The sequence below is a fragment of the Scytonema sp. PRP1 genome, assembly GCF_036697665.2.
GTDB classification, from domain to species: Bacteria; Cyanobacteriota; Cyanobacteriia; order Cyanobacteriales; family Nostocaceae; genus Kalymmatonema; species Kalymmatonema gypsitolerans.
The window spans coordinates 56,961-114,631 of sequence record NZ_JBAHYJ020000059.1; the positions used below are offsets into that span (position 1 = coordinate 56,961).

Here is a 57,671-nt window from a genome sequence, read left to right on the forward strand (position 1 = left end):
CCTAGCCTCATCCTTCATTTTCTGTCCTGAATAATTGCTGGTAAAGAAGTCAAAATTTAGCCGAGTCGGTGTCAACTTTCGGGAATAAATTTTCTGCTTTTTGTTTACTAAGGTAAACAAGTCTGAGTACTCGCCCGTACTCTCCGAGGTTCCCAGCAGAAGAAAGCCTGTTGGTTTGAGGCTGTAATGGAACAACGGTATCACCTTCTTCTGCAAAACCGGTCCCAAATAAATCAGTACGTTCCGACAACTAATGAGATCCAGATGCGAAAAAGGTGGGTCACCGATCAGGTTTTGCTTGGCAAAAACACACATCTGGCGGACAAACTTGCTGACCTGGTATCCGCCCTCCACTTTGTTAAAAAAGCGTCGTAGACGTTCTGGTGAAATCTCATCTACTAAACTCGGTATGTATGTAGCTCCTCGGGCTTTCTCAATAGCAAAATTACTGATGTCTGTGCCAAAAATCTGGATTGTGGGCGAACTTTGCCGATCATCCAAAAACTCCAATAAGCAGATGGCAATCGAGTAAACTTCCTCACCTGTTGAACACCCCGCCACCCAGATGCGGATTGGCTCCTCGGGCGCTCTATTCTGCATTATGCTGGGAAATACGTGATTTTTTAAGGCTTGAAATACATCACTGTCTCGGAAAAAACTCGTGACATGGATCAATAAATCCTGGAACAAAGCTTCCACTTCCGCAGAGTTGTTCTGAAGATACGTAACGTAATCCTCGAGTTTTTCCAACCTGTACAGAGCCATCCGCCGCATCATTCGCCGCTTGAGGGTGGTGTGCTTGTAATTGGTAAAATCAATTCCTGTGGCAGTCCGGAGCAACTTGAAGATGTTATGCAGAGGATTCTCGCCTAGTGAGGGTTCCTCAAGCGTTTCTACTGGCGTTGGGTGGGTGACATAGGGATGGCGGCTGATATTAGCCAGTTTCTCGGCGATCGCCGCAGGAGGCAGAATAAAGTCCACGTGACCCGTAGCAGCAGCCGTATTCGGCATGCTAGTGAATTTTGCCGTTGCTTCACACTGAGCAAAGGTAATCCCGCCAGCCGCCTTGATTGCCCTTAGTCCCTGTGCACCGTCTCCATCCGACCCCGACAGAACGATTCCAATCGCTTTGCTCCCCCGCTCCTCTGCCAATGAACTAAAGAAAACATCGATTGGCATATACATCCCACGCGTCTTCTCACGGGGCAAGAGTTTAAGCCTGCCTTGGGTAATGGTCATCTTTGTGTTCGGCGGAATGACGTAGACGTGGTTAGGTTCCACTGATATGCCATCCTGCACCTCAATGACTGGCATTTGGGTTGCCCTGGCAAGAATCTCGCTCAACAAGCTCTTGTATTGGGGAGCCAAATGCTGAATCAGCACAAATGCCATGCCAGTATCAATCGGTAGATGCCTAAGCAACTCAGTGAAAGCCGTCAATCCGCCAGCAGAAGCTCCAATCCCAACGATAGGAAATAATTCTTTATTTGTTTCCTGCTCCTCAACTATTTCTTCCTTAGCAGTGGATTTAGGCTCGTTAGACTGAGGGTCATTCATTATTTATAGCCAAGGACATACGCCTAAATAGTTAAAGGAGCAGTGTTTGTGTCCATAATTATAACTCAATAGCCATCCGACGAACGGCAATTGAGCAGGCGATTGCCCAAGGCTTCGCCGTCAGCTCTGCCGAACGGGGCAGTGGCAAAGCCAATCGCGCGCAGCGCAGACGCATAAAGGCGTATCAGTGAACTACCTACACCGACCGTCGGTCAGTGTAGGCTTCCAGCTTCATTGACAGATGCTTTTCCACCTTTCGGCTTATTGGTCTTACTCTGCCTCGGCACGGCAAGAACGGGGTTCCCTCCGTCCATTGATAATATCCGAATTCCTTCATTTCTGATGTTCAGTGCTGCATTATCATCACGGTCATGATGAGTATTGCACATGGGACAATCCCATTCACGTATATCGAGCGTTAACTCATCAAGAATATGACCACAGTATGAACAGGTTTTGGAACTAGGGAAGAATCTTCCTATTTCTACAAGTTGACCATCTTTCTGTTTCAACTTATAATCAAGGAAATTAACAAACATTCCCCAACCCACATCGGATATTGACTTTGATAGCTTGCGGTTCCGTACCATTCCCTTCACGTTTAGATTTTCTACAATGATGATTTGGCTTTCATCTACCAGTTTCCTACTTAATTTGTGTAGGAAGTCTTGACGGGAATTTGATACTCGTTCATGAACCTTGGCTACAAGTTTTCTGTATTTGTTTCTTGAGTTACTCCCTTTAACTTTACGGGCAAACTTCTTCTGTTTTCTTGCTAGATTCTTCTCATGACGCTTTAAGTGTTTCGGGTTTGAATGTTTGGTAACTTTATTGCCATCATGAACAATAGCAAAGTCTTTCAACCCAAGATCAATACCAATTGTTTTGTCACCAGATACAAGACCCGAAATACCTTCAGTCTCAAGCAGAATCGAAGCAAAGCACAGAACTGAAACTCCAGGAACCACCACGAAGCACACGACGATTATTGTCGCCGCCAACTTCCCAAACTGATCCATCTGTGGGTGCGCCATCGTAATTTTTGTGCCAAGAGTCAGCACACCACTCCCAGACTAACCCATGCATATCATACAAGCCAAAGGCGTTTGCCACCTGAAAACTACCTACAGGTGTTGTTTCTTTTCGGTATTTAGCTTTTTGTTCCCAAGTGTGAGTATCGCTTTCACTACAATTTGCTAATTCAGCGGTAATTGTTTCGCCAAAGTGGAAGGGTGTCGTCGTTCCAGCACGACAAGCATACTCCCATTCCGCTTCACTGGGTAAGCGATAGTGTCGTCCAGTTTTTGCAAACAGCCTTGCACAAAATTCTACCGCTTCGTGCCAAGAAACATTTTCAACTGGTCGATTTGCACCTTTGAATTTGGATGGATAAGGGTTTAAAGATTGTTTGACTTTGGGTAAAGCTGCTACCGCTTTCCATTGTGCTTGAGTCACGGGAAACTTTCCCACAAAAAAAGGTTTGATAGTCACTTGGTGTTGTGGACGTTCGTCACCATCCCCTTCATCATCTGTTGAACCCATCATAAAAGTACCGCCAGGAACCGCTACCATTTCCAGCGTGACTTCATTACCTAAATTTTCTGCATAAAACTTTGTACTGTGACAATCACGGCTGATTTCGTTACCTTGTGCGTCTACTGTTACTACGTCAAATTCAAAAGTCTCTAAGGAGAATTCATAGAAGGCTTCTAATTCAGGAATTAGCGTTGTGACTTTCTGTTGTTGAAGCGGTGATTCCGGTTCGGAAATCCCCAAAATGGGTTGTGCAAAAAAGTTTGTTGCATTCAAATCTTGCAAAACTTCTATTGCTGATTGATACCTTTCTTTTGCCAAATGTTTCAGCAACTTATCCAAAATTTGCCCTAGATCATCGCTGATAGTCACCCCTTTTTGCTGTAAATGTTCTCGCCAGGACCATTTACCGTTCATGGGATCGTAAAGACTATCATGAATTTGTCCATGAGGATCTTGTAGAGGCAAACAGTGCGTGAGAAGACGCACACAAGTGACTCCTAAGGCGTACAAATCACTCGCCTGACAGGCAAATCCAGCCATTTGCTCGCTAGGTGCATAACCAATTGTATATAACACCGTCGCTTGTCTTGATAAACTGGTTTGCGTGACCTGCTTCGCACCGCCAAAGTCAATCAAGACGAGTTTGCGATCGCTTTGGCGGCGAATAATGTTTTCTGGTTTAATATCTCGATGAATAACGTTACGCTCGTGAATAAATTGGAGAACCGGTAACAAATCAGCTAAAAGTTCTCGAATTTGCTCTTCACCAAAGACTTGTTGCTGAAGTTCTTGTAACAGAGTTTGCCCTTGAATAAACTCTTGTACCAAATAGAGGCTAGAACCTTGTTCAAAGTAAGCAAGTAATCTGGGAATTTGCCAGTGATTTTCTCCCAGTTCATAAAGTCGCTTCGCTTCTTCCTTAAACAATTCTGCTGCTTTCGTACGTTCTGAAGTTCCCTGAACTTGTGGGAAGAATTGCTTGATGACGCAAGGAGCATCTAGTCTATCAACGTCTTGAGCTGCATATGTTCTGCTAAACCCGCCTTCGCCTAATAATCTCAATACACGATAGCGGCTCCTCAGGAGTTTACCAAAGTTGCTTTGTCCACAACTGGTACAAAATATATTGCTGTCAGCGCTGAAGGGATTGGAGCAACTGGGATTTTGACAAATTTGCATAGTGAGCCATGTATCGCATCTTGTCCAAAGTTGGCTCTAAACATGAGCTATTTTTATACAGTTATGTATATCTACACATAAATCACTATCCATCCGCTTGCAGTCGTAGCATAGGCAAAAACAGATGAAAAAATTTTGTGTTTCCGTTTACGTGGCGTTAGAAGTTGCTAAAGAAGTTTCTAAATATGAGTAACTATGAGCGCACGGATTTATGCACTAAAAGTGATAATAGAATGAAGCTGGTCATTTTGTCAAGTACCTTGGAAAGGAGAGATCTTGAGCAGGGGAGAATCATTTCTCGCCAAGAGGAGCCTGAATTCGTATGAAAAAACTTTAGTAAAAATCTAGTCTAATATAGCCTTATATTTACAAAAAAATGCTACTTTAATACTGAGCGTTCAATCTTGAGCTACCTCAAAAAAGATTAAGCAGACCTTAATCTAAAACTAAAAGTAATCCCAAATTAACTAACTAGTTCTAGAGGGATAAGGGATGTCTGGTAGTACATCCAAGGCGAAAAACAACTATGTTCTGCCGTGCCAACGGTAAAATAGTTGTTGCTTAAACCCGTATGTAGTAGTCTGCCTATATTTGACTACGTAAAGCGGAACTATGAGTCCTGAGCAAAAACCAATACAGTTCAGTTAGAGCTAAAAACCTGATTTTGCGTAGATTGGGTTGAGGACCGAAACTCAAGATTCTCAACAAGAGCCAGAGGCTCTAATATGTCGTTACCAGGTTGAACCTGGTAACGAGGGTTTGGAGGCTTTGCCGACTCACTGTTGCAACAAGTGCAAGATCTCAGTACAGGCTTGGTTGGGTTTCGCTTACGCTCTACCCAACCTACAATTATCCTTAACAGCAAAGGAACACCCCGAATCTGGTCGAATCATAAGAATAAGCGCTTTCCAATCGCCTATTCTCTCCAACCCAAGGGTGGCTCGATTAGGGTTTGCTCGGACTTGCCGACGCTCGCACCTGGCTTATTCACAATCTGCACTGTGGTTGCCTGAGGACCTTCTTCACCCTCTTCTACGGAAAAACGGACACCTGTACCAATTTCTATGCGGTCAAAGTCGTCATGGAGAACGCTATTGCGGTGGAAGTAGATTTCCTGAGCGTTGTCTATGGTTTTGATAAAACCATATCCTCTGTCTGGAAATAGCTTTGTGACAAGTGCTATACTCTCCTGCGGGTCATCGTGAGTTTTGGCTTTATCACTTTCTTGCTGGCGCTTGGAGAGTTTTCTCAGCTGCTGAACCGCCGCTTTAAATGCATCTCGAACGACTGCATCCAGTGGCGCATACTGGTTAGTGTCTGATGGGTTGCTTTCGGCTACAAGTTCGTGTCCAGGTGGTACTGTGATATCAATCCGCACTCGGTAGGGAGAACCACTACGCGGGCGATCGTGTATCTTTTCTATTGCAATGTGGCAGCTACTAATATAGTCGCAAACTTGCTCAAGTTTGCCAATCTTTTCGTTGACTAAATTATCAAGGGCATCACTTTTGTCTACATTGCGATAAGTAATTTCTGGTGCTACTTTCATAATGCGTGATTTAAGTTTCTAAATTTTCTTTGTACACAAGCCCCAGCAGCCTTGCGCGTGTACCGAGGTTTGAGTGGAAATGACATTACATTCATCTATGCGCCGATCGCTATTCCTCTAATCGTTGATTCATTGGACATTTGTCGAAAACGCATACATATACCCATCGTTACGATGAATTGATTTACAGTATTTGTGACGCACTGGACTAACTTTGCCTTTGGGTGTCCTCATTTCAAAAACTCCGCTTTCTCGAACGGTCAATCTACCAACGTGAGTCCCTGCGAACTTCCCAGATGGGAGAATTACGCATACCATATCGCCAGTCTGAAAACCAAAAAACGTTTTACACCGTGTTCTATGCTTAGCGGGAAAACCGTATTTATTTGGTGTACACATCTGACGGCTTCCCCATCCCTTAGCCGCAATAAGCAACGGTTCTTGTGCCAAAATATGCAGGTCATTGACAACCCCAACACATGCAGCATCTAGCCAATGAGTTTTAGGCAGTTTCAAGCGGCTGCGGTTATATTTTGTCCTACCACCCGTCCCGGTTTCAATGGGCAAGCCTGTTTGCTGTAGTCTTCTAAACAGTTCCCATCGCGTGGAATTGACTGCGGTTGCATCCTTTAAAGGTTGCTTGGCTTGCTTTAAGATGCGGTTCACTACATCTGATTTCCCACTCAGGAAGTCCTTAATGTCCCTATTCCCCTTAGCTTGGTTGCATGGACGGCAAGCCAAAGTGAGGTTAGAAACGCGCGAACTACCGCCTTTTGATTTTGGGTGAATGTGTTCAATTTCAAGCGGTACATCTTGAACGTTGCAATAAGCGCACCTCCTATCCCACTTTTCGAGCAAATATTCTCGCACTTCGTATCCTGCAAGCTCACCTTGTTGGTACTGTTTCCCAGATATCTCAGGATTTTGCATTGCTTGCGTATCAAATTTCACTAGCTCTTGAGATATGCCTGTGATTGGAACATATCGACGGATACGATTAACCCAAGTCAATACGTTTTCTACTCTAGATTGCAGGCTAGGCGGCAACCATCCATCTGAACGAGTACGGTTTAAAAAGCGTGGCTTGCGATACCTGGTTTTGCGGTTGCGCCGATTGCGACGAATAGCGCGACGCGATTCTAAGTCATTTTTGATTTGTTGCCCTCTGTGGGTTAACTCAGCACCCCAGATAACTTTGCCACACTGCACAATTGCTAACCCGGTAGTCTTAGAGCCTGGGTCAATTTTTAGTTGATGCGGTTGTGTCCTGGGGTTAGCAACCCCGTATTTTAATATAACTGTGAACGGGTAACGCCGATAGATAGCGGCTTTTCCTTGTTTCAGCAATCGTCTTGCTTGTCCTGGTAGTACAGGGTCAAGTGGTTGTTTATCGGCATCTAGAACGAATACAAAATTAGACATTTGTCCTCCCATCTCTGGGGTAAAGTTTTCCTCGTCAATGTTAGTCAGGCTTGTGTTTTGTCAAAGACACTTCCGCGCGCTAAATACAGAACTTAATCTTTGACGACAGAGCTACAAGCTGGAAAGCACCTATAGGTGTCTTGACCTCACTAACGTAGCCCCCAAAGGCTTAGACTGGCTATCTTGTCCACTGTTGTCCAGTGTTTAGCGGATAGCTGTTGTCTTTTGGCTGTTTGCAGCCTTATCTAGTAGATCCCTGACTTCTTGATCGGTTGTTTGCGGAAAGTCTTCGTACCACAAACCAACACTGTAGAAGGGATTTGGTGTCGCCGCACAAACAACTTCATCTACTTTGGATTGAAATTCTTGACAAGTTTCGGATGCAGAAACTGGTACGGCAACTATGATCTTGGCAGGTTTTTGTTGCTGCAACGCTACAACAGCCGCACGCATAGTTGCACCCGTTGCTAAACCATCATCTACCAAAATCACAGTACGTTCATGCAGCGTTGGAACGGGATGTACGCCACGATAAAGGCGTTCGCGTCGCTCTAATTCCTGTTGTTCTTTTGCGACTACCTGGTTAATAGCTGCCTCGGATATACCAAGCGATCGCACAATATTCTCATTTAATACCCGCACTCCACCAGAAGCTATAGCTCCCATTGCGAGTTCTTGTTGTTCGGGTACACCCAGTTTGCGTACCACAAAAACGTTTAAAGGGGCATTTAATGCTTTAGCAACTTCAAATGCGACGGGAACACCCCCCTTGGGAGCGCTAACACCAGCACATCTTGGCGGTTAGCATAAGCTGCCAACTCTTTAGCCAAAATTTGACCTGCTGCCTTTCGGTTTTTATATAGCATAGTGTAGCGCTCCTTTTTCGTTTTTAAAGGAATGAGTTTTTAAGTATAAAAGCGCATCCTTCTTTGGTTACCTTTTCATGTTGAATTTTGGCTCTTGGGTTCTAAGCTTTTGCTTAATCTTTATTAGTGTTATCCCCTAATATTAAAAACTTATAAATTTCCTTTCCTCTGACTAATGGAAGGTTGTGTCAGTTTTATCAGTCTACTTAGAGAATGAATTAAAATGCAGATCCAAATATCACGATAAGTTAGTTTTGTTTGATATTTTTCCGGAGTTAAGCCATGTCACATCAAACTATTATCATTGGTGCAGGACTAGCAGGGCTAAGTGCAGCTTATGAACTGGTACGCGCAGGGTTGGATGTCCAGGTTTTTGAGGCGCGTGAGCGTGTGGGTGGTCGCGCTTATACCGTTGAACTAGGTGCAGGACAATATGGCGAGTTAGGTGCTGAGTTTGTGGACGATAACCACAGCGCGCTCATGACTTATGCAGCCGAGTTCGGTATCCAACTTGACCCTGCAACCAAATTTCCTGACGACCTCTACTGGTTTATAGAGGGAAGTCTTCGCAACCGTATATCCCTCACAAAGGAACAAAGCAATGCTTTAGACGATTTCTATGCAAAACTCGAAAGCCTGCTTGAAGAGCAAAAAGACCCGCAACAGACCTTAGATCAGTGGTTGGATACGCACTCAATTGCGCCCTTTGCCCATCGAATTGCCCGTTGGCTCGCTTCTTCATTCTTTGCAACCGACCCAGAGTTGATTGGCATAGGTTTCTTTGCTTATCTTACAGGTATCAGCGACACTGGCTGCAATATGCGAGTTCGTGGCGGTATTTCGCGTCTGGTAAATGCCTTAGCTCAACATCTCCAAGAGCGAGTTCACATTGGCACTCCCGTGCGTCGTATCCAGCAAACAAGTGAGACTGTGACTGTTAATGTTGAGACAGCAAGCGGTTTAGTTGAGGTTGTGGCTGACAGCGTGATAGTGACGATTCCTTGGAGCGTGCTGCGTCACATTCCGATAGAAGCACCACTTGTTGACGCACAGCGAGAGGCTATTTCCAGCTTACCTTACGGTGGTGTCGTCAAGACCTTATTGCAATATCCACACCGCTTTTGGTCAAAGCCAAACTTTGGAATTGTGCTGCTTGGGGGTGATTACCAAGCTATCTGGGAGCCGACTTTCGCTCAGATGGGGACGGAAAAAATTCTTTCCTGTTTCAGTGGGGGTACTCGCAGTTTAAAGTTATCTGAGCACGCTAGTGAGTTAGCAGTGGCAGCAGTAAATACTATCTATCCTGATGCACCGCAAATTATCACCTCTCGTTCTTATGACTGGAGTGCTGATGAATGGGCGCGAGGTGCCTACTGCTATTTTAGACCGGGAGACTTGCATCGCTTTAACCCACATTTAACGCAGTCTGCTGGTCGGGTTTTCTTTGCTGGCGAGCATACTGCCCCTGTGGAGTATCGTGGTTATATGGAGGGCGCAATTCGCAGTGGTCAGCGTGCTGCACAACAAATCCTTAACTTATTAAGCGAATAATTCTTTTGCATCTGTCTGTGGTAATGATGGACGCAAGCAAAGATATAATAATGGACCAAACAAGGGTAAGAGCGCAACTGCCCAAAAAATACGAGGGTCTTTAAGACCTCTTCGTGCCATGTCATCATCGAATAGTGAAGTTATGGGAAATATTAGGCACATCAAACAGAAGTCGATACTGATGAGGTGAACAAATTGCTGAGTCTGAAATTGCTGAACGTAATCTTGCCAATTTCCAGCAATTGTTGCATAAGCTAGTATGCAAATTGTACCAATCACAAGAGAAACTCCTGTTGAGCGCCGATCAAGAATTTCCAGTAACTTATCCTTTTTTCCAAAGAATTGTTGATGAGATTGACGAAAAATTAAATACGGCAAAAGACAGATGACACCTGTGAAGTTTGACCCAATGAAATAGGGCCAAGCGCGAAAGTTTTGCATTTTGCCATCGGCAAACATTAGGCAAGCATAAATCATCGGCCAGATACCCATCAGGCAGAATATAGCTGGGATGATGGCGTTAAGCTTTCCCCAGTGGAGTGTCAACAGCTTCCCTCCTAAAGACCATGTGTCTGATTGATCGAGTGGAGCCAACCATATAGTGTAGGCGACAAATCCTATCCAGATGATCAACAAAACGGCTTTTCTACCCATAACTTCTAAAGCTTGAATTGTGAAGTATGAGACGAAGGTAAAAATGAGAAGAATAAATAAAGTATAGTTTTTTTATTCTTCATACTTCATTCTTTCGTTTGTGAAGCTGCCATGCAATCCATAAGGAATGTGGTGCTTTAAGTGCAGACGAGCGATTGGGCAAAGCCCAGTGCCGAAGGCAATCGCCCCTTTTTCCAAACAAGTTCCGTCCAAAATAACGACATCAGTTCGATTGTGATCTGCATCATAGACCAATGTCAGCACCCACCCATCATCTTCTTGAGTACTGCCTGGTCGAGGTACAAACACAGGTTCCCCAAGGAAACCTTTAGGTGCAGCACTCCAAAATTCTTGTTCACCGTATTCGGGATCAACTTTAATAATCGCTTGCTGGGGTGCATCGCCTTGTGGTTGGTGAGCAGCTGCTAAGAATATGCACTGATGTGGTTTACCAATCCGATCAGGATGAATAAACGGAAACTCACACGAACGCTCAACAAGTAAATCTCGTTGTGCTGTTTTCGTTTTCAAGTTGAGGTGAAAACGCCACAGCTGTGCAGGAGGTCGAGCATCAAAGTCAATTTCCTGGTAATTCAGATTGTGGTCAATGCCTGGAAAAGTTTCATAGCAAACTGAGTCAACAATCAATTCGTCGCCCTGCTCAAAAGCGTTGGCATGGTGGAAAACAAAACAGGGGTCTGTTTCGATAACTTGAACTTCTTGAGAGGGATCGCGAGGGATGAGCCAAATTTTAGTCGGGCTACGCCTGTGAAACTTAATGCACTCCGCTGCTCCCCGAAAGCCAAGCAGATATGGTAGGGGATTAAAGGAAACTGGATTTTGAAAGAACAGGCAATAGTTTGGCGTAATCGCAAAATCGTGGATGAAGGCAAAGCCTGGAATTCGATGATCGTGTTGTTGTACAACTTTACCAGCCTGGTTCAACTCATAGACACTGATAGTTGTGATCGGACCAGGTTTGATGGCGAAAGTGACTAGACGGGGTTCCCGATTTTCATCACCAGGATCTATCATCGGATGAGCAGCAAAGGGCGAGTCTTTGTGCAGAACGCCGTCCAGCGTTTCGATCCCCAAAGTTTCTAACGTGTTGGGATCAAGACGATAGGGATGCGAAGCCTCCCACAGGGCTAGCAGTTTTTCGCCCCAGTAGATGATATTGGTGTTGGCAACGTTCTTCTTTCTTAAGTCAAAGGCGTTTGCCAACCAGCCTCCTGGTTTTTCGGTTCCAAACACACCCCGGTAGACCATCCTACCTGCTTTCTGTTCTGCACAGTAGCCTTCTGTACGAACAAAGCGATTGCGGAAATGAGCGCATCCGTTGGAGAAGGCGATCGCACAAATCATACCATCTCCATCGAAAGGGTGATGAATCTCCCGACCGAAGATATCTAGTAGACCAGGACCGTTGCGAAACAGTGTACCGTTTAGATTGGTTGGAATTTCTCCCTCAACATCCTCAATCCAATAGTCATACTCTTGATTGAGTGAGCAATTAGCTCCCTGCCAGTCTTCCAACTTGTAGGGTTTAGATTCACAGGAGGATGTATTTTGTTGGGATGGAATTGTTTGCATCAGCCAAAAGTCAACTCTATTTAGTGAAAATCAATAGCGGGTTGGAGAAGCAGCATAATTGCTCCCACGATGACGAAGGATAAAGTTACCCAAAACAAAGTCAGATTCAGCCGCATAATGTTTTCTTTCCTTATGTACAAATGCCTGTATCTACATAGACCTATCACATCTCCCGCCTGTAACCACTGGGTCTTTTGGCAATTGGAGATGTGATGAGCTTTAAGTTTCCAGATTAATTAATCCTGGTTAAAGTTAAGTTACATAGATGCTATGAAGATTAAAGACTGTTGATCGTCTTTCTCTGGTTAGGTTTATCAAGTTATTTCTAATTTGATATGATGTCCGCCAAATTACCCATAATTACAGAACCCCACCCCTAACCCCTCCCCGCAAGCGGGGAGGGGACGTGAAGCGTAGCTTTACGGGGGACTCGGGATCCCCTCTGGGGATAGGGGGAGGGGGTTTTCCAGGATTTGTTGGTCATTGAGCGGACATGATATGAGATACTGCGGGCTAATATATTTTGTGTCTGAAGGCTTAGGAAATTTGTAATTTTTTGTAAATTGCAACCATATAAATAGAAGGGGCAAAGCCCAGTAGACTTTCCCCTCTATCTTGACTATGCTGCTAAGACAGCAGCTAGTCATATTGTTTCAACAAATCTTAGATGCTCCTCCTAACTCCTTTAAAAGGGAGGGTTGGAGAATCTGATTTGTTCTCAGCGCTCAATTAAATAAGTCTCAAGCTTGCAGTACCACCCCGCTTTCTGCTGGTTCTGCTACCACCCATTCAGAATACACATCCTCAATAAATCTGCTTTGATTATCAATTAAGTGACTGTTGCTGGCTCGTACTTTTAGGGTCGTTAGATAGACTCCCTGCAGTATTTGATGTCCATAACCGATGACTTGACCTATCTGTCCTGTCATTTGATGCCGTACGTAATCTCCGATATTCAGCATATTCATAACTCCCTGATGTAAGAGATTCATTGGCTTGTTTTTTGCTGTTTGTGCGCGTTTCTGTCACTCGGCATAGCCATTAGACAGAATTACTCTTTTTACTAGTGCTGCATTTTAGTGCTAAGTCCGGAGCATTTTCCAATCAGCACTTGGTATGAGTGCAAGGTTGTTCTTGCCCCTACACACAACACTGTTAAAGCTGTAGAAATTAAGCTGCAACTTGAGCTTTGCTCTCTATTGAGGGCATGGTTTGAGCCAGTAGATGTGTGTAGATCTGAGTCAACCGGGATGCCACACTATGCCAACTGAAAGCGATTTCTACACGTTGGCGACCAGCCTCACCTAATTGATCTCGCCAAGTTGGATTGATCACAATGCGGTCAATAGCATCGGCAAAAGCGGCTTCATCTTTAGGGGGAACAAGTAACCCAGTCACTTCAGGTACGACTGTAAACTGTAACCCCCCAACATCACTAGCCACGACTGGAGTCCGACTTGCCATTGCTTCAATCGCAACTAAACCAAAAGGTTCGTAGTGACTTGGTACAACACACACATCTGCGGCTGCATAGTACAAGGGGAGAACAGAATCATCAAGGCGACCTGGAAAGGTTGTGCAATCTTCCAATCCGAGTTCAGCCACGATCCCGGCGATGCGATCGCGCTCGTTCCCATCGCTGTGACCTGGACGATAGCCACCTCCAATAACGAGTTGTAGGTTATCTGAACAGCGCAAACTCGACTTTGCAATAGCTCGCACGAGTGTCTCAATTCCCTTGCGCCGATCAAAACGACCGACGTAGAGAACCATCTTGGCATCAGGTGCAATTCCTAATTCTTGCCGTGCTGCAGACCTTTGAATTGACCCAAACTTATCGATATCAGTCCCACAAGGAATCACTTCTATTTGCCCTTGGGTGGAAACGAGTCTTCGCATATGTTCCTGTTCTTGAGGACTTGTTGCAACGACTCGATCCACAGTTTCCAGACAGGCTTTTTCAACGGCTAGTCGCTTGCTACCAATTGCTGGGATATCAGAAATAGCACTGTACTTGACTACTCCCAAAGAGTGGTAAGTATGCAACTGAATCAACGGTTGCTGCTTTTTCAGTTCCATACCCACCCAAGAGGACAACCAGTAGTTGGTATGAATCAGAGGGTACTGAAATCCTTGCTCCTGCTGGAATGCTTTGAACTCTGCGATGAATTCAGGCATATGGTCGAATAAGTCATATCGCCCTATAAACGCCGCAGGTCCAGCCTTCAAGCGGATAGTGCGACATAATGGTCTATGTTGCACAATGGCAGCTTGCTCACGGCTACTTCGGCGAGTGAACATATCCACCTGCCAACCTTGCTCAGCAAGGGCAAAACCTACTTGACGCACATAGACATTTTGTCCCCCAGCCTCTTCCTGTCCAATTTCTGCAGCCGGGTCTCCATCAACAGAAATCAGAGCGATGCGATGTTTTTTGGTCGGTAACATAGTTGAACTTCACCATATGGCAATATTCCTGCCTCAGCTACCAAAAGAGAAGGTACTAGAACCCTTTTCTCAAGATCGAGGGCAGGTACAACGAAGCGCACAGATACCAGCCAAGGACACTGACGAGAACAAGGCATTACTCGTAAGAATGCTGCTCGTTCAGTCTCCTCCCAATGCCGACGAAGTTAGCTGACGGGCTAGGACTGAGAGATGTCCTTCTGTGGGAGAGAAAAGAAGAAAAAAAAAGACAGAAGAAAAAACTAGAGTAATTTTGTCTTTTTTCATTCTTTCATTTTTCATTCTTTCCTCTTTTGTGAGATTAGCCCCAAACTTGGTTCCTCCGCTCCAAAATTACCCCGACATAACTAAATGTTTGGGGCAATCCGTGGATTAGGCAGACTGATGTAGATTTGTTAAGAATTTAACCTGTAAGGTGATTTAAGTCAACCTTTTTTACGGGTGACTCCTACTAGCTACAAGCACAAATGCGCTTCAATATGTTCCATTGCAAGTTATGCAAACACTGAACAACATTATTTGGCTATACTCGCCTGCTGAAAAATTAGGGTTATATTGCGTTTCTACCATAAACGTTATCATGATTATACGTTGATTAAAGAAAAAAAGCTACGATTAAACATAAATTTATCTAAACATAGATTTTTTTATCAATTAATATATATAGAAACATCAATTGTAGCAAGGCATCCCTTTTTATCAATTAATATATATAGAAACATCAATTTGTAGCAAGACATCCTTTTTTATCAATTAATATATAGAAACATCAATTGTAGCAAGGCATCCCTTTTTATCAATTAATATATATAGAAACATCAATTTGTAGCAAGGCATCCTTTTTTATCAATTAATATATAGAAACATCAATTTGTAGCAAGGCATTTCGTTGAAATAGTATTTAAATAAGATGGCATGGAATTCAAATAACATGAGATAAGAGAGTAGTTAGATATAAATCTGCTTATATGAAAATTCATTAAGAAACATTTTTTTAGTATTAACGTGAAATCTTTAAAGTTAATTTAGGTTAAATAACTCATTTTTTTACGTGAGATATAGTAAAACTAAATAATCTGTAATTTTCTCTGATTTTTCTTTAGTCTGTGTCCTTTGTAATTTGTTAAAAAAGGACATGACTTTATTTGCCAAAAAAAGAAAAAGATTATGAGAGTCACGAAAGAGGAGCCATGTCGTTTCTTGACTGAGTGCATTGTCTTTTTGTCTTTTGAGGCAGCTATCCTTTATTGTCTAATCTAACTTGAGCAAGAGCGCCCTTCTTTCTCTAGACAGTTATGTTAAGCCGACGGATGCGAGTAAATTAGAAGCAAGATAAAAGTTGTTTTAAGTACTTTAAACGCTTTACATCGTTCAATATCGCTGCGGGGAGTAAAACAATGAGCATTCTAGCTTGGGTCGTGTTGGGTTTACTTGCAGGTGCTATTGCAAAGGCGATCTATCCTGGCTACCAAGGAGGCGGCATTCTTGGCACAATGTTCCTGGGAATTGTTGGTGCTATCCTTGGAGGAACTTTGGTTAACCTTTTAGAAACCGGAAGCTTCACGTTAACTGCAGCAAGTTTTAGTATTCCCGGTTTGTTCGTTGCTGTATTGGGTGCAATGATTGCTATTTTCTTGTACTATAAGCTAGCTCGAAGAGTGTACTAAGCTGTTACGCAAAAAAGCTTGCATTATCTGGGGGATCGGACAGCCCGCCCCAGAATAATTTGAGAAAATTTAAAGCAAGCAAATTAAAGGTGCTTTAGCTTAGCTTTGTTGTTCTAACAGTTGGATAACAGCATCATGATTGGCAGTTTTCACATCTTGCACCTGAAAAATCGAACGTTATTTAAGCAGTAAGTACTAAGCACAAAGTGCTTGATTTTCAATAAAAAGTCCATAATAAAATGTAACTTGCTTTCTACGCTTTTTGGTGAACCGTGGTTTCTAGGGGTAGGTGCAAAATATCAGAATTATAGTCATGATCACCTCTGCATTAGCAGAGGTTTTTTATTTCTGACCAAAAAGGGGTGTAGGGGTTGCAGTCCGGGGTGAAGATTTTCTTTTTGGTGCACCCTACCCCCAGAACAGAAGGGTTCAAGCCCCGACCAAATTAAAAATTTGGTCGTCTAGTATTGGTAGTGGGTTCAAGCCCCGTAACCTTTCACTTCGGAGACACCCCTATCCCCCCATTCCCTTACACCCCTAGTTGTTGACAGATTTTTTTTACAATCGCACTCTTAATTCAGGGGAATTCATCATCAAGGTAGAATGTCAGCAAACTCTCCCTGAATGCGAAGCTTATGAAAGCGATGGCGCAGAGCGCAGCGCCGCAGGCGATCGCACTCGATAATTTGCTCCTGACAAGCAACCTCTGCATCATCCACCCAAGCTTGCTGTAACTTCATACCATGCAGATGCAGTTTCACACCTGCGTATGGGAAAGGATAATTTCCCTGTTCTTCCCAAGTTATTTCTAGATTATTTTCGGATCGCAAGATGCGAAACTTATCGAGTCGCGATTCTCCATACCCATCATTTGCATCAGAGTAGAGAGAGGAAATGCTGCTTCCCTCTACAGGTGGATAAATATGGAGCATGAGTTCGTTACCTTGCTCCATTGGAATCATACTCCCTGCTCTCACCAGCAAGGGAATTCTTTCTAACGGTGCTTCTAAACTCACTTGCTGCTCACCTTCGATAACACCATCATCCCAGAAATTATACCAACGTCCTTTCGGTAAGGTGACTTGTCGAGAACGCCCTCCTTCCTCAACAATTGGACAAACTAGTAACGCATCACCTATTGACACTCCCGTGGTTGAGCAAATTTCGCTGTCGCTCATTTGCTCGGAAAACCAGGGGATTCTACATTCTACGTTGCGGCTTGCTCTACCAGGGTTGCCCCAAGTAGCGTAGTGGTCGCGACTCCTGTAGCGTTACTTCGGGACTGCCCATCCCTAGCTCTTGCAAGATTCAGAATATTTATTGCTGCATTGGTATCTCTTTGTAGTTCGCAACCACAATCACATTTATGGGTACGAGTTGAGAGAGATTTTTTCACAATTGCGCCACAATCCGAACACTTTTGAGAAGTCATTCTAGGATTAACGGCTACAACTGTAGTACTGAACTTAACGGCAAAATATTCTAACCAACGACGAAAAAGAGTCCAAGCCACATCATTGATGGACTTAGCTAAACAATGATTCTTTACCATGCCTTTAACATTCAAATCTAGCCTGCGGCACGCCGCTTCGCGTCTACATAGGCGACTAAAGCGTTAGCCTTGCATACGTTACGCGCTAGTTTCTTAGCGTGTTCATTCCGTTGCCTACTTACTCTTAAATGCTTCCGTGCATATCGTTGCCTTGCTTTGCGTCGTTGGTTTTTACCTTTTTCCTTTTTGTAAATCTGCCGTTGAGCGTGCTTAATTTCCTTTTCTGCCTTACGGAGAAACTTAGGATTTTCTTCATGATGCCCGTTCGAGTCAGAGTAGAAAAACTCAAGTCCGACATCAAGACCTACCTCACCATCAGCAGATCTAGATTCTTTGTGGGTATCAACATCAATAGAAAATTGAACGTAGTACCCATCAGCACGCTTAACAATTCGGACACGCTTAATTGATTTGACTGGGTAAGTGTGAATATCCCATTTACCCAACAACTTAATTTCACCAATACCTTTTTTATCTGTAAAGGTGATACGGCGTTTTGTTGGATGCAAAGCCCAACCGCTTGTCTTGTATTCAACTGAGCGATTATCTTTTTGGAATTTTGGAAAACCCTTTTTACCAGGCTTGTTACACTTACAATTTGCATAGAATCTATCAATTGCGTACCAGGCTCTTTCAGTGGAAGCTTGGCAAGCCATTGAGTTTAATTCTTCCACAAACTTAAACTCTTTTCGCACTGCTGTAGAGTAATTGTTTAAAGCTATACGATTTACTTTCGCATCTTTTGGCGAGTCCATCCAAAAACGAATGGCTTTGTTCCTAATGAATTGAACCGTTCTAATGGCTTCATTAATTGAACGCTCTTGATTCTTGCTCACCACTGCTTTGTACTCTAATACCAGCACTGCGTTATCACCTCCTTGTACTCTATGATATACTCCTTATACTAACTTGTATAGGAGTAGATAACAAGTGGCTAGAGAGAAAAAAATGCAGTTTTATTTATCGCAACTAGAATACAGTAAGTTGCAAGATTATGCTGAAGATAAACAGATATCAATGGCTGAAGTACTACGAGACTATATAAAAACTTTGCCTCAGCCTAAGAAAAATATCACGGCAGGGTAAACCCTGCGTCGTCGTTTTCATCCCCGGCTTAAAAGCGCGGGGTTTTCAACCTACCTTCTTATAAGAAAGCATCCTCTACACCCCAAAGTGCAGGTTCATCAATCGTACCCCAAAACACTGGACGCACAGGAGGATAACCTTTTTGTGTCGCTTCCCAAGATAAGGTGTAGAAGTAGGGAAGCAGTTGGTAGCGCAGTTCTAAGAATTGCCGAATGATACTTAAGTAAGGTTCCCCATAAGTCCAAGGCGTGCGGTGTTCTACGTTGTTAGAAGAGTGAGTGCGGTAGAACGTGAAAAAGGTTGCCATCTGGAACCAGCGTAGGTAAAGTTCACCACCGGGATTACCCTGGAAACCACCGATATCTGGACCGCTGTAGGGAATGCCAGAAAGCCCTAAACCTACCACTGTTGCCATTGTGGTTCGCAACGCAGCCCAGGTACACTCAACATCGCCCGTCCAAGTCCAAGCATAACGCTGAAGTCCTGCCCAACCAGCACGGGAAACAATAAAGGGGCGTCTGTCGGCTGAGTACTGACAAAGACTTTCATACGCCGCCTCAGCTTGCAGCAACCCGTAAACATTATGCCCCTCACGATGGTCACCGCCTCTGCCTTCCATACAATGTTGTGTGACTTTGGGAAGCGAGCGATTGCGCGGAGCGCACTGCCCCTTGGGCAATCGCCTGAAGTAATAAAAGCCGCAGGCTCATTCATATCATGCCAAAAACCCGCCACACCCACATCGAGCAGGTATTGATATTGGCGACTCCACCACCTACGAACTTTTGGGTTAGTAAAATCTGGGAAAACCGACCAACCGGGCCAAACAGGTGCAACAACGAGTTTATCATTGGGAAGTTTGCAAAACCCATCTAGTATTTGACCTTCCAGAAATAAGTTACTGTTGCGACTATACTTAATTCCTGGGTTGAGAATGGCAATAAATTGTACCCCAAGCTCCTTGAGTTCTTGCGTAAAACTTGCCAATTTAGGAAAACGTTCTGGGTCAATAGTGAAAGCGCGGTTTCCAACTTGACAGTCAATATCTAAGTGAATAGCACTCAAAGGCAGGTTGTGAGACTGAAACCCCTTTGCTTCTTCTCGGACTTTTTCTTCTGTACGATATCCCCATTTAGATTGGTGGTAGCCTAGTGCCCAGCGGGGAGGTAGGAAAGCTCGCCCAGTTAACTCAGTGTAGCGTTCCAAGAGTTGCGCGGGCGAACCATAAGTAAAGTAATAACGCAGCGATCCCCCTTGAAAGTCGGCTACAGCAGTTTCAGCAAAGGTAAAATCAGCTTCAAAAGAATTTTCATAGAAAATTAAGTAACTTCCACAAGAGTGTAGACCCAAATACACCGGAATGCAGATATACATTGGGTCTGATCCCGGACTATATTTGCCAGCAGCATCATAGTTCCACATCCGATAAGTTTTAGGTTGTTGCTTCTCGTCTTTAGCTGCACGCAAATTCAGAGAAGAAGCCCGTTCTCCTAATCCATAAATGTGTTCTTCTTGCCGTAGTCGTGCTTGATGAAGCCACCCCTCGCTTTTACGTTGAGGTGGCATTTCTTCCCGTAGGATTTGTCCTGAAGAATCACTGGATTTCAGGCTACCATCTTCTTTAATAACGACTTTTAATTTGTGGCTGAATACAGAGAAACCTTCCTCTGTCTCTTGCAATTTGGTTTCTACTTCCTGCAAATCTTTACGGGCAATAGCATAAGGAATTGGAGGTATCCCAGGTTTCCAATTAACTCTAACTAAATCTTCAGTTATAAAGTAAACTTCCAATTCTGCAAGTTCAAAATAGAAATTAGCACCTCTAGCAGCAGGTTCAGCGCGGATGAGTTTTCCTGGTTTGTCAAAACCTTTCTCAGTTGAAGGCTTGGAAAATTCACGTTCTAGTCTGTCTCGCTTGCGAGTATACAAGATGGCATGGGGCAAGTACTTTAAGTAAAATAATGAACCCCAAAAATACTTTAGTTTTAATTGAATTTGCTTAAATCTATCCATAGAAGTTTTGACTTTTTCTACGTGAAAGTCAAAATTTTTGACTTAGTGAATGAATTCAAAAAGGGACGAATCTAGTTTTATAATTATTGGCAAATTCTTCTCTGATTGCTCATCAATCTTGGGGATGATTTCTTTTCTCTACTTTTTTTATAAGTACGACTTCAAGAAATATAATTATCTAACCAACTACGAAAATATAAAATCTTCTCAACAAGAAGACAAAGTCAATTTATGCTGTAGTTTAAGTTCTCAATTGTTAGAAAATACGGTAATTAAAAATAGTTCTGCTTAACTGTCTCGACCTAGAGGAAGAAGAGACTTTCGACTTGAGCTATTACTTTGAAATGTAATAGAGCATTTGCTGCGTCAATCATAGACGACAAAAAGGTAATGGAACCATACCGCATCGACGTTCACCATCACATCTTACCAAAGGAATACGTTCAGGCGCTTGACAGTATAGGTGCCAGTAATTCTGGTGGCGCATCTTTACCTACTTGGAGCCTAGACGCTGCACTTGCCCTGATGGACAATCAAGGTATTGCCACCGCCATAACCTCTATTTCGTCACCTGGCGTCTACTTCGGTGATATTAATTTTGCCCGTGATTTGGCGCGGCGCTGCAACGAGATTTCTGCCCGCTTGATCAGCGACAACCCGCGACGTTTTGGCGCTTTGGCGCTGTTGCCTTTGCCTGATGTGGACGCGGCGTTGGAAGAAATAAGCTATGCGCTGGACACACTAAAACTTGATGGTGTAATTTTGCTTGCAAGCTACGGCGACCAGTATTTGGGAGATTCGGCGTTTGATGAGGTTTTTGCCGAACTTCACCGTAGAAAGGCAACAGTCTTGCTCCACCCAACAACACCGCCGGGAAGCGATGTACCAAAGCTCAAGCTACCTCCTTTTATAGTCGAGTTTGTCTTTGACACGACACGGGCGGTAGCAAATTTAATTTACAACGGAACGCTAGAGCGTTATCCAGACATCTCAATTATTGTGTCGCATGCTGGCGGTACGGTGCCTTACCTGGCTCAACGATTTGCAATTGCCCCAGAAATCATACCGGAATTGGGAGAACGCGCCCCGCAAGGAGCGATCGCTTATCTCAAGCGGCTTTATTACGATACGGCAATATCAGCAACACCTCACGCTTTGCGTTCCCTGCAAGAATTGGTTGAGCCAACGCAAATTCTGTTTGGCAGCGACTACCCCTATATGCAAGAGCATTTCATTGAGAAAAGCATTCAAGAACTGGCTGCTTATGACGGCTTTAATAACGATGATAGGCAATTGATTGAACGCGACAACGCTCTAAAAGTTTTTCCTCGGTTGCGGACTGAAACTTAGAAACCCGGGTTTATAGACAACCCAGGTTTCTTGCATCCTTTACCGACCAGCGGCAATTTTTCTTTGTAAAACAGAAATCCGCTCTCGCGCTCCTGGGTGGCTACTTAAAAACGACGGTGAAGAAGACTGCTTTACCAATTTGCTTAAAAATGCAGGCATGGCATTAGGGTTATAACCAGCCCTTTGCATATACCGCAGTCCTTTATCATCAGCGTTGTATTCAGCATCCCGGCTATTAGGTAGGTCTACAGCTAGTTTATAAGCTGCGGCAGCCACAGTACTTCTGTCTAAACCAGCCACAGAGGCTGCACCTTGAGCGAGTTGCGCTTGTCTGAGCTTCTTGATGACGTCGTCGTTGCAAATGTGACCTATTTCGTGACCCATAACCGCCGCTAATTGGTCTTCATTATCTACCGCATTAAGCAACCCTGTGTGCACGTAAACGTAGCCGCCTGTCGTTGCGAAGGCATTAATGTTTCGGTCTTGAACTACATAAAATTTAAAAGGAGTTTGAGAACAGTCACTCGCTTGAGCTAACCTTTGACCCACGCGGGTAACATTATCATTGGTGCCGAGTCTATAATTACTGCGTACCTGTTGGTGAATCTGGCTACCCAGTTCGACTTTTTGCTGTGTTGACAAATTAGACAGTTGCAACAGCTGAACGCCATTAAAAAGTAACTCAGCCCAGGGAACTGCACCCACTGGCGTAGGAGTCACTAATCCCACACCTACAGCAGTACCTAAGCCAGCAAGAAAGAAGGCAAGACTTTTACGCAATTTAGAAAAGCGAGATTTCATAGTTAAAAGTAAAAAAATATACAGAAAGAAAGCTTTGATGGTGTTTTTTTTAAAGCAACAACTTTAAATATCGCGGTTTATTAAATCTGTTTGAGTGAGATTTTGCTCAATCTACCTGTCATGTTTAGCTTAGACCAACATTTCGACCAAAAAAGCCACCACAAAGGAAGAATTTGAGTTGCAGACAGCACCGCTCCCAAAATCCTTCTTTAGAACGATGCTATATTTCCACAATTATTGGTCTATCAAACTCTTTTTAGGTAATACTTAGGGTACTTAATATTATTATATGCTAAGGTTTTTTTCATTTGCATATACACCCATAATTAATCATGTTATCTTTTTGATTGACCAATCAATCAAGGATGTTATGCCTCCACGCGACGAACAAGACTTTGAAGGGCGGCGACAGCAGATTATTGACGGTGCATTACAAGTCTTTGCTAGCAAAGGCTTCGAGAAGGCGACCAACAAAGATATTGCAGCAGCAGCGGGGATTGGCTCACCTGGCTTGATATATCACTACTTTAAGGATAAAAGCGACTTGTTTGAGCAAGTGCTTGAGCAACGCCTTCCAGTGCTGCAATTGCTGATCCACAGTGAGGAGGACATCATGAGCAAACCACCGCAGGATGCCCTCACCATTTTTGGTAAAGCCTTTCTCAAAGTATCGGAAAACCCGACATCGATCGCGCTGATGAAGCTGCTGTTGGGTGAAGCGTTTCGGCAGCCTGCAGTTGCCGAGATAATTAACAAAATTGGACCGAGTCGTTCTATTTCTTTCTTAACTCGCTATCTGGCAAAGCAAATGTCACTAGGAGTCATGAAACCTATGAACCCAGCAGCAGCAGCTCGCTGTTTTGTGGGTCCATTTATTGCGTATATCCTCACACGTGAAGTATTCCAACAACCCGATGCTCAACAGATTAGCTCTGATACGATGGTAGCAACTGCTGTCGAGGTTTTCCTGCAAGGCATGGTTTTAATCTCTGATCAGGATTCATACAGACAGTTTGCTACTACCGCAGATGTAATACCACATTCTCTGCCGCAAGGTGTGTTTGACTTAAATGAAAACGGCTACAACCAAGCTTAAAGCCAAATTTTTTTTAGAGCAAAGTTGATTAATCAATCAATCAACTTGAAGTTTCTAGGAGTTCATCACTACCCACGGAGTCGTTATGACACAAACGCAGCCCAACCCTACCCATGACTCTAAACAGGCTCCCAACATTGTTGAGAACGACCTAAAGCAACCCTCCAAGCCCCAGCCGTCACCGCAGAAGCCGCGACGACGCATTCCTAAACCAGTGCTGATTTTGGGGGCGATCGCCCTCCTAGCTGGGGTCGGATACGGAGTTTATCGTGTATTCTTTTTATCAGCCTGAGCCTGATGGTCTGTTTTTAAGTGGACGTATTGAAGGCTATGAAACCGATGTATCTGCCAAAATCGGTGGTCGAATTGCCAACGTAGCCGTCAGGGAAGGAGATATGGTTAAGCCAGGTCAACTGTTAGTGCAAATAGACGATTCCGAATTGCGTGCCCAACTACAAGGAGCTGCTGCCCGCGTACGTGCGGCGCAGGAGAGGTTAGAACGCGCCCGCCAGCAGCTACCAGTACTCCAAGCACAGCTACAACAAGCTAATCTTACCACCCAACAGGCGAATCAAGAAAGTAAAGGTCGAGTCGTGCAGGCAGAGAACGCTTTAGCAGCTGCGCGATCGCAGTTACTAGAGGCTCAGGCAAACTTGAAACTGGCACAGGTAAAACAACGACGCACCAGTTCCTTGTATGCCGAAGGTGCTGTGTCAGCCCAGCGACGGGATGAGGATAATGCTGCATTGGGTGTTGCTCTTGCTCGCGTTGCTGCTGCCCAGCAGCAGGTTCAGTCAGCGCAAGGAACCCTAACCCAAGCCCAAGCCACTCTCAGCAATCCAGCAATTCGCGCCGCTGCGGCATTACAAGTTGAAAAACAAATCGCCCAGGCTCGTACCGATATATCAGTCTCCCAGCAGGAAGTCCGCGATGCCCAAGCGACACAAGCGCAAACTCAAGCAAACTTAAATTACTTAGTTATTAAAAGCCCCTTAGCTGGTAATGTCATCACCCGTTCTGTAGAACCAGGCGAAGTCGTTGCAGCGGGTGCGCCACTGTTAACAATAATCAATCTTGACAATCTTTATCTGCGTGGCTTCATCCCCGAAGGAGAAATCGGCAAAGTCAGAATTGGTCAGTCTAGTTTAGTGTACTTAGATACATTTCCTAAGCAACCGCTACAAGCAACAGTCACGCGCATAGACCCCAAAGCGAGTTACACCCCGGAGAATACTTATTTCAAAAAAGACAGGGTAACACAAGTATTTGGAGTAGAACTTACCCTGAAAAATTCCCAAGGTTTAGCAAAACCGGGAATGCCCGCAGATGGTCGAATCCTTGTACCAGAAACGCAGCAAAAACGTGCTTCTACTCAGTTTTCCCTCCCGTGGAAATCCAAACAATAATTCTCTCCTCTGCGTCCTGTGGGACAGGCATCTTGCCTCTCATATACAACGCAATTCAATTGAATAAAGTAATTATTTATCTGTGTCCATCTGTGTCCATCTGTGGTTCATTATTTCTTTCTCTACCTTACTCCAGGTTGCAAACCGCTATAGTTAGTGCTTCATAAAATTATGACAGCAACGCTCCAGACAAACACTCCACAAAAACGCACCAACTCCAAAGTCATCTCCATCCGGGACTTACAACACCGCTACGGCAAACAAACTGAAGCAGTAGCAAGTATCAACTTAGACATCTATCAAGGTGAGATTTTTGGGCTAATTGGACCTGATGGGGCAGGCAAAACCACCACATTTCAGATTCTCTCAGGAGTCATGCCACAAACAAGCGGCATCGTCGAGGTATTGGATTCCAAACCTTGGGATGTGCGCCTGCAAATGGGCTACCTCACCCAGCGCTTTAGTCTTTACCTGGATATGAGCATATGGGAAAATTTACGTTATGCTGCAGGCTTACGTGAGGTCACTGAAGCGGCTTTTAAAACCCGTAGCGAACACTACTTAAAGTTACTAGACTTAGCACAGTTTAAAGAACGTCTAGCCGGACGCCTCTCTGGGGGAATGAAGCAAAAACTTGCTTTGTGCTGTGCGCTGATTCACCAGCCAAAAATTTTGTTGTTGGATGAGCCGACAACGGGTGTAGATCCGGTATCGCGCCGGGAGTTTTGGGATATCTTAGCAGATTTGGCTGTGAGTGAAAAGATGACAACAGTCGTCGCTACCCCCTACCTAGATGAAGCAGAACGCTGTTCGCGGATTGCTTTGATGTATGAGGGCAAAATTCAGCAATGCGACACGCCTGCTAAAGTAAAAGCGAGCTTGGGTGTGCAACGGTTAGAAGTTTATATGCCTGTGGCGCAATTAGACAAAGCTGCAGATATTCTCAAGAATAACGTTGATTTACGAGATTTGGCGCAAGATGTGCAACGCTTTGGCGATCGCCTAGATGTACTTACAGCGCAGCCTAAAGAAACCAGTCACAGAATTGAGCGCCTCTTGGAGCAACAACAGATTAAAGTTGAAAATCTTGCTACCGATACCCCAACTCTAGAGAACACCTTTGTCGCCCGGTTGCGGGAACTCAAAGGCGAAAGTTCTACTGGTAATTATCCGCGAATTTTTCATGCAGAAAAATCTCAGGGAACAGCCATTGGGGCGGAAAATCTAAATAAAGTTTTTGGTAATTTCCACGCAGTTAAGAATATTAATTTAGACATTAAATACGGTGAAGTTTTTGGTCTTTTGGGGGCGAATGGTGCCGGAAAGACAACCGTCATCAAAATGCTTTGTGGCTTGCTACCAGCAAGTTCTGGCAAAGTGAGCTTGGTAGGCGAAACGGGTCAATTACGCAGTGCCGAACTGCGTCAGAAAATCGGCTATATGTCACAAAAGTTCACCCTATACGATGACCTGACGATAGGACAGAACCTAGAGTTTTACTGCGGTGTTTATGGTATACCTCGCCGTCATCGACGAGCAAAGAAAAACTGGGTACTCCAGATGAGTGATTTACTAGGTCAAGAGGATAGGCTAACTGCGGACTTACCAGGAGGTTGGAAGCAGCGCGTTGCTTTTGGCGCAGCAGTGATGCACGAACCGAAAGTTTTGTTTCTTGACGAGCCCACTTCTGGTGTTGATCCGCTTGCAAGAAGAGAATTTTGGCGTTGGATCAACCAGTTTGCTGGTGAAGGTATGGCAATACTGGTAACTACCCATTATCTAGAAGAAGCCGAACAGTGTCACCGCTTGGGATTCATGGTAGCCGGGGAACTCGTAGCTCAAGGGACACCGCGTCAAGTCAAACAAGAGCAGCCAGGACAATTGGTGGAATGGGAGTGTGAGCAAGTGCAAAAGGCTGCGGATGTGCTCAAGCAGAAGTTGGAGCGCAGGCGGGTGTCGATTTTCGGTTCCCGTCTACATACAGTTTTGGATGAGCCGCGCACTCAGATTCCCCAAGTCGAAAATTGGCTCGTTGAGGCTGGGGTAAAAGTGAAAAGCCATCGAGATATGGAGTTTTCGCTGGAAGACGTATTCATTAGTGTGGTGGAACAAGCGCGACAACGCGGTTTAGATGTGCCAAAGGATTAAGAAAGTCAAAATTCAAAAGTCAGGAGTCAGGAGTCAGGAGTCAAAACATTTTAACTTTTTCATCACTCAGCAATGAGGACTTGGTATGAAACCTAAACGCATCTTTGCTCAGACTGTTAAAGAACTAACGCAACTGGGGCGCGATCGCCTAACCCTAACATTAGCACTCTTCTTGCCGTTGATACTGCTACTGCTATTTGGTTTTGCGGTATCCCTAGAAGTAAACAAAATTAACTTTGCCATTCAAGATTTAGACCTCACACCGACTAGCCGCGAGTATATTGCCACCTTTGAGCGCACCAATAAGTTCAATATAGTTGCTTTTGGACCACAGGTTAATGTGCCGCGACTACTAGATAAAGGTTCAGTAGCAGCAGGTTTGATTATCCCTCCAGAGTTTTCACGCGACTTAAAACGGAGTGGACGTGCAGCCGAAGTGCAAATTTTGGTAGATGGTACCGATGCTAACACTGCCAATATTGTCAGAGGCTATGCCAAGGCAACGACCAATGCTTTTGTGGAAAATCTGCGCGGTAGTAGTCATCTGCTTGTCAAGCTTCAATCTCGGCTATGGTATAACCCCGGCTTAGAAACCTTAAAATACATTGGTCCTGGGGCGATCGCAATTACTGTCACCCTGTTTCCGCCACTTCTGGCTGGCTTGGCTACAGCAAAAGAGTATGAACAAGGGACTATCCTCCAGGTTTATGCATCTAGCTTAACAGGCACTGAGTATTTACTAGGTAAAGCAGCAGCATTTTGGCTGGTGGGTATGGCGGAGGTGTTGTTTGTCCATTTAGAAGCATGGCTATTCTTCGGTTTGAGATTTGTTGGCGATCCCACACCCATAATTCTCAGTTCAATACTTTACATTGCTTGCGGTGTATTTTGGGGTATCTTTCTGGGCTGCAATACCAAAGTACAGAGTGCTGCAATCCAAGCAGTAGCCTTCACCGCCTTTTTGCTGTCACTGCAATTATCTGGCTTCATCTACCCCATAGCTAATATTCCAACTGGTATCCGTTGGGTTTCCAATATTATTCCAGCTCGTTACTACATTGAGTTAACTCGCGATGCCTATGTTCGCGGCGTAGGTTGGTTGGGAATCTGGTTTCAGGTCTTAGCTTTGGCAATGCTTGCAAGCTTATTTTTCTTCTTGGCTTGGCGTAAATTGCAGAAGATGCAATTGGGATCTTAAACAATTCAAAATTCAAAATTCAAAGTTCAAAATTATAGCGCCACTGAATTGCATGAAGTAATTATTTATCTGTGTCCATCTGTGGTTCATTATTTCTTTTTCTACCTTACTCCGGGTTGCAAAGCCGTATATTTAATATGTTTTCAAATTTAATAGACACCCTTTTAGGCAGTCGCTTTTGGGCGCTTTTTCAAAAGGAATTTGCTCAGATACTGCGTAACCGTCAGTTAGTGATTCAATTGCTAGTACCGCCCACAGTCTTTTTAATGTTGTTTGGCTTTGCTCTGAGTCCAGACTTCCAAAACCTTAAAGTTGGAATTACCGACTATAGCAAAAGTAGTGCCTCCCGTGAGTTTGTGGAAATATTCAATCAAACTGATGCATTTGTGATTAGTCGGTACTATGCTAATGAAGAGGATATGGTTGCCGATTTGGCGAAAGGTTCCCTAACGGTCGGTATCTCTATTCCGCCAGAATTTGCTGATGACATTGCCAAAAGACGTACAGTCGAAGTGCAGGCGTTGTATGATGCTGTAGATGCAAACACAGCTAGTATTGCTTCTAGTTACATTAGCCAATTAGTCAGTGACTACAACTTACGTCATAGAAACAAGCGTGGCGATGCTGTAGCCTTCCAGCGCAATCAGGTGCAGGTTCAGACTTCAGTATTCTACAATCCTGGGTTGGAAACTTCTTGGTTTATAGTCTCAGGAGTATTTGGAATTTTGCTTACAGTCATCGGTTCTCAAGCCGCCGCATCATTGGTGGTACGGGAAAAAGAAGCGGGAACTATTGAGCAACTGATTATGACTCCAGCCTCCAACACAGAAGTCATTCTTGCTAAGGTATGTCCGTTACTTGTTCTGCTTACCGTTGATGTTTTGATTGCTCTGAGCGTAGCAAAGCTAGCCTTTGGTGTGCCACTGCGGGGTAATTTACTTGTGTTTCTAATGATTGCCGTGCTTTACTTCTGGGTAGGTATTAGTATCGGCATTCTGATTGCTTCCTACTCAAAAAGCGAGCAGCAGACACAGTTAACAGCATTCTTTGTCAACCCACCCCTGACTCTTTTATGTGGAGCCACTACGCCGATTTCCTCAATGCCCACCTTCGTGCAATGGCTCACTTATCTCGACCCCTTACGTTACTTTATCGAAGTTTGTCGTGGGATTTTGCTTAAAGGAGTCGGTATCGAGACGCTGTGGCATCAAGTGTTGATTTTGCTAATGTTCGCTACAGTGCTGATGACTTTAAGTATTCGTCAGTTTCGACGGCAGTTGGGTTGAGACATTCAGGGCTTTTCATACACTGCTTTTTACGAGAATTTTCGCACCTTTTTTGCAGCCCTCAGCCTCAAGGTTGAGGTTTTTTTGTTCGTCACCAGTTTAGGAGTTATGGATAACAATCCTGAAAAAGTTGGCATGAAACGAGAAACGAGCCATGATTCTCTAGTTAACGTTCTGCTACCCCTGGGACTCATCTTTGGTCTAGTTCTCCTGTTGAGTCTCAATGTGGGACGAACCGACCAAGCAGCAGTGTTGGAAAGTCCTTTGGAGTCATGGCTGAAAATTATAGTTGGTTACTTAGCAGCTGGGGCAGAAATTGCCGCTGCAGTTGTGATTGGTGGTGCGGTTTTTCGTGGAATTGTGACCTATGTCCGGCAATTGTTTTCCCGCAGGACACATCATTATGATTCCACCGAATTGATTCGCCTAAAATTGGGGCGGGTATTGGCGTTGGGATTAGAATTTACAGTTGCCAGTGACATCCTGCGCACGGCAGTTGCCCCTACTCGCCAGGATATTCTAAATCTGGGAGCAATTGTTCTTTTGCGAACTTTGCTGAATTATTTCTTAGAGCGCGAAATTAGGCAAGGAGAACAAAGGCGTTTACCAGAACAGGAACGTACTGAGATAGAAGTATAGCGCGTCGAGGTCTCGACCGCGACAATCAATTCGCGTAAGCCTTGAAACGACTGGGGCGCGATCGTGCAGGTTCAAAGTGTAGGACTCATAAACTGAACAGACGTGAGTTGATATATCTGCTTGCTACATCATTCTAGAGACTGACTTGATTTAGGTTAATATTTGATAGTTTATTATTGGCAGCAGTGCAGGATGTACTTAATATAGGTGTGCCACTGATTGAGCTAAGGCCGGAAATTCAACAGGAAATCAACCAAAGTTATCTTGGTTTTAAAGTGAATCAAGAGCGAGGAGTCTTAATTGTAGCTGTGGCTCCCAACTCCCCAGCAGCGCGTGGTGGTTTACGTCCTGGCGATATTATTACCGAAGTAAAAAGAGTTCAAATTCAAAACGCCGAGCAAGTCCAAAATCAAGTAGAAGCAACCGCTTTAGGAAATACTCTTCAATTTAAAGTTAACCGCAATGGTTTCACCCAAATTATCACAGTCAAACCAGAGCAATTAGTAGCTGCTACCTCTTATTAAAAAGTAGACAATTGTTAACTACTTAAGGCGCTATGCCAAGCCCAAAATTACTGAAGTAAGACTATTTTCAAAAATCAAAAGATAGTTTATCAGGCTTAAGGAGAACGAATATGTCAAATGACTTAAATTCCTACCTACCTACACCAACTAAGCAAAAATTTGCAGCTACTTTTCACGTAGTAAGGCCGATTAGCTTCTGGGTACAGTTAGCACTAGGCGCTGTTTCTAGCTTCGCTTTGTTCTTGGCAATATTTAGCCGTAGTTCCACTGTCCAAACAACGACGAATTCGGTCATGGGCTTTGGAGTCTTTTTAGGTATTATTGGAATTTTAGTACTGTGTTTCAGGCTCTATTGGGTTTTCCGCTATCAGCGTTTAGATAAACTTTTACAGTCGCCTAATCGTGAATTACATCCAAGAAAAGAGGACGTAATTCAAATATTACAAATTGGATTAATCGTCAGTTTAATAGGACTCTTTTTAGCTTTTTTAGCATCTGAAGTGACCGTTATTGCTGTATTATCGAAATCTCTAGCTCTGCCTCAAGGAGTGGCAGTCTATAGACCTGAAAATGTCATTCGTTCCCTAGATATTTTTGTAGTTTTGGCAAACGTCAACCTGATTGGCGCTCACCTTGTAGGAGGCGCTACTTCACTTGGGCTGCTTAACTGGTTAGATCAATAGACTTCTTGCAAAAGTTGAAAAAAAAGAATAATTAACCACAGATGGAACTCACATTCCGCAAGAGGTGTAATAGTAAATAACGTGAGTTCGACGGAACTAAAAAATAGCAGGAGGTAGAGCAGGTAAGTCTTTGGGATAAATATCGAGGGATGGTTTTTGGGGGAAGCACGCTTTACACATCTCCTCGCGCTTTCCATAGCTCAAAACGAGCGGATAACGAGTGATTATGTCGAGTGGATTACTGCTCTAACCCTGCAAGGCAAGACATTTTTATTAGATATAAGCAAAGACAGAGAACTGTTCTAGTTTTATCTCAATCTTCAGATTGAGGTTTTCTACTGCTTGGATACTTAAGTTTATGGTTACTAGGCTCACTTTATTTAATGGTCATGAAAGTGAGCAAAAGATTTTTTTGACTTAACAACGACTACATGACTCAGAATAATGCTATGAATTATCTTGTTGCAGTTCTACCAGACCGATTAAAGGCAGAAGAAGCTTACACTGCCCTAGAAAAAGAAGGCTTACCCACTCAGCAAATTGACATTTTAGGCACAGGGTACAAAAGTGCTGATGAGTTTGGGTTGATTGACCCAAATCAGCAAGCAAAGAAAGGTATGACTCGTTTGTCATCTTGGCTGATTCCCTTTGGTTTTGTTGCTGGTTACGCCTTCAACGTTTTGACGGGAATTGAAATCCTTCCTATTGGCAATCTTGCCAATCACCTTATTGGTGGACTGTTGGGAGCCGCTTCTGGTGCTTTGGGTGCATACTTTGTCGGTGGTGGAGTTGGTTTAAGCGTGGGGAGTGGGGATGCTCTACCCTACCGGAACCGCCTTAACGCAGGCAAGTACCTAATTGTGATCAAAGGTACTGAAGAATTGACTCGTCAGGCAACTCGGATTCTGCGCCAATTTGAGCCAGAAAACTTGCAAGGCTATGCTGAGCAAACTTAAGATTTAGGCGGAGGACGGGGTATGCGATCGCTCGTCGTTGAGAGGGTGTCGGCGGGGCGATCGCTGCATTCTGCACTTACCATCCATAAAAAAATGACGTATTCTACACCCCATACTAGGTTTACCAGGTAGAGTACGTCACTTTGAAAACCTATGACAAAAGATAGATGACTTGCAATCCCCTAAATGGAACTGTTACTTAAAAGAACTGGCTTGCGGAAATGTCCGTTATTCCGAGCAAACCGTTCAGCCAGAATCTTTTGATAAACTGCTTCATAGCCATCAGTCATATTCTGAACACTGAAACGATTCCAGACATTCTCCCGACAAGCAGAACGGTCTAGTTCAGTAACCTTGCTAATAGCGCTCACACATTCTTCAACACTGTTGCAAAGAAAACCTGTTTTACCATGAGTAATTATCTCTTGTGTAGATCCAAGGTTGATCGCAATCACAGGGGTACCAGATGCCATTGATTCAACCATTACCAACCCAAACGGTTCTCGCCAGGTAATAGGGAATAGGGTTGCTACCGCACCGCCCATTAATGCATTTTTTTGCTCATGATTAGCTTCACCTAAATATTCAATTTGCTTGCCATCAATCAAAGGCTTGATTTCACTTTCATAGTATTCCACATCAACGACATCCACCTTACCTGCCATCTTCAAGCGCCAGCCTGCTTTTTTAGCAATTTCTATCGCCAAGTGCGTTCCTTTCTCTGGAGAAATCCGACCTAGAAACGCTAGATAGGGTGGCTCTTCAGGTTGGGGATAAAATTTATAGGTGTTGACATCAATCCCGTTGTAGACTGTTGCTACACAGTTCAGCCCTAGCCTTTGTTCTCGTTGTGCATCGGAAATACTGACGTAAGGTTGGTTTTTTGCATGTTTAAACATCTTTTCGTTGTCAGGAGTAAAAATTCCATGCAACGTGTGAACAGTGGGTGTTTTTACCAGCTTGGCGTAGGTCAAGGCAGGAAACCCGATGTGGGAATGAATAATATCAAACTCTTCAGCTTGCTCATACACCCTTGCTAAGTTCAGCATATCGTACACGCTGTGTTCTTTCACAGTCCGATCAAGTCGTAGGGCACAGGGATGGACTGATTCAAGCTTTGCCAAACTAATGGAATCTCCTGATGCAAATAGCGTGACTTCGTGTCCACGTCTTACTAATTCATCAGTTAAAAGTCCAACGACTAGCTCTATACCGCCATAAGCTGGAGGTGGTACTCTCTCCCAGAGTGGAGCAACTTGGGCAATTCGCATCAAAAACCTCCTAAAAAGTTTAAAAAGTGAGTTTTAAATTCAAACTGCGGACTTTCTCACTAATGAATGCTTTCCAGCTACTCAACCCAATGAGAACTAACTTGGTAGACAAACCTGAGTAAGAATTTAATAAGCACTTTATTCGGTTTATTTAAAGATTGTCTTTCTATCTTAAGTAGGGAAGTTATTTTCTAAAATTTACAAAATTATTTAAATATAACAGAATTTAAAGTATAGTTTTTTCCCTCTATGGGCTGATTGTAGCTCACTCCAAATAATAGATATTGCCATATTTATATATTTATACTTCCTAAGGAATAGAGCAATAGGAGTATAAAAGAGGTTTTTTTTATTATTTACAGCTTTGTCAATAACCTTTTTGGATAATTTTAAAACTTGTATTATTAATACCAATAACATCGTTTCTTCGTGCAAAACCCTGCTGATATCGCTAAAATAGTCTTATCCACAGAGCATATTGTGGCTCATCAGCCAAAACTTAAGGCTAGAAGTGCTGGGGAGGCTGGTAGTGTTTGATGAAACTTTGATAAAAAATCGGCAATAGTGATATAGACTTCGGTTGTCATACCATAAAGGCTAAGAGAACTGAGGAAAAGTTATTCATTATTGCGTAATTTCTATAGTGTATATTCACTAAAGCAATAAAAATGCACTCTAAAACATCTGCATATGAACAGACCAATTTTGTGGCTGAGCGTTTTTCTTGTGCTTGTTGGTTATTGGGTTTTAGTTAATCTAGTAATGTCAAGCAGATAAAATTGTACGTTGGGCTTTCCATGTAGGAAAACCCATTCTTGTTTGAGCAAGTTTGGTCAAACAAGGGTAGTCTGAACTGAAAGCATTCTTGCTTGTTCTCTCTTCTTTATTAAAGAAAAGTGTCTTGTCATTGATTATTAAAACAATGAAAAGCCGTACTCTGAAAAATTTTCAGATTGCGGCTTAAACGTTTGTATCCCCATTGGAACGCTCGATTATGTATTCTATATCAAAAATTTTAGAAATTCTAGTAAGTGGAAAAAGTGGGATTTGTAGCTAGTTTTTATATTTTTACAAACTGAAAAAGTAGGAAAAAACGAAATTTAGATGTAGCGATATATTAAGTAAGCTTTTTGAAAAAAGTGTCTTATTTATTGATAGAAAAAAGCTGTAACCTCATGTTTCGAGATGACAGCTAATTTAATCAGCAAACTGAAGGTAAGCATCGCAACAAAGTGCATCGACCAAATTCCGATTTTCAAGGCGATCGCGCGGCTCCCTATGCCTACGGCACGGCTGCGCCGAACGGGAGTATCGCGAACGCGAGTGCGTGTCCGGAGGACTCAGCGGGCACTCCGTGCCATCGCCTAAGCGCAAAGCGCACACTGAGAAGAGCCCACGTACGCCTAAGCGCGAAGCGCACACTTCGTGTTGGCGCAGCCTGTCCGTAAGGACTTACGCACAACGTCTCCGCAGGAGATACGTGTTGGCGCAGCCTGTCCGTAAGGACTTACGCGCAACGTGTCCCGAAGCGACTGACGCGAGTGCCTGTCCGGAGGACTCAGGGGGAGAAAAACGCCAGCCCCGCCAATTAACCAGTTTCTCTTGCGTAGCGTCCCATCACTTCTGCTTTATCCAACACATGACCCTCTATCGCCTCTATCACCTGTTCTTTGCTTGCTCCTGGTGGTAAATCAAGCAGTTGGTCTAGTGCAAAGATTTTGAAAAAGTAGCGATGAGCACCGTTTTTGGGTGGACAAGGTCCGCCGAAACCTAAGTCACCAAAACTGTTTTTTCCTTGTATACCACCATCTGGGAGTGTCGGCTCTTTTGTAACTCCTTCTGGTAATTCACGGGTATCAGCAGGTAAATTGTAGACAACCCAATGGGTAAACGTTCCGTTGGGTGCATCGGGGTCATCCACAATCAGGGCAAAGCTTTTTGTTTCTGGAGGAGGTGCTTCCCACAGTAGAGGAGGAGAGATATTTTCACCATCGCAGGTGTATTTAAACGGGATGGTGCTACCAATAAAAAAAGCTGGGCTTCTAATGTCCATATTTTCTACCAAATTTTTCTGAAATTAGTTATAGCGGTTTTCATTTGGTTGAATACAGGTCCGCGTGCTTTGAATGTGGTTAAAATATAAGACTGCGACAAAAAGTAAAAAGTATCAATCCTTATCAGGGATTGAAATAAGAGCGGAGCAAAAGACGCCCCACTCTTAATCATTTGTTGGGATTTTGAATGATTTACGATTTACCTGAAGGGTCTGCTGCGTGAATTAATTCTGGCTGTTGACTCTCTGGACGTTGAATGATCTGGTCAGCCGTTGGTCTGTGCTGTCGCTTGAACTCACCGAGTTGCACGGGCTGACCTGTTTGTGCTGATTGGTTAATAGCACGAATGATGCGAATATCAGCTAACCCTTCCTCACCAGAGGGTTCGGGGTCTTTACCTGTGATCACACAGTCTGAGAAGTAGATAATTTCTGCGGCAAACTGGTCTCCAGCAGGAAAAGATTGTTCCTGCGTCTCATTGTTGATGGTAATTTGTTGCTTCAGTTCGCCCTGATAAGAGTATGCAGAGTCCATCCGCAAGTCGCCTTTTGTGCCTGCAACCACAAAAGTGGAAACTGGTGCTGCGCCAAAGCTAGAAGTGAAGGTTGCCAGTCTCTCTCCAGGAAAACGCAGAATAGCGGTGGTCATTTCATCGATTTCGTCAAAGCGCTTCTCTGCTTTACTGGCGCTGAAGCCAACGACTTCAGTGGGTTCATCTTGAAATAGATACCGGGCAGCATTGATGCAGTATATCCCCATGTCGTAAACAGTACCGCCACCATTAGAAATTGGTTCTAACCGCACGTTGCCTTCAACAACTTGCTGAGAAAATACGGAGTTAAAGATGCGGGGCTCGCCAATTTTGCCTGAATTAACAATTTCTACCGCCTGCATATTTGCTTTGTCAAAGTGCAAACGGTAGGCAATCATCAGCTTGACATTGTTTTCAAGGCAAGCGCGAATCATCTGTTCGCACTCTTGCTCTGTGACTGCCATTGGCTTTTCGCAAAGCACATGAACACCAGCCTTTGCCGCCCGCACAGTATAATCGCAGTGGAGATGGTTAGGCAGTGCAATGTAAACTGCATCTATTTCGCCACTTTTGAGGCAGTTATCATACTCTTCGTAGGCGTAAGTCTTGACTTCATACTGTTTGCCGAGTTCCTGACGCTTGATTGGATCTTCGGAAAATAAGGCAACCAGTTGCGAATTTTCGGTCTGGTTAAAAGCAGGTAAAACATCTTCTTGGGCTATCCAACCCAGTCCTATGACGGCGTAACGAACGCGCTTACTGTTTGTCACTGTCATTTGTTAACCTCCTGATAAACAATTTATTTGCTCTAAAGTCTAGGGGTTAGAATTTCCCTATACGATGAGTTAGATGAGGAAAATGCAGAACATAGAAGGCAGAAGAATAAAGAAAAAAATAAGTTTATTTTTTATTTTTATTCTGAATTCCTACTCTGTGGTATGCTTATTATTTACTTGGTCAAAAACCTCCTAAAAGATGGTATGGAGAAAAAAGAATTCTTTTGTTGGTAAATAAGCGCCAATAAATAAGCGCCAATGTTACGTTGGCGATATTGTGTGTTCTACGTTCTTTTTAAAGTCCTCTCTACCTTCAAGGCTAAAAACTTATGGTTTTAGCTCCATCCTCCTAGTGACTGAGAGGTAGCAGATTTTCAAAGAAACGTTAATTCTATTTAAAATGGTACGTTATAGCAGAAAATGACTCTCTTTTAAGAGATAATATTTACGACTTTAGATAGAAGAAAATTTCTTAATATTTTCTAATATAGGAATTATATTACTTAACCTCATCAGATAAGTTAACACAGTTAGATATTACTATACTATGAGTGCAAACTCAGCTAACACAGCTGAGTTTGCCTCAGAGTTTCATTTCAATAGATAGTTACAACACAAAAAAATCACCTAAGCGCTAAACAATATTAAGTTGCAATTGAACGTTGATGCTGCAAAAACCAGTCGTACAACATTGGATTGTTATAAGTCTGGGTCCATGAGTCGTGATCAGCTTCCGGATACACTGTAAACTTCAGATTATTTACGCCACACTTTTTGAGTGCTTGAACCATTTTTTCAGATTCCCTTAGTGGCACAATGCGATCGCGTGCTCCATGAAATGCCCATACAGGCAGATTTTTTAAACGATAAGCTTCCTCAGGCTTCCCACCACCGCAAATTGGTGCTATTGCTGCAAACCTATCCGGCTGAGCTGCTGCCAAGTGCCATGTGCCATATCCACCCATGCTTAAGCCAGTTAGGTAAACCCGATCCGGATCGACGTGGTACTGAGCAATAACGTCATCCAAAAGAGCACTCAAAAGGTTCACTGACCAACGTTCACCAGGCGGACACTGGGGAGACACAACAATAAACGGGAAATCGGGCTGCTCCTCCACTATTTTAGAGACACCAATCCTTTTGAGATCCTCTAGGTTAGAACCTCGCTCACCAGCACCATGTAAAAACAAAATCATTGGTAAACGAAATTGTGCTTCATAGCTTTTAGGCAAAAACAGCAAATAGTTATAGCTATGAGTATTCAGAATTTGCCGTTGTGGCGATGTTTGATGCATGGGCTGATTAGCGTATAGGAACAGCAATTGTGTAACTTGGTCGCTGGGAAGCTTCTCGTTGAGTTTTAACCAAGCGCAAGTCACAATCTACATATAAATGCTCTAAAGAAAAATGAGCCAAGTAGGTTTTTTCATATTTCTTTACAGTATTTCTGTCCAAATTTTCTAATTTGAGTGCCTCCGGTAAGTTTCCTTTTTGCAAGGCTGGCTTAACTTTCGTGTTGACGACATCAGTAAACCAATTCTCTGCGTCGTCAACACTTAGAGGAATTTCTCTGTTCCTAAAAGCTTGGAATATACCAACATTTTGAATCCACCATTGATTATTACGGACTTCATATTTTTGCATCACCATAAAGTCGTAAGCTGGCAACCTTGACGAAACCTTTTTCCAGAAAGAAGATTCATGCCCTGGTGCATAACGAGCAATATTAGCGTAATAACCATCGTCGTGAAAAATTTGATAAGACTGCTCACGATCCGTCCTGGCAAATTATCATGAAAAGGTATAGTAGACCAGATTGGTACCCAAACACCAAGGACAATCGGCAGTTGGTCTTCAACGATGGGAAAAGGGTTGCGTTGGCTTAACTCTTCAAAATAGGGAAGCAATTCGTTTTTATAAAAATTAACTTTAGCGCTTAAAGGTTCTGTATCTCGACCTTTCACCATATTCAAAAGTTCATTTTTGATGTCTTGCGTACTCCAAGAGTTAAAAGGTTTTGTGATTACGTTTACCATAACAATTCATTTCTAGTTATTAACAGCTATTGATAAATATGTGATGAGGCTCACTTCAGCAATAAGACAGATGAAACATCAAGAGCGAGTGAGCCTCATTTCTTTATGGCTAGCTAACGCCATTCCTTACTACCACCAAATCCTATTCCCATTTTCATCGACTCGTGCTTGTCGAATGACATCAGAAATTTCTTCTGCATCCTTCACATGGTGAAGAGCTTTCTTTTCACCATTTGGGTATTCCACAACAAAGTAAGTGGGTACTTTAATCCAGTCACCTGTAATATCAGGTTGGTCTACAGCTACCTGCTTAGCCTTTTCTTCAACTGTTTGAGGCTTCTGGGCAATTGCGTCTCCGGATTCACAGTTAAGTTTCTTTCCTTAGCTGTAGGCTCTTCTTTTGCGTGCCAATCAACACTAACTGGCTGCCTAATTTGATTTTTTTCTAGCTGATTAGTCATGTTTATATCCCAGATTTTTGCTTTGACAATTTCGGCTTTCCTTCAATCACTCTAGACAATTAAAATCTGGATTTGCTCTTTCATCAGAAAGACTTTTAAATCCATCGATCTCTTACAAAAGTTTTGTACCTTCTGACTCGAAATCTGAAGCTATACTACGAAAGTCAGTAGAACAAGGATTTTCTATTTGTTAGCGATGACGAATAGCGTTGCGTGTGTAGACGCAATTTCCAAGGATTAGGTACTTTTGCCAAAAGTCTCTTCAATGTTTTTTATATAAAAAATCATAAGTCTCTACAATTATTATAATTTATTTACATAATTCTTCCTTCAGCAGGGTGAATATACGCTTTGAGGATGAGGTATTGATTTGACGAAATCTCATTAATATAAATAGAACCTAAAATATATTTTGAATCTGCTGACAAGTCTACAACACAGTCCTTTTTATTATTAGACTGCACCGCTATGTTTATTCAAGATTTAATGCTTTGTTTGCAGTTAACAGTTGATAACTTTGAATCCAAAAATTCTTCCGAGTGTCTCCTACATCTTCCCTGTGGTTGTCTTCATCCAGGAAAAGAGCTTTGCTGTGAGAATTGTGAATATCTTGAGGCTTGTCTATCACAAAAACAAATGTTAGAGCGCAAGCAAGCCGCCTGTGCTAAAGCAGAAGCTGTCACTAGGGTGTAGCGGGAGAGGTTATGGTCAAATCAGCAGCCGAGAAACGAGAGACGGAGTTATTGACTATAAATTTAGAAGATGGTATAATAGTGCGAATAAAAAAAGAATAAGTGAAAATAACAAAACGTGAATATAAGTCCATTCCGGAAGAAACCGCCTGCCTTTACATGGCAGGCGGTTTTCTCACTACTCATGTTTGTTTTCATGTATCTACCGATACTGGTTCTTGCCTTTTATAGTTTCAACTCCTCGCCCTACAGTGCAACTTGGCAAGGATTTACCCTGGAATGGTATCGCAAATTATTCAGTGATGAGCGGATTTTATCAGCGCTACAAAATAGTTTGATAGTAGCTTTGTGTGCAGTGGGGATTTCAGCAGTGTTGGGAACTTTGATGGCGGTGGGGTTGGCACGTTATCAGTTTTTAGGTAAGAGCTTGTATCGCGGTATTTCTTACTTACCATTGATTATTCCCGATATTGCGATCGCCGTTGCTACCCTAGTTTTTCTAGCGGCGTTTGCCGTTCCCCTCAGCATTTGGACAATTGTTGCAGCTCATGTGGTATTCTGTCTTGCCTACGTTGCTCTTGTTGTGTCTTCTCGACTCACCAACTTAGATCCCCATTTAGAAGAAGCAGCACTAGATTTAGGAGCAACACCAGTGCAAGCCTTCATCAAAGTCTTATTACCTGAGTTAATGCCTGGTATTGTCGCTGGTTGTTTGCTAGCTTTTGTCCTCAGCTTAGATGACTTTCTCATCGCCAGTTTCACTGCTGGTAGTGGTTCCAACACCTTGCCAATGGAAATTTTTAGCCGCATTAGGACAGGAGTCAAACCAGATATCAATGCTCTCAGCGTTATCTTGATTTTACTGTCTGCGATCGCTGCTCTTGTCGCTGAATTAATTCGTGCTTCAGGACAGAGAATAAATACTCATTAGTCACCTCTAATACCGAAGCAAATACGGTAACTCGCCAAAATTTTGTATTCTTGTTCAACATAACTAAGTGATAATTCATCCGGAAGACAGATGGAGTGATTAAGCATAATTACATCCTGGAGAGAAGAAATTGCATTCCTACACTTCCTAGAATGATGAGAGTGTTAAATGCGGAGCTTACTTATGACTTATCCAAAAGACCAGGAAACACAAAACCGAGAAGCTGACGAACAAAACGCTGTTGCTTCCGGTGGTTTTCAAACCCCTGTTGATGAGGAAAAACGCCATACTGGCTCTGGTAATAATGAAACCAATGCTACGCCGTCTGCAATACCAGAATCTGGCAACAGCGACCAGTTTACTGAAGGCGCTGGCAATCAGGGAACTGAAAAGCGTTAAGTTTCAATACAACTAAAACCAGTTGTCTTCAAAAAATAGCAGGTGGAATTCTGTGATGCTAACCGCATCTTTTTCCACCTATTTTTTCTTTTCATCAAGTAGCTTTTAATACTTTTTTTTGTAAATATACTATTGATAAATATTTTTATTAAGTCAAGAACAAAAGGGGCGAGCATATGCAGCGCGATGGCACAGAGTGCCTGTCGAGGAGCGATTGCGCAAAGCGCAGCGCCAGAGGCGATCGCCCTTTTTTGAACTTCCATCCTCATACAAAATTAGGTTCCATTTTTAATTTTTAATTTTGCGAAAGGGTTCTACAGTTTCTTTCCAGTCTTTCTTATTTAACGACATCAATAATTTATTTGTAAAAAGCTTGAAGCAAGTTTTCTTTTCGGAAAATTCTATATTCTACTATATTCAGAACTCTTCCACTTAAATTTGTCTTATCATACTCTCTGGTAATTTGCCCACCAAGCATTTCTGGGATTCTTCGGCTGGGGATATTTGCTTTATCAACGTCATATATAAGATATTCGTAATCTAAGTTTTCATCAGCCCATTCTTTCAGTGTAGTAATAGCCTCAAATCCATAGCCCTTAGCTTGTGCAGATTTTTTTAGCCAAATACCAAGTTCTGGATGTTTACTGCGGATCTCGTGGATTCCAGTACATCCCAAAAATTCTTGGGAGTCTTTTTTTAAGATAACTACTACAAGATGATTTCCTGTTTGAATTTCGCCTAGAGAATCGTTAATAAATTCTTCTGTTTCGACGATATCTTGAGGTGGACGAGGATACATATAAGTCGTAATTTCTTTTGTGAATTCTCTAAAAATATCTTCTTTGTATTTCTGTGATATAGGCAGCAACACAAGCCGATTTGTAAATATTTCTACTAGAGACAATTCCATAGTCTGTAATTCTCAGTCATTATCTAGCTGAGTTTACCAATTTCATCAATGACTTGCGCTAACTATTGAGAATTATTAGTAATTAATATTTGATTGAGTATTGTATTTAACAAAAGTGGCGAAAATTTTATCTGAACTTCAAAAAGAAAAAATCTAAGTTTTGTCATGAAAGAGCTAAAGTTTTGTTAAGATGCAATTGCTGGTATTCTACACACGGAAAACGCCAATCACGGTGTGAAGAATATAAATGAGTACTAGCACCATTGAGTTGAGTAGACAAAACAATGACCACTTACATTTTCTTTGATGACGCCCTCCGGATGCTTGTAAACGCCTTCTTGGCTTCGGTATTCCTACTGGTTGCCTTTTCTAGTTTAGGTTTGGCAGTTATCGAAAGTTTTGAAAAAGCAGGTATTGGCGTAGACGCGAAGCGCCTTCACTAAGCCAAGCGTTTGCGTAGACGCTTTATCCACAGGGGCTTTCCCTAGGGTAATTCTGATCACCTCAAACCAAAAATTTACTTGTTGTCAAGAACCATCGAGTCCGGGTGAACGCTTGCCAAAAATCTTGGGAACACTGAAGCGTAAAAGTCTCACAGCGTTGCACAATGACCTGAAAGTGACCTAGGCACCAGTGGGTGTACCGCTACACAGAGGCAAGCGAAGCAGTCAACTACGATGGGTCTATTCGACAAGATGTTCGGGGCACAAAGCCAAGTCGAAGAAGCACTCAATAAGCGCAGAAGCTTTTGCTGCAATGACTTTAGCTGCAACAGCCACGCATACGGAAATGTTTCTGTAAAAGCAGGCACGTGGTATTTCCTTTGTGCTGTCTCGTATGAAGCTTTTCAGAAGTTATTCCAACGATAAGATGGACAGGATGTTTGACAAACTCCTGGATACTCTGAGGCGGCAAGGTATAAATGCTTTGTCTAATTCAGCTAAAGAATCCTCACCCTACGACTTGCGGGAAGCAGCTTTTGCAGTAGCCACCGACCTGGTTTTAGCCGATGCTCTGTTGACTCAAGAGGAGCAAGACTTTTTAAAGGATTTGTATCAAATTTTGGGAATTTCTGCTGACATTACCACACAAATTGTGCAAGTGATGTGGATCAAAAATCGGGGATAGCGCTTGCCAATTATCAAAAGCCCTTCCTAGAAAAATGGGGTGTGGAATGTAAGGTGTAGAGAAATCCTATATTTCATCTGGGGTAGCGGCAATTTTAGGATGACCGACTATCTTGACAATCAAACGAAAGCAGGGGCAGTAAAAAAATCCTCCCCTGCTTCGTTGTTATGAGAAAATTTTATAAATTTTGAGGCTGTTTTATTCTGATTTGACAACTATATCTGAGTATAGTAGATTCATTAACTTTATATTCTCAGCAAAAAAAATTAGCATTTAAGGAATTTTGTCCTTGTCGCACTTGCAGACGAGGTGTCTCCTTGAATCTAAGCAACAAATTTTGGAATCCAAAAACCCTAGTGTTATGCCTTGTTCTGCCACTCTAAGCCAATTGGTTGAAGTTCTATCTGCAACAGCAGCAAACTTATCTGAAGCTGATGAAGCACATTTGATCTGCGGTATACAGACAGATTCCCGTATCCTCAAGCCTGGTGAAGTGTTTGTGGCTTTACGCGGTGAAAAGTTTGATGGACATAATTTTGTCCCAATGGCGATAGAAAAAGGTGCAATGGCGGCGATCGCTGATTTTGAATACGGCAATTGTGAATTTCCTGTGTTGCAGGTAAAAGACACGCTAGAAGCATATCAAAAAATTGGCAGGTGGTGGCGTGATCAGTTTTCTATTCCAGTGATTGGGGTTACGGGTTCTGTAGGCAAAACCACAACAAAGGAACTGATTGCGGCTGTGTTGGCGACACAGGGACGAGTCCTCAAGACTTATGCAAATTACAATAACGAAATTGGCGTGCCGAAAACTCTGCTAGAACTTACAGCAGAACATGATTTCGCTGTCATTGAAATGGCGATGCGGGGGAAGGGGCAAATTGCGGAACTCACGCAAATAGCCCGTCCAACGATTGGTGTGATTACCAACGTGGGAACGGCGCATATTGAGTTACTGGGTTCAGAAGAAGCTATTGCCTCCGCAAAATGTGAGTTATTGGCTCAAATGCCTGCTGGTAGTGTAGCAATTCTTAATCATGACAACCCCTTGTTAATTGAAACGGCGGCGAAAGTCTGGCAAGGCAAAGTTTTGACGTTTGGTTTATCTGGCGGTGATATCCAAGGAAAGTTGATTGATAGCGAGACGTTGGAAGTTGCAGGAATGCAATTGCCTTTACCCTTGAGTGGACGACACAATGCAACTAACTATTTGGCAGCTTTAGCAGTGGCGCAGGTTTTGGGCATTGATTGGTCATGCCTGAAATCGGGTGTGATGGTGGATATGCCAAAAGGGCGATCGCAGCGTTTTACTTTGCCTCATGATGTGGTAATCTTAGATGAGACTTATAATGCTGCACCAGAAGCTATGCAAGCAGCGTTACACTTATTGGCAGACACGCCAGGAAAACGACGCATTGCGGTGTTGGGTGCGATGAAGGAATTGGGAGAGCGATCGCACTCCTTGCATCAGCAAGTTGGGGAAACGGTGCGAAAATTGAATTTGGATGCTTTGTTGGTTTTGGTGGATGGCGAAGATGCCAAAGCTATAGCCAAAAGTGCTGAAGGTATACCATCTGAGTGCTTTGCAACTCATGCAGACTTAGTTGCCACTTTAAAGACTTTTGTGCAAGAGGGTGATAGGATTCTTTTCAAAGCAGCGCATTCAGTGGCACTAGATAAAGTGGTGAATCAGTTCCGTACGGAGTTTGCCAACTAAGTACCCCACCCCTTATCTCAAGGCGTGCAAGCGGATGGGGGGTTTAGCGAATAAATTCGACATAATATGAATATAGTTATGAGGTATAAGTTATGTGTTGTATTCCTAACTCATAACTCGTAATTCTTAATTTTGTAATGAGCATCAACCTACAGCTAGAAACGCAACGTCTTATTCTCAGGGATTTTACAAAATCAGATTGGCAAGGAGTGCATCGCTACGCTTGTGATCCAGAAGTTGTTCGCTATTTGCCTTTTGGTCCTAATAGCGAAGAAGATACCAAGAATTTTTTGCAAAGAGAGATTAAATTACAACGGCAACAACCCCGTCAGCATTTTAGTCTAGCAGTGACTTTAAAAGATGATAAACAATTAATAGGTGCCTGTCGTATTAGCGTGACAAATCCAGACAAGCAAGAAAGTTCGATTGGATACTGCTTAGCTAAGGAATTTTGGGGGCAAGGATACGCAACGGAAGCTGTAGGAAAGCTCTTACATTTTGGTTTTCAGCAACTTAATTTACATCGGATCTTTGCAACGTGTGACCCGAAAAATGTTCTCTCAATGCGAGTTCTGGTAAAAAGTGGGATGCGTCACGAGGGGTATTTGCAAGAGTATGAATGGGTTAAGGGTGAGTGGCGAGATTCAGTGCTGTATGCCATGCTTGAGCGTGATTGGATACAGATGCAGATTCGTAATGTTGAGTAAAGCCGTTATCTGAATTTATCGTAGACGCGCTGCCTCACCGCTGCGCGAATGACGGCTTTCCCGACAGCAGGCGACTGCGAATCCGTTCGCCCTTGGCGTGCCGCAGGCATAGGGTGTGCCGCAGGCTACTGCCAAGACGAGCCAGCGCCCTTCGGGTATGCCTAGTGGGTACGGCCACGGCTATCACCTATACCGTGCGACCTCCGTAGGAGGCACGCAGTCGCTCGACGTGAGCTTGCACGGCGTGCTGGAATCTGACCGGAAATCGGAGGGCGCAAGCCCCTTGCTTGTAGCTATGGGGATAAGCCCGTAGGGGATTTTAATCCCCGTATTTTGATGTTAACATAATGTTTGATACCCGTTCCACCAGTATCAAACGTGTTTGTTTACGAATACAAAGTCAACCCAAAACCACAACAAATAACTGCCATTAACGAAGCTATTAGGACATCTCAATTTGTCCGAAATAAGGTGCTGCGCTATTGGATGGATCATCGTGGTGTAGGCAAGACAGAGATGTTTAGGTACAACACGCAACTTAGAAAAGAGTTTAAGTTCGTAGAAGAATTAAACTCCCATGCTTGCCAAAGTGCTGTTGAAAGGGTTTTGAAAGCGGTTAACCGTTTTTACGACAACTGCAAAAAGCAGATTCCTGGTAAAAAAGGGTATCCCAAATTCAAGAAAAATACTCGCTCTGTTGAATACAAGGTATCTGGGTGGAAGCTATCAGATAACAAAAAGTACATTACGTTTACCGACAACAAAGGCATAGGTACTCTCAAACTGATAGGAACTAGAGACTTAAATTTTTATCAACTAGACCAAATTAAGCGAGTTAGAATTGTACGTCGTGCCGATGGGTATTACGTCCAGTTCTCGGTACAATTAGACCCTAGAGATACCGTTAAACCGTTAATCCCTAGTCAAAAGGTGGTGGGTATTGATGTAGGTATCAAGTATTTCTTGGCAGAATCCTGTGGAAATATTGAGCCTAACCCAAAGTTTTACCGCAATGGTGAAAAACAATTAAACCGAATCAATCGTAAAAAGTCTAAAAAGTACCGCAAAGGTAAACCACAGTCCCATAATTATCACAAAGTTAGAAATCGATATGCCCTTAAACATCTAAAAGTAAGTAGGCAGCGAGAAGAGTTTGTCAAGAGAGTGGCACTCCGTTTAATTAAGTCTAACGACTTCATAGCCTATGAAGATTTAAATGTTAAAGGCATGGTTAAAAATCGACATCTAGCTAAGTCGATATCTGATGCAGGATGGTCAAGCTTTCGCTGTTGGTTAGATTATTTTGGCTACAAGTACGGGAAGATAACGATTGGTGTTTCTCCTCATAATACCAGCCAAAACTGTTCTAAGTGTGGTGAAAAAGTGCAGAAATCTCTATCTACTAGAACTCACGTTTGCCCTCATTGTAATTATGTGGAAGATAGAGATATCAATGCAGCCATCAATATTTTGCAAAAGGGACTAAGTACCGTAGGGCATACGGAATCTTATAAGCTTGGGGAGTGCGATCCTCTAGCTCCGTTGGAGCAATCCTGCGGGGTTACGATTGGACTGTGAACCAAGAATCCCCGCCATTCTATGGCTGGGGAGTGTCAAAGAACTAGCCCACGGGTGTCGTTGCACCTGCACGGCTAACCAATGGCGGAAAGTGAACTACCCAACACCGACCCCGGAATTCATCCCAACACTGAACGGAAGACCGTTACAGTGTGGGGCTTCTTCCGCTTTCAGCTAAAGGGGAAAGAAACAGGCGATTGCGCGGAGCGCAGTGCCTAAAGGGCGATCGCTAAAACAGGTAATCGCTAAGAAATAAAGTTGTTCTGAAATCTGTGGACATTAGATGAGCAGAGTTAGCATTGCTGCGCCTCACTTAAATGTAGAAGCAGTGAAAGAGATGGTTAGATAATCAGATGAACCGTGGGAAAGCACAACTATTCCGCATCTGCCAACTTTTGATTGTGGAGTTCCTTGGCATTTTTTATTAATTGCTGTAATTGGTCGTATTTGAGACCCACTAAGCGCTGTGTTTCCTCTGGATTTTTGTCGATCTACGTGATTATATTCGTCATTTCGTGCCGTAAAAAGCTACACTCAATCTTCTTTTACCACAAAATAGATCTATTGCGGAGATGTCTATTACCCATGCCCCTGCATCCTTATTTATCCCTCTATTAATTTAGTGCATCTTCATGGAGAATTGGTATTACAGCAGATTGCAGGTAAATGAGGTGCAGTAAGGGACTTCCAAGAAAATAAACGACTCAAAAATGATTAAAAAGGATGCATGGGCTGTCTAAGAATGATAATATTTGCCCCTAATGACAGCTTCCGTTTCATTACCCCGTATTGGATGAGAGAAGCGATTTTACAAGCTCTACTAGTTTACAATTCTTATTTTATTTTTGTGCCAATAATTGATTGATCTTTATCCATTATTATAAATTTAGAGCTATTAATGTCAATGACTTGATACTTTTCTGCTAGAAATATAGAACCTAAAGTAGCTATCATATCTGCAATAGAAATATTAAAAGCTAGCGGTATCCTCAAATTGAAAAAGGATTTTGGAACAGTTTTAAGATTTAAATACAGTGTTCTTTCAGTTATGTACCATACACCAGTAAATTTATTACCTGTTATAAGTTCCTTAGGTTTAGAGAAAATAAATGTTTGAATTCTGGTTTGCTCATAAGTCATATCATCTTTAAATTGAATAGTGATTTTTTCTGAAGACGTATCATAACGCCATTTTCCAAAAAGTAAAATTTCTATTTCTATATCAGAAAGTTTAGTGTTACTCATGTCTATCCTCAAGTTAGCTTTGACTTTACTTTTCGTTATTATTAAGAAATGTGCGATTAACGCATAGGAAAGTTTCGTTACAAATTTTTGCACGAAAAAAGAATAAGTGCATCTGCCAAACTAACCAAGATCCCACCCGCCAGGCTCCCATTGAAAGGTGTTCTGCAGATGATGGGGATAAGTCAAAGGTATCTTGGTCATAGTGCAACCATTGCGCGGGTAGATGTCCTATCGGTGTTGTGGGGGATAATTCAAAAGTGAGTTGATCATAATCTAACCAGTTTCCCTGTTTTCGCCAACCAAGGCGATCGCCGAGTCTCTTTTCTGTTTCATAGTCTACTTGACTACCCATTTCACTCCAAATACTTTGCTGAACACTGAAGCCGAAATAACCATGACTGTATTCTTGCCACAGTTGATCAATAATCTGGAGGTCTTTACAAGAAAAGTTATTAATATCTTCCTTATAAACTTCATTCCAATAACTCTTACCTATGACTTTTAGCATTAGTTTAGTGGTTTCAATGTCAGCTTCTTTCCACTTATACTGGGCGAGGAGTTCCCGCAGTTTGCTATAATCGATGTTATTTTTATTTTTAACTTCTTTTGTTAAACTAGCATTCTCATTAGTCAGCCTTATCAATCCGGTTTCTTGAACAGCAGGGAGAGGCGTTATAGAAACAAAATTTGTTTCTGCTATCCCTATCTCTTTTCTTTGCTCGACAAGTTGCTTGGAGATATAGTTAGATATTGAGTCAATCTCTTTGTCTAAAGAAAAGCGATTATTGGCTAAGTCAAAATTATGGTTTTGCCAATCTAATAATTGACATTGAATGAAAGCATCTTTTAATCTTTCTTTCTTTTCATAACTTGATACCATAAAGTCTAGAAAAGTTTCAGAAACCCCGTCAGTTTCTTTGGGAATTAATAAATTTGACTGAGACTTGAAAATATTATCCGCTAAATTTTTAATTTGTCCGACAGTTGAGTAAAAATCCTCATCTACTTTGACTACTTCATCTATTAACGATTGAAACGGATTAAAGTAATCGTGCAAATATTTTTCAAAATTAATTGCAGTTTCTGCTATTTCTACTATTTCTTGACGAACTTTATAGGCTTTTCTTTGATATTCGTAAATTTCTTGATATACTTCCAAATCTTTGGCTACTTGCTGGACAATTTGCTTTTGATTTTTGGTATCTTCTGCAAGCGTTTTCAGCCCTTCACTAAGCAATTTTATTTTTTCTAACATCAAAAAACAAGAATTGCTCAATAGTAAAAGTGCTTTCAAATTCTCTTGTCTTTCCCATTTTAATTCATCGAGTATTTTTTGATTTTTTTGATTTTTTATTTCTAGTTTTTTTCTTTCACTATCCAAATTCTGTATTTCAAGGTATTTGTGTAGAAATAACTTTTTAAAATCATCAGTCAGCTTGAGCAAAAAGTTTTGATAACTATCCTTATAATTTTCTAGAAAATCAATAAGATGAGTATAATCTTTGATTAATAGTTGGCTTTCTTGAAAAACTTTCTCCTGACTAATTTCTTCTTTTCGCTTAATTATTCCCCAAAGCTGATGATACCGAACGCCTTCTTTAATTAATCTTCGACGTTCTTTAATTTTTTTTTGAACAGCTTTTAATCTGGTATTTTTTAGAACAGGTAATTTGTAGGTTCGTTCATAAATCGTAATCTTTTTGTAAGTAACTAGTTGTCTGTGCTGTTTAGTAAGCATGACCTGATTCTAAAAAAGGTTCTGTTGCAAAAATTTGGAGTTTCTTTATAAACTTGGCATTCAGCATGATTCTCACCAGTTTTACTTCTAACAGATTGCGAAGAGTTTTTGCAACAGAACCCTAAATTCTGACCCATTTCAACACCTTGGAATTTTTATTATAGCGGTAGGTCACGCCATCCTTAGTTGTGATGGTCTTGCCAAGGCTTGCCTTGCTTCTGATGGTGTTAATGGGAACGCCTGTTAATTTCTGCATTTCCTTATGAGAAAGCCCTGCACCTGCACTTGTTTCTGGTTGACTTAGAGATTGGTTCTGTGGTGAAACATCTATTGTAATTTCGGGGTTTTCGGGAGGATTAGTTTCTGTTACTTCTGTAATTTGGGGGTTTTCGGGAGGATTAGTGGCTTGGATTTCTATAATTTGGGGGGTTTGCGGAGGATTAGTGACTTGGACTTCTGTAATTTGGGGGTTTTGCGGAGGATTAGTGACTTGGACTTCTGTAATTTGGGGGTTTTGCGGAGGATTAGTGGCTTGGACTTCTGTAATTTGGGGGTTTTGCGGAGGATTAGTGGCTTGGACTTCTGTAATTTGAGAGTTCTCCGAAGGATTAGTCGTAATTTCTTCTACTTTTTGAAGACGATAATCCTCCACAGTCAGAAGTTGCCAAGCGGAATCTTGTGATAGTTCCAGAACCCATTGATGATAATTAAACAAACTTTCTCGATGTCCAACACTGATAAAAGTTGTTTGAGTTGATTGCAATTGTTCATATAAATTGCCTTCATTTGTCAAATCCAAAGCGCTGGTTGCTTCATCTAAAATAGTAAAGCTGGGATGAGTAATTAATAATCGTGCAAAAGCCAAGCGTTGTTGTTCTCCCAGCGATAATATATTCTCCCAAGGGACTTCTGTATCAAAGCCTTCGACTCGAGTTAGCAAATTTTGTAGGTTAACTTGGTGCAAAACTTCTTCGAGTTCTGCATCGCTCATTTGACGAGTTGTATGAGGATAGAGTAACTGTTCGCGCAATGTTCCCAAAATTATATAAGGACGTTGGGGTAAAAACAACACGGATTCTAGGGGAGGACGCACCAGACGACCAGTTCCCGCATTCCACAAACCAGCGATCGCTCTCAACAGAGAACTTTTTCCTCGTCCACTCGGTCCAACAATCAATAAACCTTCTCCCGGTTGAACCGACAGTGATAAGTTTTCAACGATCGTCTGCTCATAGTTGGGCGTTTGTAAAGTGACATCCTCAAAAGCAAGATGGTTTTCTTCTATTATTTTGATAGTACTCACGTTCTCTGGCTGTTTCGTAACAGCTGACAACGCACCGGACAACTCAGCTAAACGTTCAGCGTAACTGGAAAATCGTCCTGAAGTCCCAAATTCATTAATTAATTCTGCTAGAGCATTAGCAAATAGGTTGCAAGCTATAGCTGCTTGAGTAACTTCTCCAAATTCCATTTCGCCTCTTAGCTCTAACGGCCCAAGTACTAGAAATGGAAATATTTGGATAGCAGCCTGATATCCTCTCTTAAAAAGGTCTTGATTTCTCTCCCAATTTATCTTACGTTGAGCATCTTTTACTAAATGACTAAATTTGCGCTTGATGATATTTGATTCTTGCTTTTCTCCTTGAAAAAAAGCTATAGACTCAGCGTGATTGCGAATATGAGTTAGACAATAATTATAATCGGCTTTCGATTCGAGTTCTTCTTGATTAATCTTAATCAATTCTTGACTTAAGTAAACAGCAATTAAATTGCCTATAACAGTATAAGTAACTAAGATTACTGCAACTTGTTGAGAAATTGACCAAAGAATTATTAAAAAAGCTGTCATTTCCAGCAGTTTTTCTAGGTAAGTAGCTGAAAAGCTGAGAGCATTGCTGGCAAGCGGTTCAATTTCTTGAGACAAACGTTGATCTGGATTATCAACATCCGAGTTAAAATTGATTTTATAATAGGCTCGATTACTTAAATATTTTGAGAGTATCTGATTATTTAGCCATTGATACCAATCGAGAGCAATTTGTTTTCTAATAAATTTGGAAAATCCTACCAAAAGCGTTGCTAAGAGCAGACCAACGCCGTAAAGGATTAACATTTTAATAAACTTATCTAAATCTTTTTCTTCAATAATGATATCGAGCAAGTAACGATTAACGAAGCTATTAAAAACAGTTGTACCTACAAGTGCGATTATTAATAAGACCAACAGAAAGAGCATCCCCCATGCGCGAATCACGTCTGAAAATGCTCTTTCTCCTGGCGAGGTTGGATACCAGTAAGGACCAGCGATCGCTTTTACATTCTCCCAAAATTGAGCAAAACCTGAAAAAGCATTTGTTTTGGGTTGATCTCGAACAACTTGGGTTGGCATATTTTAGAAAGAAAATGAAATTTTTTGTAAGCAGAACCAGTACTTTTTATTGTTGAGTAATGAGTAATAAGTCTGAGTGAGAAACCCCACTCAGCACTCGGAACCTGGAACTATATTTACACTCAATTTTACAAAGGATTTAACCAAGCCTCATACGCAACGATAATCGTAGTATTGGTTTCAATTTTTGCCTTCCATAACATCAGCTTTGCTGACGAGGAAATCACCAATAGCAAGATAATCTATCTGGGTGTTTATAAAGGTATTGATAGCATCGTCTGGCGAGCAGACAATCGGCTCACTGTCGTTGAATGAGGTGTTAAGGACGATAGGTACACCAGTGATTTTGTAAAACTCTGAGATCAGTTTGTGATAGCGTGGATTAACTTCTTGACGGACGGACTGAATACGACTGCTACCATCTTCATGAACCACAGCAGGAATTTTGTCTACCAGATGGGGACGGACAGGATATGTCATGAGCATCAACTCAGCTGCTGAGGTCTGTTTTTCAATTTCAAACCAATTGTTAGCTTCTTCGTAGAGTACGCTGGGGGCAAGTGGGCGGAAATACTCACGATGTTTGACTTTGTGGTTCAAAATAGAACGCATGTTTTGATCGCGTGGATCGGCCAAAAGACTGCGGTTCCCCAAGGCTCTTGGTCCGAGTTCCATACGCCCTTGGAAAAAACCGATGATGTTCTGTTGGCTAATCAAATGCGCCACTTCTTGCTCAATGCACTCCGAACGACGGTAGAGCAGTCCATGTTTCTTTAAAGCACTTTCAATTTCTGTATCTAAGAAAGAAGGACCCCAGTATGCATGGTGCATTTGGGTGCGTGCAGAGTTACCTAGTAAATGGTTCCAGATATAAAAAGCTGCACCTATTGCTGTACCAGCATCATTGGACGCTGGTTGCACATAAAGGTTAGCAAAAGGCCCGCGCTCAAAGACGTATGTATTAGTAACACAATTTAATGCAACGCCGCCTGCCAGACAGAGATTGGTAGAGCCAGTAACGTTATGGAGATGCTCGATTATATGGTAAACTACTTCATTGGTGATCTTTTGTAGCGCCGCCGCGATGTCCTGATGAATGGGCAGGAGTTCATCACTGTATTCCCGCTTAGTCACGCCAAAGAGTTCTTCCAAGCCAGCATAATAAGCATCAAGAGGATAATAGGTTAGCATCCAAAAGCGCAGTGCATCTTTGTTCATAGTAAACTGACCTTGGGGGGCAAGATGTACAAGCTTGCCCAATTCAGTAGCAAAGCGTTGAGGGTTGCCATAGGCTGCTAGTCCCATAATCTTAGCAGCATCGTAGACACCAAAGCCCAATAGCAAAGAAATTACCTCCCAAAGATAGCCTAAAGAAGCATGGTAATCTACATCATCTAAATGCTGTATTTGATTGCCTTGAGCATGATAGAAGGCTGCCGTGGTTGCTTCGCCAATGCCGTCTATAGCCAAAACTGCCGCCTCATCAAATGGCGAGACATAATAAGCTGACGCTGCATGTGCAGTGTGGTGCTCAACCCAGGTGAATTGACCGCGAAAGCCCATCTCCTGGAATGTTTGGGGCACCAAAGCTAACTGAGAGAGAAATTTAGCTTGTCTTTCGGTAGTCCCCCAAGTGTATTTCGCCGTACTTTCGGTGCTAGTGAAATCTGAATCATATCTGTGCGGATTAGCTGAGTAAGCAATATATCCCAAATCCTCCAACTCAATTCCTGCTGTTTCTAGGCAATAGCGAATTGAATGCAATGGCAGTTCATTGGGATTATCGCAGCGTGCTTGCTTTCCATGTTTTTTGCGGTTGAAGCGTTCTTCTTCTGCAACCGCAATGATGGCACCATCTTGCAACAAGCACGCACATGATTCGTGATATACAGAATTAATGCCCATGATGTACATAATGTTCTCCTTAAATGATGTCAATTTTCAAGATTCACCGTGCAAACTCACAAATGATAGGTATAAACTGCTTTAGCGTTCATCCACATCTAGAGGATGAGAAAATCCATACTCTTCAAGTTGTCCATCGCGACGGACATCACAAGTTGCACAGTGAAAAGACCCGCCAAAAGTGTAAAAGTTGCGAAAATCAACAGGAATAACTTTAAAGCCTAAATCTTGTAAAAGTCTCTGTGTGGGTTCTTCCTGCCGTTCTACAATCACGCGTTCTGTGTCTAAACTTAGAAGATTCATACTAATCCACTTACTTGCAATTGGTAGCTTCCAGTAATCGGGAGTTGTGGGTAATGCTGCCTCTACTAAATCCCAGCCTGCTTTGTGAAATAATTCTCTTTCCACAGGAGGACGAGTAGGGTTAATTAAAGCTAGTCCCGGCTTGAGGGGCACTAATGATGCATCAATATGCATTGGATTTAGATCCTGGAACTTGATCTCGTGAACCCGATACATATCTCCCAGGTGCTGCCTGAGCCAGGTAATTGCAATTCGATTAGTCACGTGACTACGCTGAACAAAAAGATCGCGTCCGCAACGCACAATATCGGCTGTATCAAAACAAGGCTCAAACTCTGTTGTGACATAGCGTCCTTGTTCAACCAGTGCTTCCTGCTCTTGAGGCGATTTGGCAGCAAAGTCAAAATCATAGAGTTCGTCTGACATTAGAGGCTTCGGGGCTGTTGTCCACTTAGCTCCTCGTTGCAGATATTCTTTCATCAAGGAACGATAGGCACGATATTCAAAAAAACGCGATCGCCACGCCATTGGTGCTTCAATAATTTCATTGCCAACTACAATCAAAATATCGCGAGGCATGGCAGCATACAATCCAGAAGCTTCAAAATCTGGAGTTTTATAGGTGTTGGAGAAGTCAACTGTGTCAGGTCGCCGTACCGTTACACCTTCGGCTTCTAAAATATTGCAGAATTGCTCAAGCTCCTTTGATGCTGCCTCAACTAGCTCCTGGGGAAAAGGTTGACCTCCATACTGTTGAAAAAAATTCCAGTATATAGGTGGGGCATCTACCTTAATATTTGCTTCAAATTGAGGTACAGCAGCACCCTCAACACGACCGACAATGACTTCTTGCAGAGTGTCCCATTCATTGTAGCTATTGACTACACAGGGTTTGCTGTTAGAAATTGTATTCAGAGATGTTGTGAATTCTTGAAAATTTATGACCATTGTTTGCACCACAAATGTTGTGTAGTTTTGACTATTAAAGGCAAGCTTATGTTTGAGTTAATCTCAAACTAGTAGGAGTTGGTTAGTACATTTTGCTAGCTCTAGTAAATCATCGTTGCCCGTGCCTTTTCGATACAAACTTTCAACTGTTCTGCTAAAACTTGAACATGGGGTTGAGCCATCATCGTCATATGGTCGCCTGGTACAAAATGGACATTCACTGGTTCCACAGAAAACTTGTTCCAGCCCCAGGTCAAATCCTCTAATATCTCAGAAGGAAATTTACTAGCAAGTTCTTCACTAGAAACTTCGTTGGCACGAAAAAGAGTAATTTGAGTTGGGTAAACCTGTTGTGGTACATAATCAACTAAAGCGTTAGCCTTTAGAACTTGCAGCAAATTATTAAGCTCTGTGGTCTGAGCATCAGAAGGCAAAATGTTGACCATTTTCAAACGCTCTAGAACATACTTTAGTTGTTCGTCTGGTAGCAAGTTTTTGAGAGTATCGTCAGAAATCCCTAAGTTCTTGGCGAACTCAAATTCCATCACTTTGGCAAACTCAGTTAGCCATCTAGCATTATCCCAATCAGCACTTATTTGCTTTTGCTTATAAAATGGTGCTGGAGTATCAAAAATAGCGACTAGAGCAACCTTATCCCCCTGACGAAGCAACTGCTGGGCTATTTCAAAAGCTACTTTACCACCAAAAGAATGTCCTCCTAAAAAATATGGACCTTCGGATTGAACAGTCTGTAATCCTTGAATGTAGCGGGCGGCTATATTCTCAATTCCGGTGATTGGCTCTAACTTTCCATCCAGACCATCTGCTTGAAAACTGTAAAACGGTTGGTCTTGGTCTAAATAGGTGGCTAAGTTATATAAGTAAAAAGGATAGACACCAGCTCCTGGAACGCAAAAGAAAGGTTGCTTGGAACCGTTTGCCTGTATTGCTACCAAAGGAGACCCACTAGAAGAATCCGAATCATTTTGTACAGAATCATTTTGCACAATAGATGCTAACTGTTCAATAGTTGGATTTTGGAACAGGGTTATTAAAGGGAGATCTTTGCCAAACTGCTCCTTAATCTGAGCTATTAAGTAGGGAACTAAAAGCGAATGACCACCAAGGTCAAAAAAGTTATCTTGTACCCCTACTTGGTTAACCTTAAGAATC

Annotated in this window: 47 protein-coding genes, 5 pseudogenes and 1 riboswitch (2 of these 53 cut by a window edge); of the genes and pseudogenes, 22 read left to right on the forward strand and 30 right to left on the reverse strand. The window is 42.6% G+C overall.

The features are described from left to right. The 6 genes and pseudogenes from V5G28_RS11705 to V5G28_RS11730 form a co-directional block, all read right to left on the reverse strand. Nucleotides 1–1,557, reverse strand: the start of a protein-coding gene (locus tag V5G28_RS11705; RefSeq protein WP_336230425.1) for a chemotaxis protein CheB. 1,896 nt of this gene lie to the left of the window's left edge; the window shows 1,557 of its 3,453 coding nt (coding positions 1–1,557); it begins with the start codon at nucleotides 1,555–1,557; its stop codon lies beyond the left edge, outside the window. Between the two features lie 212 nt (nucleotides 1,558–1,769). Then, nucleotides 1,770–2,525, reverse strand: a complete 756-nt coding sequence (locus tag V5G28_RS11710; RefSeq protein ID WP_336230427.1) for an RNA-guided endonuclease InsQ/TnpB family protein — start codon at nucleotides 2,523–2,525, stop codon at nucleotides 1,770–1,772. Next, on the reverse strand, nucleotides 2,479–4,272 hold the full coding sequence (locus V5G28_RS11715; RefSeq protein WP_332997447.1) for a bifunctional serine/threonine-protein kinase/formylglycine-generating enzyme family protein: 1,794 nt from the start codon (nucleotides 4,270–4,272) through the stop codon (nucleotides 2,479–2,481). Before V5G28_RS11715 ends, V5G28_RS11710 begins: the two co-directional genes overlap by 47 nt. Before the next feature lie 916 nt (nucleotides 4,273–5,188). Further along, a complete protein-coding gene (locus V5G28_RS11720) occupies nucleotides 5,189–5,821 on the reverse strand; it encodes an HPF/RaiA family ribosome-associated protein (protein ID WP_332997449.1) in 633 nt (210 codons plus the stop codon). A gap of 129 nt (nucleotides 5,822–5,950) precedes the next feature. Continuing rightward, nucleotides 5,951–7,243: an RNA-guided endonuclease IscB gene (iscB, locus tag V5G28_RS11725; protein WP_332997451.1), complete on the reverse strand. Its 1,293-nt coding sequence runs from the start codon at nucleotides 7,241–7,243 to the stop codon at nucleotides 5,951–5,953. A gap of 204 nt (nucleotides 7,244–7,447) precedes the next feature. Further along, nucleotides 7,448–8,109: pseudogene (locus V5G28_RS11730) on the reverse strand (phosphoribosyltransferase). A 282-nt stretch (nucleotides 8,110–8,391) separates the two neighbouring features. On the opposite strand from V5G28_RS11730, the gene V5G28_RS11735 reads away from it, so the two are divergent. Then, on the forward strand, nucleotides 8,392–9,660 hold the full coding sequence (locus V5G28_RS11735; protein ID WP_332997453.1) for a flavin monoamine oxidase family protein: 1,269 nt from the start codon (nucleotides 8,392–8,394) through the stop codon (nucleotides 9,658–9,660). On the opposite strand, the gene V5G28_RS11740 is transcribed toward V5G28_RS11735, so the two are convergent. The 4 genes from V5G28_RS11740 to V5G28_RS11755 all read right to left on the reverse strand — a co-directional run bounded on the left by V5G28_RS11740 (nucleotide 9,649) and on the right by V5G28_RS11755 (nucleotide 14,355). Further along, nucleotides 9,649–10,314: a DUF2834 domain-containing protein gene (locus tag V5G28_RS11740; RefSeq protein ID WP_332997455.1), complete on the reverse strand. Its 666-nt coding sequence runs from the start codon at nucleotides 10,312–10,314 to the stop codon at nucleotides 9,649–9,651. The two genes, V5G28_RS11735 and V5G28_RS11740, sit on opposite strands and share 12 nt — an antisense overlap. Before the next feature lie 72 nt (nucleotides 10,315–10,386). Next, nucleotides 10,387–11,907 carry a carotenoid oxygenase family protein gene (locus V5G28_RS11745; RefSeq protein ID WP_332997458.1) on the reverse strand — a complete coding sequence of 507 codons (1,521 nt, stop codon included), beginning with the start codon at nucleotides 11,905–11,907 and terminating at the stop codon, nucleotides 10,387–10,389. 740 nt (nucleotides 11,908–12,647) lie between these two features. Continuing rightward, nucleotides 12,648–12,899, reverse strand: a complete 252-nt coding sequence (locus V5G28_RS11750; RefSeq protein WP_336230429.1) for a hypothetical protein — start codon at nucleotides 12,897–12,899, stop codon at nucleotides 12,648–12,650. 178 nt (nucleotides 12,900–13,077) lie between these two features. Further along, a complete protein-coding gene (locus tag V5G28_RS11755) occupies nucleotides 13,078–14,355 on the reverse strand; it encodes a glycosyltransferase (protein WP_332997461.1) in 1,278 nt (425 codons plus the stop codon). Nucleotides 14,356–14,371: 16 nt separating this feature from the next. On the opposite strand from V5G28_RS11755, the gene V5G28_RS11760 reads away from it, so the two are divergent. Together V5G28_RS11760 and V5G28_RS11765 are read left to right on the forward strand one after the other, a co-directional pair. Continuing rightward, nucleotides 14,372–14,548, forward strand: coding sequence for a hypothetical protein (locus tag V5G28_RS11760; protein ID WP_332997462.1), 177 nt, complete (start codon nucleotides 14,372–14,374; stop codon nucleotides 14,546–14,548). After that, a riboswitch (cyclic di-AMP (ydaO/yuaA leader) is annotated at nucleotides 14,515–14,727 on the reverse strand. Its footprint overlaps the gene before it by 34 nt. A gap of 1,043 nt (nucleotides 14,728–15,770) precedes the next feature. Then, on the forward strand, nucleotides 15,771–16,040 hold the full coding sequence (locus V5G28_RS11765) for a GlsB/YeaQ/YmgE family stress response membrane protein (protein ID WP_096562395.1): 270 nt from the start codon (nucleotides 15,771–15,773) through the stop codon (nucleotides 16,038–16,040). Between the two features lie 593 nt (nucleotides 16,041–16,633). Here V5G28_RS11765 and V5G28_RS11770 read toward each other — a convergent pair. Together V5G28_RS11770 and V5G28_RS11775 are read right to left on the reverse strand one after the other, a co-directional pair. Continuing rightward, nucleotides 16,634–17,218: a DUF5110 domain-containing protein gene (locus V5G28_RS11770; RefSeq protein ID WP_332997465.1), complete on the reverse strand. Its 585-nt coding sequence runs from the start codon at nucleotides 17,216–17,218 to the stop codon at nucleotides 16,634–16,636. 29 nt (nucleotides 17,219–17,247) lie between these two features. After that, a pseudogene (locus tag V5G28_RS11775) lies at nucleotides 17,248–18,455 on the reverse strand (RNA-guided endonuclease InsQ/TnpB family protein). Nucleotides 18,456–18,522: 67 nt separating this feature from the next. On the opposite strand from V5G28_RS11775, the gene V5G28_RS11780 reads away from it, so the two are divergent. After that, nucleotides 18,523–18,678 carry a hypothetical protein gene (locus V5G28_RS11780; protein ID WP_332992043.1) on the forward strand — a complete coding sequence of 52 codons (156 nt, stop codon included), beginning with the start codon at nucleotides 18,523–18,525 and terminating at the stop codon, nucleotides 18,676–18,678. 58 nt (nucleotides 18,679–18,736) lie between these two features. On the opposite strand, the gene V5G28_RS36665 is transcribed toward V5G28_RS11780, so the two are convergent. Continuing rightward, nucleotides 18,737–19,297, reverse strand: coding sequence for a TIM-barrel domain-containing protein (locus V5G28_RS36665; protein ID WP_442994249.1), 561 nt, complete (start codon nucleotides 19,295–19,297; stop codon nucleotides 18,737–18,739). 104 nt (nucleotides 19,298–19,401) lie between these two features. After that, a pseudogene (locus tag V5G28_RS11785) lies at nucleotides 19,402–20,691 on the reverse strand (TIM-barrel domain-containing protein); the annotation flags it as partial. A gap of 390 nt (nucleotides 20,692–21,081) precedes the next feature. Between V5G28_RS11785 and V5G28_RS11790 the strand changes: the two are divergent. Further along, the gene (locus V5G28_RS11790; protein ID WP_332997467.1) at nucleotides 21,082–22,041 is read left to right on the forward strand and encodes an amidohydrolase family protein; all 960 of its coding nucleotides are present in this window, start codon (nucleotides 21,082–21,084) and stop codon (nucleotides 22,039–22,041) included. Between the two features lie 39 nt (nucleotides 22,042–22,080). On the opposite strand, the gene V5G28_RS11795 is transcribed toward V5G28_RS11790, so the two are convergent. Then, entirely contained in the window at nucleotides 22,081–22,842 is a 762-nt protein-coding gene (locus V5G28_RS11795) for a M48 family metallopeptidase (protein WP_041032743.1), read from the reverse strand. Nucleotides 22,843–23,212: 370 nt separating this feature from the next. On the opposite strand from V5G28_RS11795, the gene V5G28_RS11800 reads away from it, so the two are divergent. The 10 genes from V5G28_RS11800 to V5G28_RS11845 all read left to right on the forward strand — a co-directional run bounded on the left by V5G28_RS11800 (nucleotide 23,213) and on the right by V5G28_RS11845 (nucleotide 32,778). Beyond that, nucleotides 23,213–23,938: a TetR/AcrR family transcriptional regulator gene (locus V5G28_RS11800; protein ID WP_332997470.1), complete on the forward strand. Its 726-nt coding sequence runs from the start codon at nucleotides 23,213–23,215 to the stop codon at nucleotides 23,936–23,938. 85 nt (nucleotides 23,939–24,023) lie between these two features. Continuing rightward, nucleotides 24,024–24,230, forward strand: a complete 207-nt coding sequence (locus tag V5G28_RS11805; protein WP_332997472.1) for a hypothetical protein — start codon at nucleotides 24,024–24,026, stop codon at nucleotides 24,228–24,230. Next, entirely contained in the window at nucleotides 24,208–25,344 is a 1,137-nt protein-coding gene (locus tag V5G28_RS11810) for an HlyD family secretion protein (RefSeq protein WP_332997474.1), read from the forward strand. Before V5G28_RS11805 ends, V5G28_RS11810 begins: the two co-directional genes overlap by 23 nt. A 171-nt stretch (nucleotides 25,345–25,515) precedes the next feature. Then, nucleotides 25,516–27,492 (forward strand): ATP-binding cassette domain-containing protein, encoded by a 1,977-nt coding sequence (locus V5G28_RS11815; RefSeq protein ID WP_332997476.1) that lies wholly within the window; start codon nucleotides 25,516–25,518, stop codon nucleotides 27,490–27,492. Between the two features lie 85 nt (nucleotides 27,493–27,577). After that, nucleotides 27,578–28,690: an ABC transporter permease gene (locus V5G28_RS11820; protein WP_332997478.1), complete on the forward strand. Its 1,113-nt coding sequence runs from the start codon at nucleotides 27,578–27,580 to the stop codon at nucleotides 28,688–28,690. A 137-nt stretch (nucleotides 28,691–28,827) separates the two neighbouring features. Beyond that, the gene (locus tag V5G28_RS11825; protein WP_332997480.1) at nucleotides 28,828–29,976 is read left to right on the forward strand and encodes an ABC transporter permease; all 1,149 of its coding nucleotides are present in this window, start codon (nucleotides 28,828–28,830) and stop codon (nucleotides 29,974–29,976) included. Nucleotides 29,977–30,084: 108 nt separating this feature from the next. Further along, a complete protein-coding gene (locus V5G28_RS11830) occupies nucleotides 30,085–30,615 on the forward strand; it encodes a DUF1622 domain-containing protein (protein ID WP_332997482.1) in 531 nt (176 codons plus the stop codon). Nucleotides 30,616–30,800: 185 nt separating this feature from the next. Further along, entirely contained in the window at nucleotides 30,801–31,139 is a 339-nt protein-coding gene (locus tag V5G28_RS11835) for a PDZ domain-containing protein (RefSeq protein WP_233153835.1), read from the forward strand. A gap of 110 nt (nucleotides 31,140–31,249) precedes the next feature. Then, nucleotides 31,250–31,822 carry a DUF3611 family protein gene (locus V5G28_RS11840; protein ID WP_073628907.1) on the forward strand — a complete coding sequence of 191 codons (573 nt, stop codon included), beginning with the start codon at nucleotides 31,250–31,252 and terminating at the stop codon, nucleotides 31,820–31,822. Between the two features lie 449 nt (nucleotides 31,823–32,271). Next, entirely contained in the window at nucleotides 32,272–32,778 is a 507-nt protein-coding gene (locus tag V5G28_RS11845; RefSeq protein ID WP_096570594.1) for a hypothetical protein, read from the forward strand. A gap of 182 nt (nucleotides 32,779–32,960) precedes the next feature. On the opposite strand, the gene V5G28_RS11850 is transcribed toward V5G28_RS11845, so the two are convergent. The 8 genes and pseudogenes from V5G28_RS11850 to V5G28_RS11885 form a co-directional block, all read right to left on the reverse strand. Next, the gene (locus tag V5G28_RS11850) at nucleotides 32,961–34,049 is read right to left on the reverse strand and encodes a glycosyltransferase family 4 protein (RefSeq protein WP_073628905.1); all 1,089 of its coding nucleotides are present in this window, start codon (nucleotides 34,047–34,049) and stop codon (nucleotides 32,961–32,963) included. Nucleotides 34,050–35,197: 1,148 nt separating this feature from the next. Further along, nucleotides 35,198–35,287, reverse strand: a complete 90-nt coding sequence (locus tag V5G28_RS36670) for a hypothetical protein (protein WP_442994255.1) — start codon at nucleotides 35,285–35,287, stop codon at nucleotides 35,198–35,200. Nucleotides 35,288–35,637: 350 nt separating this feature from the next. Then, the gene (locus tag V5G28_RS11860) at nucleotides 35,638–36,102 is read right to left on the reverse strand and encodes a YbhB/YbcL family Raf kinase inhibitor-like protein (RefSeq protein WP_332997491.1); all 465 of its coding nucleotides are present in this window, start codon (nucleotides 36,100–36,102) and stop codon (nucleotides 35,638–35,640) included. A gap of 193 nt (nucleotides 36,103–36,295) precedes the next feature. Then, nucleotides 36,296–37,411 (reverse strand): Gfo/Idh/MocA family protein, encoded by a 1,116-nt coding sequence (locus V5G28_RS11865; protein WP_332997493.1) that lies wholly within the window; start codon nucleotides 37,409–37,411, stop codon nucleotides 36,296–36,298. 644 nt (nucleotides 37,412–38,055) lie between these two features. Further along, a complete protein-coding gene (locus tag V5G28_RS11870; protein ID WP_332997496.1) occupies nucleotides 38,056–38,706 on the reverse strand; it encodes a prolyl oligopeptidase family serine peptidase in 651 nt (216 codons plus the stop codon). Between the two features lie 7 nt (nucleotides 38,707–38,713). Continuing rightward, nucleotides 38,714–39,055, reverse strand: a complete 342-nt coding sequence (locus tag V5G28_RS11875; protein ID WP_336230438.1) for a hypothetical protein — start codon at nucleotides 39,053–39,055, stop codon at nucleotides 38,714–38,716. After that, nucleotides 39,055–39,447, reverse strand: coding sequence for a hypothetical protein (locus V5G28_RS11880; protein ID WP_332997500.1), 393 nt, complete (start codon nucleotides 39,445–39,447; stop codon nucleotides 39,055–39,057). Before V5G28_RS11880 ends, V5G28_RS11875 begins: the two co-directional genes overlap by 1 nt. Nucleotides 39,448–39,576: 129 nt before the next feature. Further along, nucleotides 39,577–39,908, reverse strand: a pseudogene (locus V5G28_RS11885) (hypothetical protein). An 876-nt stretch (nucleotides 39,909–40,784) separates the two neighbouring features. Here V5G28_RS11885 and V5G28_RS11890 point away from each other — a divergent pair. Both V5G28_RS11890 and V5G28_RS11895 read left to right on the forward strand, forming a co-directional pair. Further along, the gene (locus tag V5G28_RS11890; protein ID WP_332997504.1) at nucleotides 40,785–41,531 is read left to right on the forward strand and encodes an ABC transporter permease; all 747 of its coding nucleotides are present in this window, start codon (nucleotides 40,785–40,787) and stop codon (nucleotides 41,529–41,531) included. A gap of 183 nt (nucleotides 41,532–41,714) precedes the next feature. Further along, entirely contained in the window at nucleotides 41,715–41,930 is a 216-nt protein-coding gene (locus tag V5G28_RS11895; RefSeq protein ID WP_332997506.1) for a hypothetical protein, read from the forward strand. Nucleotides 41,931–42,288: 358 nt separating this feature from the next. On the opposite strand, the gene V5G28_RS11900 is transcribed toward V5G28_RS11895, so the two are convergent. Next, the gene (locus V5G28_RS11900) at nucleotides 42,289–42,840 is read right to left on the reverse strand and encodes a GNAT family N-acetyltransferase (protein ID WP_332997508.1); all 552 of its coding nucleotides are present in this window, start codon (nucleotides 42,838–42,840) and stop codon (nucleotides 42,289–42,291) included. Nucleotides 42,841–43,124: 284 nt separating this feature from the next. On the opposite strand from V5G28_RS11900, the gene V5G28_RS11905 reads away from it, so the two are divergent. From V5G28_RS11905 to V5G28_RS11925, 5 genes and pseudogenes are all read left to right on the forward strand, one after another. Next, nucleotides 43,125–43,283 carry a hypothetical protein gene (locus V5G28_RS11905; RefSeq protein ID WP_198940852.1) on the forward strand — a complete coding sequence of 53 codons (159 nt, stop codon included), beginning with the start codon at nucleotides 43,125–43,127 and terminating at the stop codon, nucleotides 43,281–43,283. Nucleotides 43,284–43,517: 234 nt separating this feature from the next. Next, nucleotides 43,518–43,968, forward strand: a pseudogene (locus V5G28_RS11910) (tellurite resistance TerB family protein). 361 nt (nucleotides 43,969–44,329) lie between these two features. Next, nucleotides 44,330–45,685 (forward strand): UDP-N-acetylmuramoyl-tripeptide--D-alanyl-D-alanine ligase, encoded by a 1,356-nt coding sequence (locus V5G28_RS11915; protein ID WP_332997692.1) that lies wholly within the window; start codon nucleotides 44,330–44,332, stop codon nucleotides 45,683–45,685. A 137-nt stretch (nucleotides 45,686–45,822) separates the two neighbouring features. Beyond that, nucleotides 45,823–46,392, forward strand: a complete 570-nt coding sequence (locus V5G28_RS11920) for a GNAT family N-acetyltransferase (protein ID WP_332997511.1) — start codon at nucleotides 45,823–45,825, stop codon at nucleotides 46,390–46,392. 378 nt (nucleotides 46,393–46,770) lie between these two features. After that, complete coding sequence (locus tag V5G28_RS11925; RefSeq protein ID WP_332997513.1) at nucleotides 46,771–47,970, forward strand: RNA-guided endonuclease InsQ/TnpB family protein; 1,200 nt, start codon at nucleotides 46,771–46,773, stop codon at nucleotides 47,968–47,970. Between the two features lie 834 nt (nucleotides 47,971–48,804). Here V5G28_RS11925 and V5G28_RS11930 read toward each other — a convergent pair. From V5G28_RS11930 to V5G28_RS11955, 6 genes are all read right to left on the reverse strand, one after another. Further along, entirely contained in the window at nucleotides 48,805–49,215 is a 411-nt protein-coding gene (locus tag V5G28_RS11930) for a hypothetical protein (RefSeq protein ID WP_332997515.1), read from the reverse strand. 25 nt (nucleotides 49,216–49,240) lie between these two features. Then, nucleotides 49,241–50,953, reverse strand: a complete 1,713-nt coding sequence (locus V5G28_RS11935) for a GUN4 domain-containing protein (RefSeq protein WP_332997517.1) — start codon at nucleotides 50,951–50,953, stop codon at nucleotides 49,241–49,243. Nucleotides 50,954–51,074: 121 nt separating this feature from the next. Further along, on the reverse strand, nucleotides 51,075–53,342 hold the full coding sequence (locus V5G28_RS11940) for an ABC transporter ATP-binding protein/permease (RefSeq protein ID WP_332997519.1): 2,268 nt from the start codon (nucleotides 53,340–53,342) through the stop codon (nucleotides 51,075–51,077). Between the two features lie 180 nt (nucleotides 53,343–53,522). Next, nucleotides 53,523–55,256, reverse strand: coding sequence for a carbamoyltransferase family protein (locus V5G28_RS11945; protein WP_332997521.1), 1,734 nt, complete (start codon nucleotides 55,254–55,256; stop codon nucleotides 53,523–53,525). A 72-nt stretch (nucleotides 55,257–55,328) separates the two neighbouring features. Then, nucleotides 55,329–56,498, reverse strand: coding sequence for an amidinotransferase (locus V5G28_RS11950; protein WP_332997523.1), 1,170 nt, complete (start codon nucleotides 56,496–56,498; stop codon nucleotides 55,329–55,331). Nucleotides 56,499–56,599: 101 nt separating this feature from the next. Then, nucleotides 56,600–57,671 carry the end of an amino acid adenylation domain-containing protein gene (locus V5G28_RS11955; protein WP_332997525.1) on the reverse strand. The gene runs 3,191 nt beyond the window's last position, so only the last 1,072 of its 4,263 coding nucleotides appear in the window; the start codon falls outside the window, past its right edge; the stop codon is at nucleotides 56,600–56,602.

What these genes read in the sequence shown, in the direction of transcription:
- V5G28_RS11715 (WP_332997447.1), bottom strand. Translation starts at nt 4,272, where the DNA reads ATGCAAATTTGTCAAAATCCCAGTTGCTCCAATCCCTTCAGCGCTGAC.
- V5G28_RS11720 (WP_332997449.1), bottom strand. Translation starts at nt 5,821, where the DNA reads ATGAAAGTAGCACCAGAAATTACTTATCGCAATGTAGACAAAAGTGAT.
- iscB (WP_332997451.1), bottom strand. Translation starts at nt 7,243, where the DNA reads ATGTCTAATTTTGTATTCGTTCTAGATGCCGATAAACAACCACTTGAC.
- V5G28_RS11735 (WP_332997453.1), top strand. Translation starts at nt 8,392, where the DNA reads ATGTCACATCAAACTATTATCATTGGTGCAGGACTAGCAGGGCTAAGT.
- V5G28_RS11740 (WP_332997455.1), bottom strand. Translation starts at nt 10,314, where the DNA reads ATGGGTAGAAAAGCCGTTTTGTTGATCATCTGGATAGGATTTGTCGCC.
- V5G28_RS11745 (WP_332997458.1), bottom strand. Translation starts at nt 11,907, where the DNA reads ATGCAAACAATTCCATCCCAACAAAATACATCCTCCTGTGAATCTAAA.
- V5G28_RS11750 (WP_336230429.1), bottom strand. Translation starts at nt 12,899, where the DNA reads ATGAATCTCTTACATCAGGGAGTTATGAATATGCTGAATATCGGAGAT.
- V5G28_RS11755 (WP_332997461.1), bottom strand. Translation starts at nt 14,355, where the DNA reads ATGTTACCGACCAAAAAACATCGCATCGCTCTGATTTCTGTTGATGGA.
- V5G28_RS11760 (WP_332997462.1), top strand. Translation starts at nt 14,372, where the DNA reads ATGGCAATATTCCTGCCTCAGCTACCAAAAGAGAAGGTACTAGAACCC.
- V5G28_RS11765 (WP_096562395.1), top strand. Translation starts at nt 15,771, where the DNA reads ATGAGCATTCTAGCTTGGGTCGTGTTGGGTTTACTTGCAGGTGCTATT.
- V5G28_RS11770 (WP_332997465.1), bottom strand. Translation starts at nt 17,218, where the DNA reads ATGAGCGACAGCGAAATTTGCTCAACCACGGGAGTGTCAATAGGTGAT.
- V5G28_RS36665 (WP_442994249.1), bottom strand. Translation starts at nt 19,297, where the DNA reads ATGGAAGGCAGAGGCGGTGACCATCGTGAGGGGCATAATGTTTACGGG.
- V5G28_RS11790 (WP_332997467.1), top strand. Translation starts at nt 21,082, where the DNA reads ATGGAACCATACCGCATCGACGTTCACCATCACATCTTACCAAAGGAA.
- V5G28_RS11795 (WP_041032743.1), bottom strand. Translation starts at nt 22,842, where the DNA reads ATGAAATCTCGCTTTTCTAAATTGCGTAAAAGTCTTGCCTTCTTTCTT.
- V5G28_RS11800 (WP_332997470.1), top strand. Translation starts at nt 23,213, where the DNA reads ATGCCTCCACGCGACGAACAAGACTTTGAAGGGCGGCGACAGCAGATT.
- V5G28_RS11805 (WP_332997472.1), top strand. Translation starts at nt 24,024, where the DNA reads ATGACACAAACGCAGCCCAACCCTACCCATGACTCTAAACAGGCTCCC.
- V5G28_RS11815 (WP_332997476.1), top strand. Translation starts at nt 25,516, where the DNA reads ATGACAGCAACGCTCCAGACAAACACTCCACAAAAACGCACCAACTCC.
- V5G28_RS11820 (WP_332997478.1), top strand. Translation starts at nt 27,578, where the DNA reads ATGAAACCTAAACGCATCTTTGCTCAGACTGTTAAAGAACTAACGCAA.
- V5G28_RS11825 (WP_332997480.1), top strand. Translation starts at nt 28,828, where the DNA reads ATGTTTTCAAATTTAATAGACACCCTTTTAGGCAGTCGCTTTTGGGCG.
- V5G28_RS11830 (WP_332997482.1), top strand. Translation starts at nt 30,085, where the DNA reads ATGGATAACAATCCTGAAAAAGTTGGCATGAAACGAGAAACGAGCCAT.
- V5G28_RS11840 (WP_073628907.1), top strand. Translation starts at nt 31,250, where the DNA reads ATGTCAAATGACTTAAATTCCTACCTACCTACACCAACTAAGCAAAAA.
- V5G28_RS11845 (WP_096570594.1), top strand. Translation starts at nt 32,272, where the DNA reads ATGAATTATCTTGTTGCAGTTCTACCAGACCGATTAAAGGCAGAAGAA.
- V5G28_RS11850 (WP_073628905.1), bottom strand. Translation starts at nt 34,049, where the DNA reads ATGCGAATTGCCCAAGTTGCTCCACTCTGGGAGAGAGTACCACCTCCA.
- V5G28_RS36670 (WP_442994255.1), bottom strand. Translation starts at nt 35,287, where the DNA reads ATGCACTTTGTTGCGATGCTTACCTTCAGTTTGCTGATTAAATTAGCT.
- V5G28_RS11860 (WP_332997491.1), bottom strand. Translation starts at nt 36,102, where the DNA reads ATGGACATTAGAAGCCCAGCTTTTTTTATTGGTAGCACCATCCCGTTT.
- V5G28_RS11865 (WP_332997493.1), bottom strand. Translation starts at nt 37,411, where the DNA reads ATGACAGTGACAAACAGTAAGCGCGTTCGTTACGCCGTCATAGGACTG.
- V5G28_RS11870 (WP_332997496.1), bottom strand. Translation starts at nt 38,706, where the DNA reads ATGCATCAAACATCGCCACAACGGCAAATTCTGAATACTCATAGCTAT.
- V5G28_RS11875 (WP_336230438.1), bottom strand. Translation starts at nt 39,055, where the DNA reads ATGCAAAAATATGAAGTCCGTAATAATCAATGGTGGATTCAAAATGTT.
- V5G28_RS11880 (WP_332997500.1), bottom strand. Translation starts at nt 39,447, where the DNA reads ATGGTAAACGTAATCACAAAACCTTTTAACTCTTGGAGTACGCAAGAC.
- V5G28_RS11890 (WP_332997504.1), top strand. Translation starts at nt 40,785, where the DNA reads ATGTTTGTTTTCATGTATCTACCGATACTGGTTCTTGCCTTTTATAGT.
- V5G28_RS11895 (WP_332997506.1), top strand. Translation starts at nt 41,715, where the DNA reads ATGACTTATCCAAAAGACCAGGAAACACAAAACCGAGAAGCTGACGAA.
- V5G28_RS11900 (WP_332997508.1), bottom strand. Translation starts at nt 42,840, where the DNA reads ATGGAATTGTCTCTAGTAGAAATATTTACAAATCGGCTTGTGTTGCTG.
- V5G28_RS11905 (WP_198940852.1), top strand. Translation starts at nt 43,125, where the DNA reads ATGACCACTTACATTTTCTTTGATGACGCCCTCCGGATGCTTGTAAAC.
- V5G28_RS11915 (WP_332997692.1), top strand. Translation starts at nt 44,330, where the DNA reads ATGCCTTGTTCTGCCACTCTAAGCCAATTGGTTGAAGTTCTATCTGCA.
- V5G28_RS11920 (WP_332997511.1), top strand. Translation starts at nt 45,823, where the DNA reads ATGAGCATCAACCTACAGCTAGAAACGCAACGTCTTATTCTCAGGGAT.
- V5G28_RS11930 (WP_332997515.1), bottom strand. Translation starts at nt 49,215, where the DNA reads ATGAGTAACACTAAACTTTCTGATATAGAAATAGAAATTTTACTTTTT.
- V5G28_RS11935 (WP_332997517.1), bottom strand. Translation starts at nt 50,953, where the DNA reads ATGCTTACTAAACAGCACAGACAACTAGTTACTTACAAAAAGATTACG.
- V5G28_RS11940 (WP_332997519.1), bottom strand. Translation starts at nt 53,342, where the DNA reads ATGCCAACCCAAGTTGTTCGAGATCAACCCAAAACAAATGCTTTTTCA.
- V5G28_RS11945 (WP_332997521.1), bottom strand. Translation starts at nt 55,256, where the DNA reads ATGTACATCATGGGCATTAATTCTGTATATCACGAATCATGTGCGTGC.
- V5G28_RS11950 (WP_332997523.1), bottom strand. Translation starts at nt 56,498, where the DNA reads ATGGTCATAAATTTTCAAGAATTCACAACATCTCTGAATACAATTTCT.